A 55,240-nucleotide genomic window follows, 5' to 3' on the forward strand; every position below is an offset into this window, starting at 1 on the left:
TCATCGCCCACGACCTCGCCGTCGTACGGCACTTCTCCGAGCGGGTCGCCGTGATGTACCTCGGCAAGATCGTGGAGGTCGCCGACCGGGAGTCGCTCTACACCCGGCCTCGGCACCCCTACACGCACGCGCTGCTGTCCGCCGTCCCCGAGGCCGACCCGGACGCCGCCGAGCGGCGCGAACGCATCCGGCTGGCCGGGGACGTGCCCTCCCCGATCGACCCGCCCTCGGGCTGCCGCTTCCGCACCCGCTGCTGGAAGGCGCAGGAGAAGTGCGACCTGGAGGAACCGCCGCTGGTGCGCGCCCAGGGCAGCCCTTCGGGCCATCTGACCGCCTGCCACTTCCCCGAGGAGCCGTCCGTCACGGCGCGCGAGGAGGACATCGTCCTGGATCCGGCTCTCGGCTAAGCGGGTCGCCCGAGCGCGCTCCGCAGCGCCCGGGCCGCCCGCGCCGTCACCGGGTCCCCGTGACCGAAGCAGGCCGTGTCCGCCTCCAGTTCGGCAAGGCGCAGGCAGGCCGCGAGGACCTGCGCGCGATCGAGGTTGAACACTCCCGGCATCACCGTGCCGTCGACGGGTGACGCGGCGACCGTGTCACCCGTGAACAGCACGCCGTGCTGCGGGAGATGGAGAGCGATGCTGCCGTGCGTGTGCCCCGGCACGTGCACGACGTGTGCCCCGCCGCCGATGTCCAGCACCTCGCCGCCGGTCACTTCGGTGACTTCCCGGGGCCGGGCGTAGTCGCCCTCGGGCAGCAGTCTCAGTGCCTGTTCGTGCAGGGGCCGCTCCCAGTCCTCGAACAGTGGCTCCGGGCCCGGGGCGTCGCCCCGTACGGCGGGCGCGTCCAGTCGGTGGGCCAGCACTTCGGCGCCGCTGAGCGTGGCGAACTCGGCCGCTCCGCCCGCGTGATCCTCGTGGAAGTGGGTGAGCACGATCCGCCGCACGTCCCGGGGTTGCCGGCCGAGGGCGGTGATCGCCTCGGCGATCGGGGCGCCGGAGCCGGCGGGGCCGGCGTCGACCAGCGTCAGTTCGCCGCCGTCGCGCCAGAGGTAGGCCTGGCCGACCGGGAAGCGCAGCAGATGCAGTCGGGGGGACAGTTCGATGACGTCCATGGGACGACCCTAGGAAGGCCCCCGCCCCGGGACGAGGGCCTTCCGCTGTGGGCAGAGCGGTCAGTTCGCCGCGTAGTTGCGCAGGAACAGCGCCTCCGCCACCGACAGACGCTCCAGCTCCTCGGGGGAGACGCTCTCGTTCACCGCGTGGATCTGGGCCTCCGGCTCGCTCAGCCCGATGAGCAGGATCTCCGCCCGCGGGTAGAGGGCGGCCAGCGTGTTGCACAGCGGGATGGAGCCACCCTGCCCCGCGTACTGCATCTCCTGCCCGGGGTAGGCCACCGCCATCGCGGCCGCCATGGCCTGGTACGCCGGGCTGGTGGTGTCGGCGCGGAAGGGCTGGCCCTGGCCGATCTGCTCGCAGCTGAGCCGCGCGCCCCACGGGACGTGCGCCTCCAGGTGCGCCTGGAGCAGCTTGGTCGCCTCGCCCGCGTCCACGCCCGGCGGCACCCGCAGGCTGATCAGCGCCCGGGCTCGGGCCTGAACGGACGGGGTGGCGCCGACCACGGACGGGCAGTCGATGCCGACGACCGTGACGGCCGGCCGGGCCCAGATGCGGTCGGCGACCGTCCCGGAGCCGATCAGCTCGACGCCGTCCAGGATCTTGGCGTCCCGCCGGAACTGCTCCTCGTCGTACCGCAGCCCCTCCCAAACCGCGTCACCCGAGAGCCCCTCGACGGTCGTCGAACCGTCCTCGGCGCGCAGCGAGTCCAGCACGCGGATGAGGGCGGCCAGTGCGTCGGGCGCGGCACCGCCGAACTGGCCCGAGTGCAGATTGCCCGCGAGCGTGTCGACCTGGAGGCGCACCATGGTCATGCCGCGCAGGGTGGAGGTGACGGTCGGCAGGCCGACGCGGAAGTTGCCCGTGTCGCCGATGACGATCGTGTCCGCCTCCAGCAGGCCGGGGTGCTCCTCGGCGTACCGCTCCAGGCCGCCCGTGCCCATCTCCTCCGAGCCCTCGGCGACCACCTTCACATGGACGGGGATGCCGCCGTTCGCCTTCAGCGCGCGCAGCGCCAGCAGGTGCATGATCAGGCCGCCCTTGCAGTCGGCGGCCCCGCGCCCGTACCAGCGCCCGTCCCGCTCGGTCAGCTCGAAGGGCGGGGTCGTCCAGGCGCCCTCGTCCAGCGGCGGCTGCACGTCGTAATGGGCGTACAGCAGAACGGTCTTCGCGCCCGCCGGCCCGGGCAGGAAGCCGTAGACCGACTGCGTGCCGTCGGGTGTGTCGAGCAGGGCCACGTCCTCGAAACCCTCGGCGGCGAGCGCGGCGGCGACCCAGCGGGCGGCGCCCTCGCTCTCGCTCCTCGGGAACTGGTCGAAGTCCGCCACCGACCGGAACGCCACCAGTTCGGTGAGCTCTTCCTTCGCCCTGGGCATCAGCGAGGCGACGGTCTCGGCGACCGGATTCGACGACATGGGCACGCTCCTCGTGGGTGCGACGTTGTACGGATGCGTACCTCTCGGTACGCGGTGATCGTGTGGTGCGGGCGCGGCCCCGTGTAAGGGCCACCCACGTCGCCGATCCTCCCACAGCGGCCTGCGGTGACCGCCGCCGTAGGATGCGGGAGACAGCGGCAGGCGGCTTGATCGGGAGCAGTAGACCATCGTGAGCAGCGAGAACTCTTCGGCGGACGACGTGCGCCAGGTGTGGGACGTCGTCGTGGTGGGCGCGGGACCCGCGGGCGCTTCGGCCGCGTACGCGGCGGCGGTCGCGGGCAGACGCGTGCTGTTGCTGGAGAAGGCGGAGCTGCCGCGGTACAAGACGTGCGGCGGCGGCATCATCGGCCCCTCCCGCGATGCGCTGCCGCCCGGCTTCGAGCTGCCCCTCAGGGACCGGGTGCACGCGGTGACGTTCTCGAGCAACGGTCGCTTCACGCGTACACGGCGGTCCCGGCAGATGCTGTTCGGGCTGATCAACCGGCCCGAGTTCGACCAGCAGCTCGTCGAGCACGCGCAGAAGGCGGGCGCCGAGCTGCGCACCGGTGTCACGGTCCAGCGGGTCGAGCAGCACGGCTCGTCGGTGCCGGACCGGCGCACGGTCGCCGTGGTCCTCCAGGGCGGCGAGGTCGTGCTCGCGCGGGCCGTCGTCGGAGCGGACGGCAGTGCCAGCCGCATAGGGGCGCATGTCGGGGTCAAGCTCGGCCAGGTGGATCTCGGCCTGGAGGCGGAGATCCCGGTGCCGGAGACCGTCGCCGAGGACTGGAAGGGCCGGGTGCTCATCGATTGGGGCCCCATCCCCGGCAGTTACGGCTGGGTCTTCCCCAAGGGCGACACCCTGACGGTCGGGGTGATCTCGGCCCGGGGCGAAGGTGCCGCGACGAAGCGGTACCTGGAGGAGTTCATCGGCCGCTTGGGCCTCGCCGGCTTCGAACCGAGCATCTCCTCGGGGCACCTGACCCGATGCCGCGCCGATGACTCCCCGCTTTCGCGCGGGCGGGTGCTGGTGTGCGGTGACGCGGCGGGGCTGCTGGAGCCGTGGACCCGTGAGGGCATCTCCTTCGCGCTGCGGTCCGGCCGGCTGGCGGGGGAGTGGGCGGTGCGGATCGCCGAGGCGCACGACGCGGTGGACACGCGTCGGCAGGCCCTCAACTACGCGTTCGCCGTGAAGGCCGGGCTCGGAGTGGAGATGAGTGTCGGCAAGCGGCTGCTGACGGTGTTCGAACGCCGTCCCGGGCTGTTCCACGCGGCGCTGACGGGCTTCCGTCCCGCCTGGAAGGCGTTCAAGGAGATCACGCAGGGATCGACGTCGCTGGGCGAGATCGTCCGTTCGCACCCGGTGGCCCAGCGGGCCCTGTCCGCGCTGGACCACCGTCCCGCGGCGGACGGCGAGGTCAGCTCGTCGGGATGATCTCGAAGACCGGGTGGTCGGGGGCGATGCGGCGCAGCTGGTCGTCGGTGGAGTCGGGGCCGACTCCGTTGAAGAAGACCCCGACCTCCGCCTTCCAGCGCTTGAGGTAGGCGCGCAGGACCGGCGTCTTGTCGTCGTCGCCCACCTCGGAGGCGGTGAAGCTCTCCACACGCGTGCCGAGGCGCAGTTCACCGCCGCCCGCGGCGCGCATGTTGTGCGTCCACTGCACATGGCCGCGGGGGGCGACCAGGTACTGCTTGCCGTCCAGGGTCAGCAGGTTGACCGGGGTGGTGCGCCACTGGCCGCTCTTGCGGCCGCGGACGGCGAGGACGCGCGAGCCCCAGACGCTGACGCCGCGGCGGGTCAGCCAGGCCACGAGACGGTTGAGGACGTTGACGGTGAACCAGCCGGGCTTCTGCACGTGCGTGGACATGAGGACCCCTCGTCTGCGGCGAAGCGGTGCTCTCTTTTGTGAGCGCTGCTCTCGCTCTCTTCGGCCCCAGTCTGCACGGGTGCGGAGTGCTGATGCAAGAGCACTGCTCTCTTTTTTGTTCACCGCTCTCGTTTGTGTGCGCTGCTCTGCCTTCATGGGAGACTGCCGGGTATGAGCACCGCACACGGCGCCCGTGCCCGGGCCAGGATCGAAGTCACCGCGGCCATCAAGGACGAGGCTCGCCGGCAACTCGCGGCGGAGGGTGCCGCCCGGCTCTCCCTGCGGGCCGTGGCGCGTGAGCTCGGTATGGTCTCCTCGGCGCTGTACCGCTACTTCCCCAGCCGTGACGACCTGCTGACCGCCCTCATCATCGACGCCTACGACTCGCTGGGCGAGAGCGCCGAGGCGGCTCACGATGCCGACGCCGGCCCCTTCGAGCGATGGATCGCGGTGTGTGAGGCGGTACGGGGCTGGGCGCTGGAGCACCCGCACGAGTATGCGCTGATCTACGGATCGCCGGTCCCCGGCTACACGGCGCCCGACACGACCGTTCCGGCCGCCGCCCGAGTGGGCCTCCTGCTCATCGGTATCGCGCGCGACGCCCATCAGGGCCCGGGTGTTGCCCGGCCCGCCCTGCCGGACGGCCTGCGCCCCGAGGCCGAACGGATGGCCGCCGACTTCGCCCCCGACGTCCCGCTGGAAATCGTGACGGCGCTCGTCGCCGCTTGGGCCCAGCTGTACGGACTGGTCAGCTTCGAGGTGTTCGGCCAGTTCAACCGGATGGTGGAGGACCGGGAGGCGTTCTTCCGGCACGCGGTGGGGCAACTCGCCCAGGGGGTGGGGCTGGTGCCCGGGCCCGCGTGAGCCGCCGCACGGCGAGCCCGCGTGCTTCCCGGGGAGTACGCGTGATCACCACACAGGGGTGACGCCGCCGCGGGCGTCTGGCGTGGCCGGTATGGACGAGCAGCGGGCGCGGGGAGGTCCGCCGCTGCGGTGCGGCACGGGCCCGCGCGGTGGGACCGGCGGGAAGGGCCGGCGCCCCGATGACCCTGGCGATCCACGGTCCTCGTGCCACCGCGAAGACCCACGTAAGCCGCACGATGGTGCACCTCGGCGACCGCGACCGGTCCCAACTGGTCGCGCACGCCTACGACTCGGGGCTGGTGCGCCCGGGCCGGCTGGGCTGATCCGCCTTCTGGAAGCGGGTCGGCACACTGACCACCCGGACGGCGAAGAGCACGGGTGCCGGCATCAGCCGTGCGCAGCAGCAGGTGCTCCGGCGTGGCCGGCAGGTCGAAGAGCAGCGCGGGCCCGGCCACGGCTGCGAACACCACCCGCGGCCGCGAAGGCCGCAGTGCACAGCGCGTACCCGATCTCGACGGTGATCGCGTCGCGTTCGGCCTGGGTACGCCGTCCCCCGTGACGGGTCATACGGCGAGTGGAACAGGGGTGCGCCCGGCTGGCAAGGGAACCCGCCGGGCGCACTCGGGAGGTGTTCCCCCTGCCCCGAGCGAGCGGCAGTGGCCGCCGGCCGGATGGCCGTGGACCCTCAGGGGGCAATTGCCGGTGCCGCCGACCACGGGTTTGTCGAGGACGTACGCCGTGTAGCGAGTGACGCGCCCGATGTCCCGGTGGGCTCGTACGACGGTGATGACCTCGCTCCAGTCCCGTGCGTCGAGTGTTCCGAGGCCGGGCCACCGCACGCACAGGGCCTGTCGGCCGGCCCGGGTGGAAGCGGCGCCGACGAACAGGGCGCAGAGTTGGGCTGCACGGTGGAGTACGGGGGTGGTCCAGTCGAGGATCCGGCGCGTGGTGAAACCGGCGGCGGAGGCCATCAGCGGGTACCGCTCGTACGGTTCGATGTCGTCGAAGCGCCAGGTCCCGCGTACCAGGCCGTTCGGGTCGAGGGTTCCGATCGGCTGATCCGTACGGGACGTGACATCCACCAGGACGAGCCGGCCTCCTGGGCGGAGCAGCCGGAAGCTTTCGCTCAGGAATGACCTACGTCCTTCATGGCCGAAGTGGAAGGCGGCCTCCAGGCAGTGCACTCGGTCGAAGGAGCCATCCGTCAACGGGATCTGCGCTGCCCGCCGCGGCAGCGCCGTGGCGTCGGCGACGGCGAAGCGCGCGCCGGAACAGCCGCCGAAACGGCGACGTGCCTGGTCGACCTGCGCGGGCTGGATGTCCACCCCCAGTGCCCGGCATCCCGCGGCGCCCAACCGCGCAGTGGTGTCACCGCGGCCGCATCCGGCATCCAGGACGAGCTGTCCGGGCCGGGCGTCCAGCAACGCCAGAGACCGGCGAGCCAGTCGGCGCTGAAAGGGCGCCGGCCCGGCCAAGACCACGAGCGGCAGGGTGGGCAGCGTGAAATAGCCGATGTCGGCGAGGCTGTCCCAGCCGAGGTGCCTCAGCACCCGGAAGAGCACACTGTCGTCGTTGTACGCACTCGCGAGGTCACCGCCGTCACCCATCCCGCATCCTCCCTTCCCTGGGCACACGCGCTGGGCCCACCGACCGTGTCACCGCCCCGACCTGCGCCTACACTGGTTCCATAAGGGATGTTCGTGACGTACCGGAACCGCCGTGCGCTCTCAGCGGATGCTCGTGCCGGCCCTCGCCCTGGTCCTCGTGACGGTGCCCCCGATGTCCGCGCGGGCACAGGGTGAGGAAGTCCCGCGCGGCCCCACGTTCGCCGCGCGTGCTCTGCAGGCGCTGATCGACGGTATCCAGTTCGGGGTGATCATCGCGATCACGTCGGTCGGGCTCTCGCTGATCTTCGGCACCATCCACCTGATCAATTTCGCGCACGGTGAGTTCGTCACGATCGGCGCCACCTTCGCGTTCTTCCTCAACGTCTCCGCGGCCGGGCCCGGCTGGCACCTGATCCCCGCCGCCGTCGCCGCGGTGGTCTTCGGCGCGCTGCTGGGCGGGGCGGTCGAGCGCGGCATCTGGCGCCCGCTGCGGGCGCGGGGCACCGGGCTGATCAACATGTTCATCGTCACCATCGGGCTCTCGCTGCTGCTGCGCCACGTCGTACTCGTGCTGTACGGGACCCGGCCCGCCTCCTACGCCCAGTACGACATCCAGAACACGATCGGCCTCGGGCCGGCCGGCATCACCCCGCGAGACCTCACCGTCACCCTGCTCTCCGTCCTGGTGCTGCTCGGCATCGCCGCGCTCCTGCAGAAGACGCGGATCGGCACGGCCGTGCGGGCCGTCTCCGCCAACCGTGACCTCGCGGAGGCGTCGGGCATCGACGTGCAGCGGGTGGTGCTGTTCGTGTGGATGCTCGGCGGCGGACTGGCCGCGCTCGGCGGGGTCTTCTTCGGCCTGGTGGAGATCGTCACCTGGGACATGGGCTTCAAGCTCCTTCTGCTCATGTTCGCGGGGATCATCCTGGGCGGCCTCGGCTCCGCCTACGGCGCGATGGTCGGCAGCCTGGTCATCGGCGTCGTCGCCCAGATGTCCACCCTGTGGTTCCCGGTCGACCTGCAGTACGCCTGGGCGCTGCTCGTCCTCATCCTCGTCCTCCTCGTCCGGCCGCAGGGCATCCTCGGCCGGGCCGAACGCGTCGGGTGAGGGGTGGGCCATGGACTTCTCGGCCATCGTCTCCGACGCCCTGCGCTCGGGGATCGGCCCCATCGCCGCCGTCTACGCCCTCGCCGCGATGGGGCTGAACCTGCACTTCGGTTACACGGGGCTGCTGAACTTCGGCCAGGTCGGATTCATGCTGGTCGGCGGCTACGGGCTCGCCATCACCGTGTCGACGTACGACGGGCCGATGTGGCTCGGCGTCCTGGGAGGAATCGCCTGCGCGATCGTGCTGGCCCTGCTCCTCGGCCTGCCCACCCTGCGACTGCGCGCCGACTACCTCGCGATCACGACGATCGCGGCGGGGGAGACGCTACGGCTGTTCTACCGCTCCAGCTGGGCCGAACCGGTCACCGGCGGGGTGTTCGGGCTGCAGAGGTTCGCGAACGACTTCTACGACCTCAGCCCCATCGAGCCCGGCACCTACGGCGTGTGGCTCGTGAGGTTCAGCTCCCGCGACCTCTGGGTGATGATCGTCGGATGGGCGCTGGTGGTCGTGGTCGGAAGTCTGCTCGCCCTGCTGATCCACAGCCCTTGGGGACGTGTCATCCGGTCGATCCGTGATGACGAGGTCGCCGCGCGCAGCCTCGGCAAGAACGTCTACGCGTACAAGATGCAGAGTCTCGTGCTCGGCGGCGTCATCGGGGCGGCCGCGGGCATGATGCAGGCGATCCAGGTGCAGTCCGTGAACCCGGACAACTACGACCCGGGCGTCACGTTCTTCCTGTACACGCTGCTCGTGCTGGGAGGCGCCGGGCGCATCCTCGGGCCGGTCGTCGGCGCGATCCTGTTCTGGTTCGTCCTCAGCTTCCTCGACAGCGCGCTGCGCCAGGCCATCGACGCCGAGTACATCTCGCCGGACCTCATCAGTACGTCGGAGGTCGGCGCGGTGCGCTTCGCCCTGGTCGGGGTCGCCCTGATCCTGCTGGTCGCGTTCCGGCCGCAGGGCATCCTCGGCAGCCGGAAGGAGATGCTGCTCAGTGGCCGCTGACCCTGTCGTGCCGCACCCGGGCCGGCTCTCCGCCATCGATCCCGAGCCGGGGGTGCGCAAGCCCGATCCCCTGCTGGTCCTGGACCAGGTGACCCGCGCCTTCGGCGGCCTCGTCGCCGTGCGGGTCGAGCACCTGGAGGTGCAACGCGGCACCATCACGGCGCTCATCGGCCCCAACGGTGCCGGCAAGACCACGTTGTTCAATGTCGTGAGCGGGTTCGACCGGGCCGACGGCGGCCGGTGGTCGTTCGACGGACAACCGCTCACCGGCGCCCCGGCGCACCGGGTGGCGCGGTGCGGAATGGTCCGAACGTTCCAGCTCTCCAGGGCGCTCGCCCGGCTCACGGTGCTGGAGAACCTGCTGCTCGCCGCGCCCGGGCAACGCGGTGAGCGGGTGCTGCCCGCGCTGCTGCGACCGCTGTGGCGCGGGCAGGAGCGGGAGTCCGAGCGCCGGGCCGACGAACTGCTGGACCGGTTCCGGCTCGGGCCCCTGCGCGACGACCACGCCGGCACGCTCTCCGGCGGCCAGCGCAAACTGCTGGAACTGGCCCGCGCGTTGATGACCCGGCCGGTCATGCTCCTGCTCGACGAGCCGATGGCCGGGGTGAACCCCGCGCTGACCCAGTCGCTGCTCGGACACATCACGCGGTTGCGCGACGAAGGGCTGACGGTGTGCTTCGTCGAGCACGACATGGACGTGGTGATGGGCATCAGCGACTGGGTGGCCGTCATGGCCGACGGCCACCTGGTGGCCGAGGGCCCACCGCACACGATCGGCCGGAACGCCGCCGTCGTGGACGCCTACCTGGGCAAGCGGCACGACGAGCCGGAGGCGACCGAGGAGAAGGGGAAAGGGAAGGAGGAGTAGCGATGTCCGCCGAGGAACAGGTACCGGTGCTGGCGGCCGACGACCTCGTCGCCGGTTACGTCCCCGGTGTCGACGTGCTGCGCGGATGCAGCATCGAGGTGCGGCCGGGCGAGGTGGTCGGTGTGATCGGCCCCAACGGCGCCGGTAAGTCGACGCTGGTCAAGGCCGTCTTCGGGCTGCTGCGGGTGCGCGGCGGGACCGTGCGGCTGCGCGGCGAGGACGTGACCGGCCGACCCGCGCACGAGCTGGTCCGGCGGGGCGTGGGCTACGTACCGCAACTGCAGAACGTGTTCCCGACGCTGACCGTCGAGGAGAACCTGCTGATGGGCGTGTATCTGCGGCCCAGGGACCACGCGCGGCGGGTCGCGGCGGTCGAGGAGCTCTTCCCCGTGCTGGCCGACCGCCGCAAGCAGAAGGCCGGCGCGATGTCCGGCGGCGAACGCCAGATGCTGGCGATGGCCCGCGCCCTGATGATGGAGCCGCAGCTGCTGCTGCTCGACGAGCCGTCGGCCGGCCTGTCACCGCTCCACCAGGACCAGGTCTTCGACCGGTGCAGAATGATCAACAGCGCGGGCGTCGCCGTCCTCATGGTCGAACAGAACGCCCGCAGGTGCCTTCAGCTCTGTGACCGCGGCTACGTCCTCGACCAGGGCCGCAACGCGTACACCGGCACGGGTACGGCCCTGCTGCACGACGAGAAGGTGATCGAGCTCTACCTCGGCACGCTCGCCCGCGTCCGTTGACTCCCGCTGTCGGTCCTCCCGCTCACTCCTCGGCCCTGCTGGTCTCGGTGCGCAGGGTCTGCAACTTGCCCTTGTCGTCGTAGCCGTACACCTCGATCGCCGCCTGGCCGGGTTCGCCCTTGTCGGTGAAGTCGAGCGGCCCGCTCACACCGTCGTAGTCGATGTCCCTGCCGTCGGCCAGCAACTCCTTGCAGGCGGCGAACGAGTTGCACTTCTCGCCGCCCTCGGTGATGCCGTTCATCTCCTTCACGTATTCGCCCGGGTCGTCCGACTCCGCCTTCTCGGCGGCCAGAGCGATCGTCGTCACGCAGTCGAACACCTGCGGTGCGAACTGCAGCTCCTTCAGCTTCGGCGCGAACTCCTTCAGCTCCTTCACGTACTGCTCGTTCTCCGCCGAGGCCGGCGCGGTCCCCTTCATCCCGGAGAGCCTCTCCGGCCGGCCCGGGGCGACCAGCGAGGGCAGTTCCTCGCTGCGCAGTCCGTCGGCGCCGTAGACGCCGATCCGGTCGGGCCCGAGCCCGGACTCGATCATGCCTTGCAGGATCTGGGTGCCTTCCTCGAAGGCGATCACCACGGCGGCGTCCGGCCTGGAGTTCTCCACCTGCTGGACGACCTGGTCGAAGTTGGTCGCCTTCGGGTCGTAGGTCTCGGCGAGCGTCACCGTCGCGCCCCGGTCCTCCAGCCCCTTGCGGGTGGCCTCCATCAGGCCGCGCCCGTAGTCGTCCGCCCGTGCGACCAAGGCCACTCGGTCGTGGCCGTCGTCGCGGACGACATCCGCCAGGATGGGCCCCTGCAACGCGTCGCTCGGGACGGTACGGAAGTAGAAGCCGTCGTCCTCGTAGTCGGTGAAGGTGGGAGCGGTGTTCGACCCCGAACACTGCACCACGCCCGCACCGGTCACCCGGTCGATGAACGCCAGCGACATGCCGGAAGCCGCGGCTCCGACGATCGCGTCCACGCCTGCCGCGAGGACCCGGTCGGCCGACTGCGCGGCGACGGCCTCCTGGCCCGCCTCGTCACTGGAGACCACGGTCGGCACGGACTTGCCCAGAACTCCGCCGGCGTCGTTGATCTTCTGTATCGCGAACTTCAACGACTCGATCTGGGGTGGCCCGAGGTAGGCCAGCTGTCCCGTCTCCGGCAGGACGTAGCCGAACTCGAGCTCACCATCGCCCGGCTCGGCCTGGGCAGTGCCCGTCGTACCGCAGACGGCTATCACCAGAGCAGCCGCGCTTGCGAAGATCGCGGACCGCCGTATCGACGCTTTCATCTCCGCCTCCGCTCGTTACAGGCGGCGGTGGTCGACTGGCCGGCCCTCCGCCCGCCATCTGTACATGAGCGTAGAGCCCCTTCGGAGTCCAGGAAAGTATGAAACGTACACTTTTTCGATTGATTGTGCTGCTTTGTGCCGTCCCTGCGCCCCCTCTCGGGTCACGCAGGGCGTCGTCAGGCCTGGAAACGCTCCCTAGTCGCCTACCGTGACGCGCTCCGCCTCCTTCGGGGTGGACTGGGCGACGACGACGGACGGCCGCTCCCGTCGGGTCCGCAGGCCCGTGAGGGTGATCAGCAGGCCGGCGAAGGCAATGAGCGTCACGACCACGAGGCCGGGCCGGTAGCTGTCGAGCACGGCCTGCGGGGAGGGGCTGCCGCCTTCGGGGGCATTCGCGGTCACCACCGCCGTCACCACGGCGAGGAAGATCGCGCCACCGACCTGGACCGAGGTGTTGAGCAGTCCGGAGACCATGCCCTGCTCGTGCTCGTCGACACCGTTGGTGGCCTGGACGTTGAGGGACGGGAAGGTCAGCGCGAAACCGGAGCCGACCAGCAGCATCGTCGGCAGGATGACCGCCGCGTAGACGGGGTCGAGGTCGATGCGCAGGAACAGCACGTACCCGGTGACCACCAGTGCGAAGCCGAGCACCATCAGCCGGGCCGTGCCGAACCGGTCGATGACGGCTCCGACCTTCGTCGCGGACAGCGCCACCAGCGCGCCCGCCGGCAGGAATGCCAGGGCCGTGTGCAGCGCGGACCAGCCGAGCAGCTGCTGCATGTACAGGGTGACCAGGAACTGGAAGCCGATGTAGCTGCCGACGAACGTCAGCGCGCCCAGCTGGGCCCGCACCTGCGGTCCCGAGCGCAGCACGCCCAGCCGGATCAACGGACTGGGGCTGCGCCGCTCGACGGCGACGAAGGCGGCCAGGAGCACGGCCACGGCGGCGAAGGACAGGATCGTCCGGGCCGCACCCCAGCCCACCTCGGGTGCCTCGACGACGGTGAAGACGAGCAGCAGCATCGAGGCGGTGCCGAGGACTGCACCGGGGACGTCGTAGCCGCCCTCGCCGCGCTCGCGCTCGCTGCGCGGCAGCAGCTTCAGGCCCACGAGCAGGGCGATCAGCGCGATCGGAGCGGGCAGGAGCATGGTGAGCCGCCAGCTGGCCTCCGTCAGCAGCCCGGAGAAGACCAGGCCCATCGAGTAGCCGGTGGCGCCGCAGGTGGTGTAGATGGCCAGGGCGCGGTTGCGCAGCGGCCCTTCGGGGAACGTCGTGGTGATGATCGACAGGCCGGCGGGGGCCGTGAAGGCCGCGCTCAGTCCCTTGACGAAGCGGCTGGCGATGAGCAGCGGCCCCGAGTCGACGAGCCCGCCGAGCAGCGACGCGAGGGCGAAGACACCCAGGGCCACCAGGAACACCTGACGCCGGCCCAGCAGGTCGGCGGCGCGTCCGCCGAGGAGCAGCAGGCCGCCGTAGCCCAGGATGTACCCGCTGACGATCCATTGCAGCGCCGACGTCGACAGGCCGAGGTCGGCGCCGATGGACGGCAGGGCGACGCCGACCATGGACACGTCCAGGGCGTCCAGGAACATCGCGGCGCAGAGCACGAGCAGTGTGCCCCAGAGCCGTGGAGTCCAACGCCCTTCGGACGCGGGGGAGATGAGCGGAGAGGTCATGCCCGGAAGGCTACATGCGCATGCATGGAATGCAAGCGCATTTAATTCGGGTGCAACAATCTCGGTTCTCTGTTACGGTGCGGCGCATGGCGGCTCAGCAGGCCGAGCAGACGCTCGTGGAACAGTGGCGGAACATTCTGGCGCTGCACGCGCGAACACAGTGCGAACTCGACCGTGCGCTGCACGCCCACGGACTGTGCGCCAGCGACTTCGAGGTGCTGGACGTCCTCGCCGGGTGCCGGACCCCGTCCTCCCGCGTGCAGGAGATCTCCGAACGGGTCCACCTGAGCCAGAGCGCGCTGTCGCGGCTGATCGCGCGCCTGGAGAAGGAGGGGCTCGTCGAGCGCGGCATGTGCCCCGAGGACCGGCGTGGTGTGAAGGTCTGCCTCACGGCGAAGGGGCGCGCGCTGCACGGCGAGGTGCTTCCCGTGCAGCGCGCGGTACTGGCGCGGATGCTCACCGACGGCTGACCTCCCGTCGGCCGGACACTCAGATCCCCGACGTCTCCCGCCACAGCGCGGCGAGCGCCTGATCGCCCGTGACATTCGGCAGGGGAGCGCGGTTCCACAGCGCCAGATACAACTGCTCGGCCGGCCCGGACAGTTCGCACGCGGCCTCCGCGGACGCGTCCCGCGTGGTCACGGGCGGCTCCGGCGACAGCCGTACCGTCCACACCGCGCCGGTGTCCTCGGTGCGGATCCGCAGGACGCGTGCCTCGGGGGTGCGTACCCGGCTCCTTGAGCGGGCGTGGAAGCCGCGCAGCAGTTCGTCGATGCCGTCGGTCGCGAACTCGGGGGTGACGCGCGCCGGGCTGCCGCCGCGTGCCGACTCCGCGTCGACCCGGTGCACGGCCGTCTCGTGCGCCTGCCGCCGGGCCCAGAAGGCCAGCGGGGACGGCGCGGGCAGAAAGGCGAAGCACTCCACGTCGGGCGCGGCGCCGGCCAGCGTGCCGACGAGATGCCGGTGGCTGTCGCGGTACCAGGCCACGAGCTCCGCGCCGTCGAGACCGGGGGGTTCGACCAGCGGGCGGCGTTCGGTGATCCCCTCCGCGACGTAGGCGGCGGCCCAGCGGTGCACCGCGCCGGTGTGCCGCAACAGATCGCCCACCTGCCACTTCGGGCAGGTGGGCACCGTGGCGTCCGTCCCGGCCTCCTCGGCGGCCGCGGCCAGCAACCGGCCTTCCGTCTCCAGGGTCTGAAGGAACTCGGCGGTCTCCATGGCGCCGAGTCTGCCGCATGGAGCGCCCCGTGGGCCCGGAGTTTTCCGGTGGCCGTCTGCGTGGTTACGGCAGTGGCGTCCCACCTGTCGCGTTGACGATCTCTGCGGTGATGTACGACGCCTCCTGCGAGGCGAGGAAGACGTACGCCGGAGCCATTTCGGCGGGCTGCGCGGGCCGTCCGATCGGAGCCTGCTTGCCGAACGTCTGCGTGTCCGGCAGGGTCGCCGGGATCAGCGGCGTCCATACCGGGCCCGGTGCCACCGCGTTGACGCGGATGCCCTTCTCGATCAGCATCTGCGCCAGCCCCTGCGTGAACGTGACGATCGCGCCCTTCGTCGTCGCGTAGTCCAGCAGATGCGGGCTGGGCTTGTACGCCTGCACCGAGGTGGAGTTGATGATGCTGCCGCCCTCCGGGATGTGCGGCAGGGCCAGCTTGCACAGCCAGAACATGCCGTACAGGTTGGTGCGCAGCACCCGGTCGAACTGCTCGGTGGTGATCGCCTCGATGCCGTCGGGCTGGGACATCTGGTACGCCGCGTTGTTCACGAGAACGTCGATCCGGCCGAACTCCTGCACGGCACGGTCGATCAGGGCCCGGCAGTTCTCCTCCTCGCGCACGTCGCACGCGACGGGCACGGCACGCCGGCCGGCCTCCTCGACCAGCCGGACCGTCTCGGCGGCGTCGTCCTTCTCGTCCTCCAGATGGGTGAAGAGCACGTCGGCCCCCTCACGGGCGAACGCCAGGGCGACCGCGCGACCGATCCCGGAGTCACCGCCGGTGATCACGGTCTTGCGGTCGGCCAGTCGGCCACTGCCCCGGTAGGACTCCTCACCGTGGTCCGGGGGCGGGTCCATCGGCCCCGTCCAGCCGGGATGCGGCTGGTCCTGGGAGGGGAACTCCGGGGTCGGGTGCTGCTCGCCGGGGTGCTGCTGTTCGGTCACGGGTCTGCCTCCTTGTGCATGACGTACGGCCCGGTGATCACTACCGGCCTGGCCACGGGTACCCAGGATCACCGGGCTCCCTCCTGGCAGCCTGCCCTCCTCGGCCCCGGGCCGCCCGCCGGGCCGCCGTCCCCACCAGCGCCCGCACGGCCGCCGCCGGCACCGCCACACCGGTCGGTGCGGCCCACCGGTCCGGGCCTCGATGGCGGGGACGCGCACGACCCGGCCGGCGAAGACGAAGCCGTCGAGGGCGATGAAGACGCTGACGGGCTGTGCGGACTCGGGTCGGGGAGCTGCCGTTGCCCGCACATCGCTGTGCGTTCGCGGTTTGTTTATGTGCGGCACAAACTCGGGCCAGGTGGTGGGTGCGGGGTCGGGGACATGGTGCCACTCTGGGACGAGACGCATCCGCCGAAGGTGCGGACGTATCCGCCGAAGGAGCGCAGGAGGGCACATGGGACGTGACGTGCCGGCCCTGGTGTTCACACGGGAGGACCGCCGTCGGTACCGGGAGAAGATGCACACCGACCTCGAGGTGCTCGCCCGGATGCTGAGCGAGTCGGGGTTCGAGAGCGAACGCCCCCAGGTCGGTCTTGAGATCGAGCTCAATCTGGTGGACGACGCCGGACTGCCCGTGATGCGCAACACCGATGTGCTCCGGGCGATCGCCGACCCCGCCTGGTCGAGCGAGCTGGGCCGGTTCAACCTGGAGATCAACATCCCGCCCCGGCAGCTGACGGCCGGCGGCCCCGGCTCCTGGGAGCAGGCGATCCGCGACGCTCTGAACCACGCCGAGGACCGCGCCGCGGCGGTCGGCGCCCACCTGATCATGATCGGCATCCTGCCGACCCTGGGCGAGTCGGACGTCAGCGAGTCCGCGCTCTCCGGCGACCCGCGGTACCGGCTGCTCAACGAGCAGATCTTCGCCGCCCGGGGCGAGGACCTGCGGATCAAGGTCGACGGAGTGGAGCGCCTGTCGACGTACGCCGACACCATCACCCCCGAGGCCGCCTGCACCAGCACCCAGTTCCACCTCCAGGTGGACCCCAAGGAGTTCGCGCACTACTGGAACGCGGCCCAGGCCATCGCGGGGGTGCAGATCGCCCTGGCGGCGAACTCGCCCTTCCTGTTCGGCAAGGAGCTGTGGCGCGAGACCCGCATCCCCCTGTTCGAGCAGGCCACCGACACCCGCCCCGAGGAGATCAAGGCCCAGGGCGTACGGCCCCGGGTGTGGTTCGGGGAGCGCTGGATCACCAGCGTCTTCGACCTCTTCGAGGAGAACGTGCGCTACTTCCCGGCCCTGCTGCCGCTGTGCGAGGACGAGGACCCGCAGAAGGAGCTGGACAGCGGCGGTGTTCCCCAGCTGGGCGAACTGACCCTGCACAACGGCACGATCTACCGCTGGAACCGCCCCATCTACGCCGTCACCGACAGCGGCCCCCATCTGCGCATCGAGAACCGGGTGCTGCCCGCCGGCCCCACCGTGGCCGACATCATCGCCAACGGCGCCTTCTACTACGGACTGACCCGCGCCCTGGTCGACGAGGACCGGCCGGTGTGGACGCGGATGTCCTTCGCGGTCGCCGAGGAGAACCTGCACACCGCAGCCCGCGACGGCATCGACGCCCGCCTGTACTGGCCCGGCGTGGGTGAAGTGCCGGTCACCGAACTGGTGTTGCGGCGGCTGCTGCCCCTGGCCCACAAGGGCCTGGAGCTGACCGGCATGGACGCCGAGTGGCGCGAACCCCTGCTGGGCATCATCGAGCAGCGCTGCGTCACCGCGCGCAACGGCGCCCTGTGGCAGGCGGAGATGGTGCACCGCCTGGAGAAGGCCGGCATCTCCGACCGGCAGGAGGCGCTGCGGCAGATGACCCGGACGTACATGGACTACATGCACATGAACGCGCCCGCGCACACCTGGCCCGTCGACTGACCTCAGGCGGTCCGGCCGTGCCACTGCGCGGCCGCCGTCGGGGGCACGGGGTCGGGCACCCGGGCCGATGTCGTCAGCTCGATCCGCCGCCCCTCGGCCGCCGCCCGCAGCAGAGCGGTCATCGTCTCCAGCACGTGCAGCGCGAGTTCACCGTTCGCGCGCGGCGCCCGCTCGCCGTCGGCGGTGAGGAAGTCGAGCAGGCCGAGGCCACGTGCGCCGTCCGCGTAGCCCGCCGACACCGGGAGGGCGCGCCACCGGGTGTCGCCGAGCGCGTGCAGGCGCACTTCGCCGTCGAAGCGGTTCGGGTCGGGGACCGCAAGAGTGCCGCTCTCGCCGTGGACCTCGATGGGGGCGGCCGTGGTGGCCACGCCGTCGAAGCTCGTCGTGAGCGTCGTCAGCGTCCCGTTCACGTGCTCCAGCACTCCCGAGACATGGCTGTCCACCTCGACCGGTATGCGCTCGCCCGCACGCGGGCCGGAACCTATGACGCGCTCGGAGCGCAGCCTCCCGGCCGCCCCGATCACGGCACGCACCGGCCCGAGCAGATGGACCAGGGACGAGAGGTAGTACGGCCCCATGTCCAGCAACGGGCCGCCGCCGGCCGTGTAGTAGAAGTCGGGGTGGGGATGCCAGCGTTCGTGGCCCGGGGTGACCATCACGGCCGAGGCGAACTGGGGCCGCCCGATGCTTCCCGCCTCCACGGCCGCCCGCGCGGTCTGAACTCCCGTACCCAGGACGGTGTCCGGGGCGCAGCCCACCCCGGTGCCCGCCTTCGCGGCGGCGTCCAGGACGGCCCGGGCGTCGTCCAGGCCCGCCGCCAGCGGCTTCTCCCCGTAGACGTTCTTGCCGTGGCGGATCGCCCCGAGGGCTATCTCCGCGTGGGCGGCCGGGGTGGTGAGGTTCAGCACCGTGTCCACGTCCGGGCTGCTCAGCAGCTCCTCGACCGACAGCGCCCGGGCGCCGGGCAGTTCGGCGGCGGCCGCCGCCGACCGGGAGGCGTCGAGGTCGGCGACCGCGGCGACTTGCACAGCGGGATGGCCCACGAGCGTGTCCAGGTACGCGCGGGAGATGACGCCGAGCCCTACGATCCCGACGCGGTGCGCGTCGCCCACAGCATGCCCCTCTCGATGATGGCGCGGACGTGCGGGTTCTCCAGGACGTCGACGCTGTGCCCCGGGGTCGTCACCACGATCCGCCCGGCACCCCACCGGCGGGTCCAGACCGCCGGCGAGGTGACCGGCCGGTGCCAGGGCTCCCACGGCCGCACCGGATGCGTGGTGGTGGCCAGAACGTCGATGAGGTCGTCGTGGAGCACCCAGTACTGCTCGGTCTCCAGCGCGAAGTCCTCGATACCGGCCGTGATCGGGTGCGCGCGACCGGCATCGGTGAGGGTGATGGTGTGGGGCAGGAAGTTGTCCGCCGCCTCACCCCGGCGCTCGCACGGCTCCTTGCCCGGGTGCGTGGCGAACTGGCCGCCCACCAGGTGCAGATAGTCCGACGAGGCGCGGAAGGAGTCGGCGATGCCGCCGTGCCAGCCGGTGAAGCCGGTACCGGCCACGACCGCCGAGGCCAGCCCCGCCAGCTGGTCGCGCGTGATCTCCGACATCGTCACGCACTGCACGACCAGGTCCGTGCCGGTCATCTCGGCGGCATCCGCGTAGATTTCCGTCGACTCCTCGACCCGGACGGCGTATCCGTTGGTCCTCAGGAAGGGCAGGAACAGTTCCGTGGCCTCGACCGGCTGATGCCCTTCCCAGCCGCCTCGGACCACCAGGGCTCTCTTCTGCGTCATCGTGATCTCACTATGCGCCGGTCGCCCGCGCCCGGAAAAGGGGGCCGGACCTCACGAAAGTTTCGCGCCGGCGGCCCGCGCCGAGACCATCCAGCAGGCCGCCGTGTAGCGGACCTCCGTGCCGTGCACGAAGGGATCGAAGGCGGGCCGGACCACCTCGACGATCTCGGCCCGGGTCCGCTCGTCGGCCGCGGGCAGGACCGTGCCGAGCGGACCGAGCCGGGTGAAGTACGTGACGAGTTCCTTCTCGGGCAGGGCGCAGACCGCGTCGACCGGCTGGATGTCGATCCCGGCCCAGCCGCTCTCCGCCAGGATGCGATGAACCCGCCGCGGGTCCGCGAAGGCGAACTGGCCCGGCTGGTCCGGCTGCCGGGCGGGAAGCTCCGGCAGGAACGGGGCCGCGGCGCGCTCCGCCGTCGTCATGAACGGGTTCTCCTCGGGGCCCCGCCACACGACGCACCGCAGTGCCGCTCCGTCCCTCACCGTGCTCCTCAGATTGCCGAAGGCCCGCACGGGGTCGCTGAAGAACATGACGCCGAAGCGAGAGATGACGGCGTCGAAGGCGGCCGGTTCGAACGCGTGCTCCTGCGCGTCGGCCTGGATGAAGGACGCCGGTACGCCCTCCTGCGCAGCGCGCGCCCGGGCCGTCTCGATCATCGGGCCGGAGATGTCGACACCGACGCAGTGGCCCACCCTGCGCGCGACGGCGCGGGTGATGCTTCCCGTACCGCAGCCGACGTCCAGCACACTCGCCGCGTGTTCGGCGGCCACGGTGTCGACGAGCAGCTCCTCCCAGGGCCTGAACATCTCGTTCAGCAGCCCCTGGAGATCCACCCAGGCATGGCCGGCGGGCCCGTTCCAGCGGGCGGCCTGCTCGTCGTAGGACGTGCGTGAGGCATCCATCGTCGTCTCTCCCTCTGCTTGCCTTTGTCGGGACGGGATGACAGCGTTCTACTTCAAGTCGACTTGAGGTCAAGACAATGACAGACCTGGACATCGCCGAGGTGGCGCACCGCGCCGGAGTGCCCGCCTCGACCCTGCGGTTCTACGAGGAGAAGGGGCTGATCGCCTCGACCGGCCGACGCGGCCTGCGGCGCCAGTACGACCCCGGCGTCCTGGAGCGGCTGGCGCTGATAGCGCTGGGACGGACGGCCGGGTTCTCCCTCGACGAGATCGCGCAGATGTTCGCGCCGGACGGGCAGCCGCGCATCGACCGGCGGAAGCTGTCGGACAAGGCGGACGAACTGGACCGCAGGATCCGCGAACTCGGCGTCCTGCGGGACTCCCTGCGGCACGCCGCCGCCTGTCCCGCACCGAGCCACCTGGAGTGCGCCACCTTCCGCCGCCTGATCGACGCGGCGGCGTCCGGCGATGTCACGGCGCCGGGACGGCGGATTCCCGAGCGCCGCTGACGGGCGGTCGGCGCCCTCGGTCCCTCCTGGGCCGTGCTTTGCCCGATCCCCGTCGCCGGCCCGGCCTCGGCTGCGGACTCCGGGAGACCACCGTGCCGAAGACCGTGAAAGGGCAGGCAGCGGGACTGACCAAGGACCAGCGCAACGCCTTCGTGGCCGCCTGCCTCGGCTGGGCGATGAACGCGACGCGTTTGCGGACGTACGTTCGTACGACGCGGCCACCGGGAAGGATGACGGTGGGGCCCACGGTGGAAGCCGCTGGAGGGGGAGAAGCTGAAGCCCTGGTCAGACGGCCGTACCGCCCATCGGCGGCCCGTCTCCCTCCGCACCGTCACCGGGCCCGACACCCCAGGACTTGTCATGGCCTCGGCCGTGCCTCGAAGCGCTCGGGTTCCGGGAAGGAGAAGCCGTGCCGCAGTCCGAAGAGCAGCGTCTGGTCGATCTCGAAGCGCGACTCGAACGGGAGGATCCCCGGTTCACCCGGGCCATACGATCCGGTCGTCCCGCCCGGCCACGGGAGTACCGCAGGACCGGAGCCTGGTGGGGGCTGGGACTCGGCGTGGCCGTACTGGGCTCGGGCATCGCCTTGGCCCAGGGGCTGCTCATCGCGGGCGGTCTGGTCCTGGTCGGCATGGCGGCCCAGCTGGCCGATCCGGACCCGGCCCGCATGACGCACCGGGGGTTCGGGCGGCGCTGACGGGGATGGTCCTGCGGGCCCCTCCGATGGCGGCCGGAGACCTGCGGTATGCCGCCGTCAGGGTGGCGTAGTAACCCGTGTGAACGCCCCGGATGGTGGGACGGCCCGGCGTGACTGACGGTGGTTCACGTCGAGGCCGGGTCTCGTGAGCTGGCAAGGCGTCAGCTGCCCGGATCGCGACGGAAGGACTCACCGATGCGCTCTGCCCGCATGCTGCTCGCGACGGCCACCGCCACGGCCGCCCTCGCGATCGCCGCACCCGCCGCCTACGCCGAGGCGATGGGTGACTGGGACCACGACAGCAATTCCTACAGCAAGGAGCACCACAAGGACGGCGACCACCACGCGCCGCGCGGCGGCGTACACACGGGTGGAGGTGCGCTGACCGCGGACAAGGACTGGGACTCCTCGGAGCACGGCAAGGACGCCTCCGGCGACCAGCGCGGCGAAGAGGGCAAGGAAGAGGGCAAGCACGAAGAGCACGGCAAGCACGAGGAGCACGGCAAGGACGACGGACAGGAGAAGGGCTGGGAGGGCAAGCACGAGGAGCACGGCAAGGACGACGGACAGGAGAAGGGCTGGGAGGGCAAGCACGACAAGCACGACAAGCCGCACGGCGGGATGCACACCGGCGGCGGTGCCCTGGCGGCCGTGAACTCGAACGACGACTGGGACAACCCCAAGCACGACTCGGACATCTACAAGGACGGCGAGGGCGACTGGGGCCACAAGCAGGAAGAGAAGGGCTCCGGCAACAAGGGCGACTGGGGCGACAAGGAGGGCAAGCACGAGAAGGGCTGGGAGGGCAAGCACGGCAAGCACGACAAGCCGCACGGCGGGATGCACACCGGCGGCGGCGGGCTGGCCTCGGGGCCGGGCGTGACGGCCGGCGGTCTGGCGGTGCTGGCGGTGGCCGGCACGGGCCTGTACGCGCTGCGACGTCAGCGGGCCTCGCAGGGTGCCGTATGACCGGTGCCTGACCTCATAACCACCGTGGCCGCCGCACGTGCCCCTCACGTCGCGGCGGCCCGGCTCGTCCTTCCACGTGCCGTGCCCGCTGCTGTGCTCGAATGAGGTGGTCCTTATGGCAGCCAGTCCCCCCGCTCTTCCCGACCCCGGGCCCGAACCGTCGAGGCGGCGACTCCGCACCGTGGTGACGGTGCTCTGGGCGGCTGCCGCCCTCGCCCTGACCGTGAGCATGGTCGGCGGCCGGGGCGAGTCGTCCGACGCCGGCCCGCCGCACCCACCGTCCGCCGTGTCGGCCGCCTCGGCCGTACCCGAACCGTCCGACACGCCGAACAGGTCCGCGGCGCCGCACCGGTCCGCCGCCACCGGCCCGCACCTGCCGCGCTCCCGGCCGGTCCGCCTGCTCATCCCCAAGATCTCGGTCGACGCGCCGTTCACCGACCTCGCCATCGGTCCTTCGGGGCAACTGGAGCCACCGCCGCCGGAGGACACCAACCTCGTCGGCTGGTACGCCAAGGGGCACACGCCCGGTGAGGCCGGTACCGCGATCATCGCCGGGCACGTGGACACCGCGACCTCCCCGGCCGTGTTCGCCGGGCTCAGCCAGCTGAAGAAGGGCGACCGGTTCCAGGTGGTGCGGGCCGACGGAGCCAAGGCGACCTTCGTCGTGGACGCCGCGGAGTCGTTCGACAAGGACGCCTTCCCCAGCGACCGCGTGTACGGCGACACGGCGGACGCCCAGGTCCGGCTCATCACCTGCTCGGGTTCCTACGACCGTAAGGCCCGGGACTACACCGAGAACCTGGTGGTCTTCGCCCACCTCGTCTGACGTCCGGCCCCACGGCCTGACTTGGTGTTTTAGAGTGGCTGCCACCAGTTCAGGCGACTGTGGGACCTGTGAGGTATGCGCACACCATGACGACCGAAACGTTTGAGTTCCAGGTAGAGGCACGTCAGCTGCTCCAGCTGATGATCCACTCGGTCTACTCGAACAAGGATGTCTTCCTGCGGGAACTCGTCTCCAACGCCTCCGACGCGCTCGACAAGCTGCGTCTGGAGAAGCTGCGGGACGACGCGCTCGACGCCGACGTCTCGGACCTGCACATCGAGCTCGACGTCGACAAGGAGGCCCGCACCCTCACGGTGCGGGACAACGGCATCGGCATGTCGTACGACGAGGTCGGACGGCTCATCGGCACCATCGCCAACTCCGGGACGGCCACGTTCCTCCAGGAGCTGAAGGAGGCGAAGGACGCGGCCGGGGCCGAGGGACTCATCGGCCAGTTCGGTGTCGGCTTCTACTCCGGATTCATGGTGGCCGACGAGGTGACGCTGGTGACCCGCCGCGCCGGCGAGGGCCAAGGGACCCGCTGGACGTCGCGCGGCGAGGCCACGTACACGCTGGAGAGGGTCGACGACGCGCCGCAGGGCACGTCCGTCACGCTCCACCTCAAGCCCGCCGACCCCGAGAACCAGCTGCACGACTACACCTCGGAGTGGACGATCCGGGAGATCGTCAAGCGCTACTCGGACTTCATCACCTGGCCCATCCGGATGGTCCCGCAGGCGAAGGACGGGGAGGGCGCGCCCGAGCCCGAGACGCTGAACTCCATGAAGGCCCTGTGGGCGCGCTCGCGGGACGAGGTCTCCGACGACGAGTACCACGAGCTGTACAAGCACATCAGCCACGACTGGCGCGACCCGCTGGAGACGGTCCGGCTCCAAGCCGAGGGCACCTTCGAGTACCAGGCGCTGCTCTTCGTCCCCTCGCACGCCCCGCACGACCTGTTCACCCGGGACTTCAAGCGCGGTGTCCAGCTGTACGTGAAGCGCGTCTTCATCATGGACGACTGCGAGGCGCTGCTGCCGCCGTACCTGCGCTTCGTCAAGGGCGTCGTCGACGCGCAGGACCTCTCGCTCAACGTCTCCCGCGAGATCCTCCAGCAGGACCGGCACATCCGGATGATGCAGCGCCGGCTGACCAAGAAGGTCCTGTCCACGGTCAAGGAACTCATGACCGGGGACACCGAGCGCTACGCCACGTTCTGGCGCGAGTTCGGCACCGCCCTGAAGGAGGGCCTGGTCACCGACTCCGACAACCGTGACGCCATCCTCGCCGTCTCCTCGTTCGCGACCACGCACTCCGACGAGGAGCCGACCACTCTCGCGCAGTACGTGGAGCGGATGAAGGACGGTCAGAACGACATCTACTACATCACCGGCGAGTCCCGGCAGAGCATCGAGAACTCCCCGCACATGGAGGCGTTCCGGGACAAGGGCATCGAGGTCCTGCTGCTCACCGACGCCGTGGACGAGGTGTGGGTCGACGCCGTCGGCGAGTACGAGGGCAAGAAGCTGCGGTCCGTCGCCAAGGGCGAGATCGACCTCGATGCCGAGGGCGAGGAGAAGACCGGCGAGGAGCGGGAGAAGCAGGCCGAGGAGTACGCCGGGCTGCTGGGCTGGATGCGGGAGCAGCTCGACGAGGACATCAAGGAGGTCCGGCTCTCGACGCGGCTCACCGTCTCCCCGGCCTGTGTCGTCTCCGACGCGCACGACCTGACCCCGGCCCTGGAGAACATGTACCGGGCGATGGGCCAGGAGGTGCCGCGGACCAAGCGGATCCTGGAGCTCAACGCCGGTCACCCGCTGGTCAAGGGCCTGCACCAGGCGTACCAGGCCAGTGAGGACCGTACGGAGCTCGCCGAGTCCGCCGAACTGCTGCACACCCTGGCGGTGCTCGCCGAGGGAGGTCAGCCCAAGGACCCGGCTCGCTTCGTCAGGCTGGTGTCGGACCGCCTGGAGCGCACGCTGTAGTCGCGGCGCGGGATCAGGGGTGGTCCGGGGCGCCCGCCGCGCGGGCGCCGGGCGGGGTCGTGCCGGTGCCCGGCGGGACGACCTCGCCCCGGACCACCTTGGGGGCCGGGGCCGTGCCGGTTGCCTCGTCCTTGGCCGCGCGGGCCTCGGCCTTGAGGATGCGGGCCGCCTTGCCGGCCGAGCGGGTCAGCTCGGGGAGCTTCCTCACCCCGATGACGGCTATGACGACGACGAGAATGATCGCGAGCTCGCTCAGTCCGAACATGGTGTCCTGTCCTCTCTCGCCCGGGCCGGGCACGGCGTGAGCGTATCGGGCGGGGAGCACGGCGTGATCGCCGTCTCGGGATGCGGCACCGGGGTGCCGGCGCAGGTGCGGCAGCATCACCCGGCCGAGCAGCTCCCGCCGCCATACCAGCCGGGCGTGCTCCACCTGGTCGGCGGCCGGGGGCGCGCCGCCCCGGCGCAGGGCCGTGTGCAGCACGGCGGCCAGGTGACGAGGCCGGTCACGGCCGCCGCCGGCGCCGGGGTCCAGTCGGCCGCGACGAGCGATCCGGGCAACGGGCCGAAGGCGCCGGCGATGTGCAGCAGGGCGCCGACGGGCAGCAGCGCGGCGGCCCACGTGCCGGAGGCGAGCGGTGTGAGCACCGGAGGGCCGGCAGCAGGCCGCCCGACCCGAGCAGGCTCCGCGCTTCGTGCCGGGCGGCCCTGCGCACGGCGAGACAGGAGCGGTACGGCTCGTGGGCCGCCGCGCTGCTGCCCGTCGGCATGGGCGAGGGCGTGGGCGCGCAGGTGGGCTGCCGCCCGGCCGGCCGGGTCGGCGCCCCGGGCGCCGCGGATGGCCGTGGTGCTCGTCGCGTGGTGCAGTACGGCTTCGAAGTCCGCACGGTCCTCCGGGCGGAGGCGGGACGGTTCGGCCCCATGGTCTCCCGGTCGTTGCTGATGCGGCCGCCGGGCCGCCGGCACGCGGCGGACCCGGCGGGCCCTGTCAGACGTTGACGCCGAAGTCGGAGGCGATACCGGCCAGACCCGAGGCGTATCCCTGGCCGACGGCGCGGAACTTCCACTCGGCGCCGTGCCGGTACAGCTCGCCGAAGACCATCGCGGTCTCGGTGGAGGCGTCCTCGGACAGGTCGTAGCGGGCGATCTCCTGACCTCCCGCCTGGTTCACGACCCGGATGAAGGCGTTGCGGACCTGCCCGAAGCTCTGGCCGCGGTTCTCGGCGTCGTGGATGGACACCGGGAACACGATCTTGTCGATCTCCGCCGGCACGGCGGCGAGGTTCACCTTGACGGACTCGTCGTCGCCCTCGCCCTCACCGGTGAGATTGTCGCCGGTGTGCTCCACCGAACCGTCAGGGCTCTTCAGGTTGTTGTAGAACACGAAGTGCTGGTCCGAGGGGACCTTGCCGGAGGCGTCGAGGAGCAGGGCGGAGGCGTCGAGGTCGTAGTCGGTGCCGGTGGTGGTGCGCACGTCCCAGCCGAGGCCGATCAGGACGGCGGTGAGGCCGGGCGCCTCCTTGCTGAGCGAGACGTTGCCGCCCTTGGACAGGGAAACTCCCACGGCGTACTCCTTCTTGAGCGCTGACGTGTGCGGTGCGGATACCACTCTGAAATCTACAACAATGTAGAAGTGAACGGGGTCGGTTCTGCGGATCTATACGATGTCCGGACGGACAGCGCAGGGCGGCGAATGGGAGGCAGGGCGGTGACGGATCCCGGACAGCGTCCCCGGCGGGGACAGGGCGAGTTGGAGGCGCTGGTGCTGTCGGCGCTGCGGGAGGCGGACGGCCCGGCCACGGCCGGCTGGGTGCAGGAACGCCTCGGCGGTGACCTCGCCTACACGACGGTGATCACCATTCTGACCCGCCTGCTGGGCAAGGGCGCGGTGACCCGGGAGCGGGTCGGCCGGTCCTTCGTCTGGACACCCGCCTCGGACCAGGCGGGCCTGGCCGCCCGCAAGATGCGCAAGGTGCTGGACGCCGAGAGCGACCGGGGCGCCGTGCTGGCCAGCTTCCTCACCGGCCTCGGCCCGGACGAGGAGAAGCTGCTGCGTGACCTGCTGGATCAGGCCCGGGGCCCAGGGGAAGACTGAGCGGTGAACTCCGTATCCCCGTCCGGCACCTGGCGGGCCGGGCCGTCCGGGCGGAAATCCTGCACCCGTCGTCGGCTGGGGCGGGCCGCACCGTCTGGGACAGGGAGGCGCTGACGGTGTCCGTGCCGCGCACGCCCGGCGTGTTGCTCGTCCGGCTCGGTCAGGAGCCGTGAGGAGGACCGCTCACGCGCTTACGGCCTCGCGCCGCCGCGTCCGATCACGCGCGTCCCGGCGGAACGCCCACGCCATGCCGGGCTCCATCACCCAGCGGAACACCCGTCGCACCGGCGGGGTGCACAGCGCGGTCACGAGCACCGCGGCGGCGAGCGTCACGACGATCTCACCCAGCGGCCGGTGCACCCACGCCGGCTCGTACCAGCCCCAGAACTTGGAGCCCTGGGCCACGAAACCGTGCAGCAGGTAGCCGTAGAGCGTGCCCGCGCCCAGCGCGGTGAACCAGGCGCGGCGCCCGGGCACCCAGGCGAGGAAGCAGGCGACCAGGACCAGCGAGCAGCCGAAGGTCACCAGGGTCATGACGGGCCCGTACCAGGCGGGCGCCGCGAGCTCCTCGGCGCTGTCGCGGTGGTAGAACCAGGCGCCGCTCATCCGCGGCACCGCCCAGTGGGCCACGACGAGCGCGCCAGCGAAGACCGGCACGGCCAGGATCCGCGCCGCACGGCGCCGCACCAGGCGGAAGTGCTCGGGCCGCAGCCGCAGACCGAGGACGAAATACGGCAGGAACTGCAAGGTGCGCTGCAGATCGAGGTCGTTGCCGATGGACGGCGAGAGCGTCGCCAGCATCGCGATGACCAGGGCGACGGGCAGCGGCCACCGTACGCGCTGCCAGATCGGTGTGGTCAGCCGCCAGATGAACAGGGCCGCCAGGAACCAGGTCAGATAGAGGGGGTCCAGCAGGCTGACCGGCCGGCCGTGTTCCTGGTCGGTCCACCGGGTGAACAGGGTGTACGCCGTCTCGAAGACGACGTACGGCACGGCGAGCCCGGTGATCAGGCGCCTGATCCGCCCCGGGCTCGCGTCGAACGAACGAGAGAAGTAGCCGGAGATCACGATGAACGCCGGCATGTGGAAGGCGTACACGACCATGTAGAGCGCGCTGACCGCCCGGCTGTCGTCCCGCAAGGGCTCCCAGGAGTGGCCGATCGCCACCAGCACGATCGCCAGGTACTTGGCGTTGTCGAAGAACGCGTCCCGCCGGCCCGCCGGTTCCGTCACGGGCGGCGCTTTCCGCTCCGTTCCGCCGGGCGCGACCGTGCGCATGCGCAGGGTGTCCTCGCTCATCACGCCTCCCGCGCGCGGTCCGGGGAACCGGGGCGGGCGTGAACGCGTCTTGCCGGGGAGACGGCGGTGGGGTGCCGGTGCGACATCCCCGCCGCCTGACCACCGAGTGGCGGGGTAAACCGCTTTCCGGCGGGGTGTAGCGCGGATCACGTCAAGGGTGGTGCCGCCGGGCCCGGAGCCGGGCGGCACCGCCGCACGCGGGCGTGCTCAGCTCACCGAGCAGTTCTCGCCGTTGAGAGTGAAGGCCGTCGGGCTGGGGTTCGCGGTCGAACGGGTGGCCGTGAAGCCGAGAGAGACCGAGCCGGCCGCGGGGATCGTCGCGGTGTACGAGGCGGCCGCGACGCTCACCTCGGAGCCGCTCTGGGTCGCCGTACCGCCCCACAGGTTGGTGATGCGCTGGCTGTCCGGGAAGGTCCAGCGCAGCGTCCAGCCGTTGATCGCCGACGTGCCGGTGTTGCGGAGGACGATCTCGCCCTGGAAGCCGCCGGACCAGCTGCCCGTCACCCGGTAGGCCACACCACAGGCCGACGGTGAGCCGCCGGGGGAGGTCGTGACCGTCACCGTGCCCGAGCGGGGCGAGCGGTTGCCGGCGGCGTCGCGGGCGTAGACGGCGAAGGTGTGGGAGGTCGCGGGGGACAGGCCGGTGAGGGTGGCGGTGGTCCTCGCGGTGCTCGTGACGGCCGACTCGGAGCCCTCGTTGAGCCGCACGACGTCGTAGCCGGTGACGCCCCTCGCGTCGGAGGCGGCTGCCCAGGTCAGAGTGACGGACGAGGAGGTCACTCCGGAGGCGGTCGGGGTGCCGGGGGCCGTCGGGGGCGTGGTGTCGCCGCCGCCGGATCCGTAGATCGTGGCCTCCTTGGCGGTGGCGGCGATGCCGTTCGCGCCGTTGAAGAGCCGCTGCCCCCAGGAGGTGAGCTGGTCCGGGTCGAAGTTCGTGACCATGTCCAGGTAGCCGACGTCGCTGCTGTTGCCGCTCCACGACCAGCCGAGGTAGCCGAGGCCGAGCTGCTGGGCGGTGGCCAGGATGGTGTCCTCGTCGGGGTTGCCGTCGGAGTGGTCGTGGCCGAACTCGCCGACCACGAGGGGAAGCTTGGCTTCGACGAAGCGGTTCAGATAATCGCTGACCTTCGTGGCCGTGTTGAAAACGCCGTACATGTGGACGGAGAAGACCGTGTTGCGGTCGGGGTCGGCGGCGAAGACGGACGCGGCGTTGTCGCGCATGGTGAACGACCAGTCCTGTCCCCAGTTGGGCGCGTCGACCATGAGTGTGTGGTTGAACCCGGCGCCGCGCAGCTTCTGGATGGCCGCCTTGGTGTCGGCCGTCCACGCCGTGTGGGTGCTGTTGCCGAACGGCTCGTTGCCGATGTTGACGATGACGTAGTCCTCCTGGCCGGCCAGGGCGCTCTTCACGCTGATCCAGTAGTCGGCCGCGCGGGAGAGGGTCGTCGCTCCGCTCTGATCGCCGTACCCCGTGGTGTCGTGGACTTCGAGGACGCAGATGAGCCGGTTCTGCTTGCACTGGGAGACGACGTTCGCCACGTCGGCGGTGTCGTTGCGGGCCCAGCGGTCACCGCTGGCGAGGACCACGCGGACGGTGTTGGCGCCCTTGGCCTTGATGTGGGCGAAGGAGCTGATCCGGTTCGGATACCAGGTGTGGGCGTGGTTGACGCCACGCATCACGAAGTCGTTCCCGCTCGCCTCCAGCAGCCGGCCGTTCTGGACCCGGAAGCCGGTGGGGGCGGCCTGGGCCGGCGGGGTGAGCACGAGGAAGGACAGGAGGAGGCCCAGAAGGGCGGCGGCCACGGTGGCCGGGCGTGGGGTGGTGAGCGTGGGGCGGAGTCTCATGACGGCTCCAGAAGTGGGGGTCGGGTGAGGCGCGTGGTCGGTCGCGCTGCGGCGCTGAACGGGGTGCTGCTGCCCTCGGGGCCCGGTCCGCACGGGCCCGTGGCCGGGACGTCCCGCACCCGGCACGGCTGTCATCCCGCCGGTGCCTTCGCCGTGCAGGTGACGGTCGCCGCCGGGGTGCCCGCCGTCGCCGGGGCGGTGGCGACGAAGCCGAACGTGGCGCTCGCGCCGGGGGCGAGCGCGCCGTTCCAGGCCGCGTTGGTGACGGTGGCGGTGCCGTCCGCGGCCGTGGTGTGGGTGCCGTTCCAGACCTGGGTGAGGCGCGCGCCGTTCGCCGGTGCGACGGTCGCGGTCCAGCCCGAGACGGTGGAGGACGACGTGTTGGTCACCATCACCTCGCCCTGATAGCCGCCCTGCCAGGAGGAGACGGCCCGGAAGCGCGCGGTGCAGGCGGCCGGGTCCTCGCCCGGGTCGCCGGGGCCGCCCGGGTCCTGAGGGACACCGGCGTCGAGGACCGCCGCCAGGGCCGGGAACCAGCGGGCGGCGATCTTGTTGTCACCGGAGGCGTTGGGGTGCACGCCGTCGTAGGTGTCGGTGGCCGTGCTGAAGCCGGTCCACTGGTCGACCACGGTGACGGGGGAGCGGTCGGTGCCGGTCGTCCGGGCCCAGCCGGGAAGGCGCGCGTTGAAGTCGACGACGCGCTGCGCACAGGCCCCGCAGCTGCTCGGGTTCATGGGGATGAGCTGGGCGACGAGGATCCGCATGTCCGGATCGGAGGCCCTCATCTGCGTCACGAGCTTGGTGTAGGCGGCGAGGATGCGGTCGGGGGAGATGCCGCTCCAGACGTCGTTCGTGCCGAAGTGCATGACAACGATGTCCGGCCGCGTGGAGGCCAGCCTGCCGGGGAGCAGGTTCTGGTCGGCCACATGGGTGGCCAGTTCGCCGCCGTGCCCCTCGTTGTCACCGTCGTGCGCCTGACCGCAGCCCTGCGGGGGGAGGGTGCCGACGAAGTCGATGTCCTTGTATCCGCTGCTCACCAGCCGGTTCCACAGCACGGCCCGCCAGCAGCCCGGCGACCCGGTGATCGAGTCGCCCAGCGGCATGACGCGGACGGGGTCCGCCGCGGGCGCGGCCGTCGCGTGCGATGCGGACGTCATGCCGAGTGGGAGGAGCAGGGCGGCCAGGAGCCCGAGAACGGACATGACCCGTAAGTGCGGGGACGAGTGGGGGGTTCTGCGCATGGTGGTCCCTTCCCTTGGTGAGGTGGGAGCGCTCCCACCACATCAAGCCATCGTTGTCATTGACGCGTCAAGAGGCGGGGCGGTGAGAGGGTGGTGCCCGAAAGCCGCAGAACGCGCGGCGACGATCACTCGGAGGCGGACGTGGACCTGGAGCGTGGCGCCCTGGAGGGGGTGCGGATCGCGGACTTCTCGCGAGTCCTGGCCGGGCCGTACGCCACCATGCTCCTCGCCGACCTCGCCGACCTCGCCGACCTCGGCGCCGATCAGACCGGTGATCAGCTCACCGCCGACGGCGTTCGCGCCGACCGCCGCGAAGAACATGATCCCGGCGCAGAGGTACGGCCGTCGGATGCGCAGCAGCTTCACCCGCACCGGCGGCAGGTTCAGGGCGAGCAGCAGCGCCACGCCGACGAACAGGGAGGCGATCAGCCCCCCCATCAGGTCGGGTTCGCGTTCGAAGAGGAGCGGGCCGGGCCGGATGCCGTGCTGCTGGAAGGCGGCAGGCATCACGGCCGATGCGGGTAGGTCCACGCCCCGTGGGGGAGGGCGACGTGGGCCACATGGTGCACGTGGCATCGACACGCCGTCTCGCCTGCGGAACCAACGGGAGGTTCTGGTCATCGCGGTAACCGGGGCGCCCGCGGCGTTTCGTCCGCACCACGGCGAGCGAACGGCCCCGGTGCCGGGGCGCCGGGGCCGTCGCGTGTGGCGGTTCAGCGCGCCTTATGAGGTGTGGATCTCCAGGGCGGCCCGCACGGCGGACTCCAGGGCTCCCTCGATCCAGGCCGGTTTGACGGAGGTGTGGTCACCGGCGAAGTGCAAGGGCCCCTCCCGCACGGGGATGACCGGGAGCAGCTCGGTGTGCTGCCCGGGCAGCAGCACGGACGCCTCCCCGTAGGCGTAGGGGTCGCGCAGCCAGCTCTGGGTACGTCCCGCGCCGGTGTAGAAGACCTCGATGCGCTGGCCGTAGACCTGTTGGAGGCCGCACAGGGCGTGCGGGTAGCGCGCCTCGTCGTCGAGGGAGTCCCAGCGCAGCGCGTCGTCCGCCCAGCTGTAGGAGGCCAGCACGACACCCCCCGCGCTGCCCGGGACCGGATGGGAGGGGTGGAACATGAACCGGTTGGCGTTGTCCGACACCGAGCCGCCGCCCACGACGTCGACCGCCTCGGGCTGGTCGCGCCCGCTCGCGCGGTTGGCCGCGTAGTGGGTGCGCTGACCCGCCGAGATGTGCCCGCCGGGCACCGAGGGGTGGGCGCCGAGGAGGGTGCCGTCCGTGGCGGCGCGGCCGGTGCGGTACGCGTCGTACAGGCCGGGGTCGACGGCGTGCAGTTCGCGCTTCCAGTCGGCCTCGTCGAACTCCCACCAGCGGCGGCTGAACTCCAGCAGCACCTTGGTCGCGCTGTCGTAGTGCAGCTCGCTGACCGCGCGGCGCTTGCCGTACGACAGGGGTGGGTCGATCTGTACGTGGCGCAGGCCGGAGAACGGCACCGTGACCACGGCGACGTCCGCGGTGAACTGCTCACGCACGACCGGGCCGCCGCGGCCCTCGGACACGGTGTCCACCCACACGTGCGGGCCCTTGCTCCGGGCGTGAGCGGCGTCCGGCGCGGGGCGGTCGGGGTGGTGGTACTCGATGCGCGTGACGCGGCGGTCGAACCGCACGTTCTCGCGCACGCGCTCCAGCAGGGCGTCCGGCAGGACGGCCGTGCCGCCCTCCAGTTCGTAGAACGGGGTGTCGGGGCTGATGAGGGAGGAGCCGATGAAGCTGTGGATGAAGGAGAGCGGGAGGCGCGAGGTCAGGTTCTCCAGGGTGCCGATCAGGTCGATGGTCCGCTCGTCCAGGCCCGCGTGCTCGGTGAGGAAGCGGAACATCGACCAGTCACCGAAGCGCCGCACCACGCGGGCCCAGCCCCGCAGCCGCTCCGGAAGCGGCTTGTCGACCCGTTTGCCGTGGGAGTCGACGTAGCTGAACTCGTCGCGCACCGGGTCCAGCGCCGACCGCAGGATGGCGGCGGCCGGGGTGTCCCAGTGGGCCTTGGGCACACCGAAGGACCGGTTCACGCGCCGGGGCGCGCGGGCGTATTCGGTGCGCCGTACGCGGATGCCGTTGACGTGGATCCAGGTGCGGCCGGCGGGGCGCCCTTCGGCATCGACGTCGACGTAGTGGAAGCGCCGCTTGTCGAGGCCGAACTGGTCGATCAGTTCCATCACCAGGGGGTGGCTGCCGGGGAGGCGCATCGCGCCCGCTTCGGCGTACTGGCGGGGATCGGCGAAAGGCTGCTCGGCGTCCTCGTGGCCGCCTTTGCGGAAGGTCTTGACGCGTCCGCCCGCCCGGTTGCCGTTGGCCTCCAGGACCGTGACCCGGTGACCGGCCTTCTTCAGGAGCCAGGCGGCGACCAGCCCGGCCGGACCGGCGCCGATGACGAGGACGTCTTTGGGGCGGGTCCGGCGCTGAGCCGGCAGCCCCTTCTTGAGGACGCGCTGGTAGCGCGGGACGAGGGGACGGTCGTCGGAGTCCAGTACGAGCAGTGCGCGGGCGACGGCGAGGCACCGGTCGAAGTCGGCGCCGCGTCTGTCGCCCGGGGCGGCCGGTGCGGCCGGTGCCGGCAGAGCCGTGGCGGCACCGCCGGTCAGGGCCGTCGCGACCGTGGCCGTGCCGGCCACCGTCGCGAAGGTCCTCCGGGAGAAACCGCCGTCCGCATGCACCACCGCGTGATCTTCAGTCATGGCCGCCTTTGTACTGGCGGCCCCGCCCGGGCGCCGTCCTTCGGCCGGGCGTTGACCCGAAGGAGCGAAGCCGGCCGCAAACACTGACGTCACAGCGGGTCCGCCGGGCCGGCCGGCCCGGGCAACCCGAAGGAATGAATGCGCGGCGAACCGCGGCCGCCGCCACGAACCGGCCCGCACACTGCGACATGCGGATGCACATCCGTGCTCTCCGGGCGGCCGTCCATCCGGTTCATCGCGTACGCGGCGCCGACCGGCACCAGGGGAGTCCGGGGCGGCGGAGGGGGGAAGAGTGGCGCAGCGGCGTGTTCCGTGGGGTGACCGAGCCCGTTACTGGTTCGACAGCACCCTGGCCCGCGGTGCCTCGGCGATCGTCGGCTGGATGGCGCTGTTGTGCCTCGCCGTCGTCGTCCCGGCCAGCGCGGTGGTGGTGTGGACCGACCCCGGCGCGCCGGAGGCCCTGCCGGACCGGCTGGTGGCGGTGTGGCGGCTCACCGGCGAGACCCTGCGGCTGGGCGGCGCGACGGGTACGCCGCTGCGCGTGACGATGTCGGTGCTGCTCGCCCTGGTCGCCCTGCTGTACGTGTCGACGCTCGTCGGCCTGATCACGACGGCGCTCACGGAGCGGCTCACCGCGTTGCGCAGGGGCCGTTCCACCGTGCTGGAAAGCGGGCACGTCGTGGTCCTGGGCTGGTCGGAGCAGGTGTTCACGGTGGTGAGCGAGCTGGTGGCCGCCAACGCCAATCAGCGGCGCGCTGCGGTGGCGGTGCTGGCCGACCGGGACAAGACCGCCATGGAGGAGGCCCTGGGCACCAAGGTCGGCCCCATGGGCCGTACGAGGCTGATCTGCCGCAGCGGCCCCACCACCGACCCGGCGGTGCTCACCCTGACCAGCCCGGCGACGGCCGGTGTCGTGCTGGTCCTGCCCCGCGACGAGCCGGACGCCGACGCGGAGGTGGTCAAGACGCTGCTGGCGCTCCGGGCGGCCCTGCCCGGGGAAGGGGCCCGCCCGCCGGTCGTCGCCGCCGTCCGGGACGACCGCTACCGGCTGGCCGCCACGCTCGCCGCCGGGCCGCGCGGCGTCGTCCTGGAAGCCGACACCGTCACCGCCCGGCTGATCGTCCAGGCCGCCCGCCGCCCCGGGCTCTCCCTCGTCCACCAGGAGCTTCTCGACTTCGCCGGTGACGAGTTCTACCTCGTCACCGAACCGGACCTGGCCGGACGCCCGTTCGGTGACGCGTTGCTGTCCTACCCGACGTCCAGCGTCGTCGGCATCGTGCGCGGCGACACCCCCGCGCTGAACCCACCGCCGCAGACGCCCCTCGCCGAGGACGACCTGCTCATCGTCATCTCCCGGGACGACGACACGCTTCGGCCGGCCGACTGCGAGGACGCGGTCGAGAAGGCGGCGATGGCGTTCGGCCCCGTCACGCCCCCGCGGCCGGAGCGGGTCCTGCTGCTGGGCTGGAACCGCCGAGCGCCGCTCATGGTCGACCAGTTGCGCCGCCGCGCCCGGCCCGGATCGGCGGTGGACGTGGTCGCGGACGGCGGTGCAGCGACGGTCCGCCAGGTGAACGAGACCGACGCGCACCAGGGCAGCGACCTGACGCTGACCCTGCACCACGGTGACGTCACCCGGCCCGAGACTCTGCGGGGCCTGGACGTGCCCTCCTACGACAGTGTGATCGTGCTCGGCCAGGATCCCGCCCCGGGGCAGCCTCCGGAGGACCCCGACAACCGCACGCTCGTCACACTCCTGCTGCTGCGGCAACTGGAGGAGGCCACGGGGCGTGTCCTGCCGGTCGTCACCGAACTGATCGACGACCGCAACCGGGCGCTGGCCCCTCTCGGCCCCGGAGCCGACGTGATCATCAGCGGCAAGCTCATCGGCCTGCTCATGGCGCAGATCTCCCAGAACCGGCACCTGGCGGCGGTGTTCGAGGAGTTGTTCTCGGCCGACGGCACCGGCATCCGCCTGCGGCCGGCCGGCGACTACGTGCTGCCCGGGTGCGAGACGACCTTCGCCACCGTCGTGGCGGCGGCACGTCAGCGCGGTGAATGCGCCGTCGGTTACCGAAGCCACGACGACGCGTCGGCCGGCCCGGGCTACGGGGTGCGGATCAACCCGCCCAAGGCGGAGCGGCGCGGCTGGACGGCCGGGGACGAGGTGATCGTCGTCGGCGAGGACTGAGGCGCCCGCGTACACGGCGCGCCGGACCGGCCCGATCGGCCCGATCAGGCCGCCCGGCGGCCGCTTCGGCGGTCGTCGTCGCGGCCCTGGGAGCGGGTGCGGCCCGCGCCGCCCGGTCCGGCACCGACGGCCAGGACCACCGGCGCCACCACACAGCCCGGTCCGGCCGGACGCGCCGCGCGGTGCTGTTCATGAGACCTCTTTCGGGGCGGACGGAGTCGGCCGGTGCACCGGCCGCCGCTCCGATGACCCGGAGAGCTGCGGACAACTCCCTTTCGGGGGAAGTTCGCGTGAGACTCGTTCTCGGTTCGGGCGCCCGGACAAAAGCGACCCAAGTGCCCTTCCTCTGGGTGAAGAAACACGGAAATTCGACTGCGTGTTCGCCTAAGGCCAGGGCATCAGAGGGGACGGAGGTTGATGACTATGGTTCCCCTGCTTCTCGTCCTGCTGCTGGCCCTGGTCCTCTTCGGTGCGGGCTTCGCACTGAAGGCCCTGTGGTGGATCGCGGTGATCGTGCTGGTCCTGTGGCTGCTCGGCTTCGTGCTGCGCACCGCGGACAGTGGTGGCCGCAAGGGCCGCTGGTATCGCTGGTAGGCCGACAGGCCGCCACATGAGGCGAACAGAACATCAGGAATGGGGTAAACGAAAGTGACCCGTATGTCTTCGAGGAAAGGCGTTCCCGTTCCATGGCCGACACACAAGATGTCGTAGAACTCATTCTCCAGGACCACCGGCGCATGGAAGACCTCTTCCGCCAGATGCGGAGCGTCGAAGCCGACCGGGCCGGTGCGTTGCGGGAATTCGCGGATCTGCTGATCGCGCACGCGCAGGCCGAGGAGGCCAAGGTCTACCCGGCGCTCAAGCGGTACAAGAACATCGACGACGAAGAGGTCGAGCACGGCGAGCACGAGCACGACGAGGGCAACGAGGCCCTCCTGGAGCTCCTCGAGGTCGAAGAGGTCGGCTCCGAGGAGTGGGACTCGAAGCTCGAGGAGCTGGTGGAAGCCGTCACCCACCACGCCGACGAGGAGGAGCGCACCATCCTCAACGGCGCGCGGGAGAACGTGGCGATGGAGCGTCGGGAGGCGCTGGGCCAGGCGTTCGCGCAGGAGCGCGAGCGTCAGCTGAAGGCCGGCTGTGGTTCCGTGGAGAACGTACGCAAGATCGTCGAGTCCTGACTCGACCGGACCGGCCCTGATGGCCACCACCCGCGGGTGGTGGCCATCAGGGCCGGTCGCCGTTGTCGCGACCGCGCGGCGCGGCGCACGGCCCCTCGGGGGCCGCGCTCGACGTCCCGCGACGGCGGCCGCCCCGTGGGCCGGGACATGCGGAAGACGCTGTGCGACACGAGGGCGGGGACGGCCCGTCGTCCGATAGCCCCGGGGGAAACCGGCTTCGGCGACGACGCGGAGAGCGCCGTTTCCATGGCGGGGGCAACAACCCGCATCGCTGTCCCCAGCTGGGACGATGCCCGGGCAGACCTTGTGCAGGTCGCTCAGGGGGGTTGTCCAGACATTCTCTCCCGCCTAGGGTCCCTACCGATGCAAGCGCTTTCCCAGCGTGTGTCCGCCGGCCGTCCGAGGAGCGCCGCATGTCCTTGTCCCCCACCCGCCGCCGCGTGGCCGTCGTCGGCACCGGAGCCATCGTCGCCGGGAGTCACCTGCCCGCGCTGCGGGCCCACTCCGACCGGGTGGAACTGGTGGCCGCCGTCGACGTGGACGAGGAGCGACTCGGCGCCTTCCGCGAGCTGGCCGGTGACCAGGTCGCCGGATACACCTCGATGGACGCGATGCTGGACGCCGAACGCCCCGACCTGGTCCTCATCGGCACCCCGCCCTCCCTGCACCGCGACCAGACGGTGGCCGCGCTGAAGGCGGGCGCCTGGGTGCTGTGCGAGAAGCCCCTCACCCTGTCGCTCGCCGAGTACGACGAGATCGCCGCCGCCGAGAAGGCCTCCGGCGCGTACGCGGCGGTCGTCTTCCAGCACCGCTACGGATCCGGCGCCGTGCACGCCCGCGCGCTGATCACGAGCGGTGAGCTGGGAGCCCCGCTGGTCGCGCACTGCCAGACCACCTGGCACCGGGACGCCGCGTACTACGCGGTGCCGTGGCGCGGGAAATGGGCCAGCGAGGGCGGCGGCCCGACCATGGGCCACGGCATCCACCAGTACGACCTGATGCTGCACCTGCTCGGGGAGTGGGAGGAGATCCGGGCGATGGCCGCCCGCCTGGTCCACGACACCGAGAGCGAGGACGTCTCCACCGCCCTCGTGCGGTTCGGCAGCGGCGCCCTCGCCACCGTCGTCAACAGCGTGCTGTCCCCGGACGAGGTGAGCCGCATCCGCATCGACTGCGCGGATGCCACGGTCGAGCTCACCCACCTGTACGGCCACGGCAACGACAGCTGGACCTACACCCCCGCCCCGCACGTCGCCTCAGAGCGGGCCACCGCCTGGCGCACCCCCGCGAGCGACGTGCCCAGCTCGCACACCGCCCAACTGGGCGCCCTCCTCGACGCCTACGACACCGGCACCAGGCCACCGGGCAGCGGCCGCGACGCCCGCGCCACCCTCGAGTTCGCCGCCGCCCTGTACAAGGCGGCGTTCACCGGCCGCTCGGTGCACGCGGGGGAGATCGTGCCCGGAGACCCCTTCTACGAGGCCATGCACGGCGATTACCCCGACTGGGCCCCCAAGGAGCGCGCATGACCATCCGCGTCACCCACACGTACGGCGAGAACGTCGCCGTCGCGGCGGCGAACGGCACGGAGATCCTCCGCTACGTCTACCGCCCCGACCCGGATCCCTTCGAGTCCCGCAAGCCCTACGCCCACCCGGTGCGCACGCTCTCCGGCCGCACGGTCACCGGCTATCGCCCGAACGACCATCGCTGGCACAAGGGTCTGCAGATGACCGCGAGCCATCTGTCCGGCCAGAACTTCTGGGGCGGCAACTGCTACGTCCACGGCGAGGGCTACCTCCCCCTGCCCGAGCGCGTCGGCTCGATGCGGCACGACGGCTTCGCGGACCTCACCGTCGAGGACGACCGCCTCGCCCTGACCGAACACCTCACCTGGATCGAGAACGGCGGTGAGGAGTGGGCGCGCGAGGTCCGCGGGCTGACCGTCCACTCGGTGGACGAGGATGCCGGTTCCTGGGCCCTGGACTGGTCGATCCGCCTCACCAACACCCGTTCCGAACCGCTGGTCTTCGGCTCACCGACCACCGCGGGCCGTGAGATGGCCGGCTACACCGGACTCCAGTGGCGCGGTCCGCGCGACTTCACCGGCGGCACGGTGTTCGCCCCGGAGACCGACGCCGGCGCGGGCGAACTGATGGGCGCCCAGGGACCCTGGCTCGCCTTCACCACCGAGCACGACGACGTCGACGGCCACTCCACCCTGGTCTTCGCGCACGCGCCCGAGAACCTCGACGAGACGTCCGCGATCCACGCGTCGCACTGGTTCGTCCGCTCCGAGCCGTTCCCGACGGTCGCGTTCTCCTGGGCGTTCTTCGAGGAGTTCGAGCTGCCGCCGGGGGAGTCCTTCGCCTACCGGTACCGCCTCGTCGTCGCCGACGGTGCCTGGGACCGCGACCGGGTCGGCACTCATCTGGAGGGCCTGCCGTGGTGAGCGAGGCCGAGCCGGCGGGTCTTCCGCACCCGCTGCCCGGCGCGATCGGCCTGTCCCACCTCAGCGCCTACGACTGGGAGGCCGCCGACGGGGTCTGCGGCGGCAGCCCGCACCTGCACCTGGTGTGCACCGAGGCGTACGTCGTGACCGGCGGCCGGGGCGCGGTGCAGACGCTGAGCCCCGACGGCTACCGGGACATCCCCCTCGAAGCCGGCTCCCTCGCCTGGTTCACACCGGGCACCGTGCACCGCATGGTGCAGGGCGGCGATCTGCGCATCACCGTGCTGATGCAGAACAGTGGTCTGCCCGAGGCCGGGGACGCCGTGTTCACCTTCCCGCCCGAGGTGCTCGCCGACCCCGGCCGGTACGCCGCCGCCGCGTCCCTGCCGCCCGGCACCGGGCCGGAGACGGCGGCGGCCGCCCGGCGCCGCAGGGACCTCGCCGTCGAGGGCTACCTCGTCCTGCGCGAGGCCCTCGTCGCCGGCGACAACGGCCCGTACCTGGCGTTCCAGCGCGCCGCCGCCCGGATCGTGCGCGCCAAGGTGCCCACCTGGCAGGCCCTGTGGCGCGAGGGCGCCCTGGCCACCGCGCAGCGCACCGGCGCCCAGCTCGACGCCCTGGCCGCCGGCGATCCCGCCTACCTGGGCGAGGCCACCGCCCACGAGGCCGCGCCCACCCGGCTCGGCGGCTTCGGCATGTGCGGCCGCCGTGACGAGTACGCGCTGCCCGGAACGACGCTGCCGCGCCAGGGGAAATAGCCACGGGACCGGTGCCGCTTCCGTGCCGGAGGCGCAGGGGCCGTCGGCTCCAGGGCCCCCGCCACCGCCACGGGGACCGGAGCCGCTCCCGCCGACAGGCCTCGGAGCCTCGCGGGCAGGACGCAGACCGGCGCGTCCGGCACAGCACCTGGGCCGCCGCCCCGGGGCGAACCGGGCCGGCCGAGCCGGGTACGCGTTCGTCAGTGCAGGGGTGACCGCGCGGGGGTGGGGGCATCGCCCCCGGCCCGGCCGCGCGTCACCGGCGCAGGGTGCCGACGACGCTGATCCGCGGCCATGAACGGGCCGCCGCGAGGAGGGCCTGTGTCCGCGCGGACGGAGTGGCCGCTGCCGCCGCCAGGGCCGCGGCGGCGCTCGCGATCCCGAGGACCGCGCCCGCCGCCACGTCGCCCGGGTAGTGCACGCCGGTGTGGACACGGGAATAGCCGACGGCGCTCGCCAGCGCCCCGAGCGGTACCGCAGCGGGGGGCAGGACCACGCCGACGGCGGTGGCGAACGCGACCGCCGACGCCGTGTGCCCGGACGGGAACGACGCCGAGGTCGGCATCTTGACGTGCCGGTCCACCGTCACCCGGGCCGCCTCGCGGTCGGGCCGCGCCCGGCGCACCAGGCGCTTGCCGAGCAGATTGGCGGAGGCCGATGCCACGGCGATCGCGCCGACGCCGACGAGGGCGGCCTTGCGCGGCCGCTTCCCGGCCAGAGCAAGGGCGGCGGCGATGGCGAACGAGATCTTGGAGTGATCGGCCGCGTGCGACAGGTGGCGCAGCGTCCGGTCCAGGGTCGGCGTGGGGGTGGCGGCCACCGCCGCGTACAAGGCGCCGTCCACGGCCCTGAGATCGCTGAACACGGCCCCCAGGAGCCCGCCGCGTCCACCCGCGACGTCCCGGGCGTTTCGGAGCGGACGGGGGGTGTCCGCGTCTGTGGTCGTCGGATCGGTCATGTGCTTCTCCCCGCAGTGGCCTTCCCCAGCAAGGTACCGGCTCACGCCCGGCGCACGCTCGGCGCCCCTGCGAGCCGGTACCTCCGGAGTGCCCGGACTGCGAACGGCCCCCCGGACAGCAGGGACACTGAGCGCATGTCACCCCTGTCTCGCCGCGTCCTGAGCGCGCTGGAGCGTTTTCACGCCGCTCGCCCCTGGGACCACAACGCCCACTTCCACCGCTGGATCCTGCGGCAGCTTCCCGGGCGGGCGGGCAGCGCCCTGGACGTGGGCTGCGGCAGTGGCGACCTGGCCCGGCTGCCGGCCGGCCGGGCGGAGCATGTGCACGGGATCGACGCCGATCCGGAGATCACGGCCCGGGCGCGTGAACTGACCCCGGCCGGGGCCCCGGTGACCTACACGGCGGCCGACGCGCTGACCGGCCTCGGTGAACGGTCGTACGACGTCATCACCTGCGTCGCCGTCGTCCACCATCTGCCGTTCACCGAGGCCCTGCAGTCCTTCCGCGACCGTCTCGCCCCCGGCGGCACCCTGGTGATCGTCGGCGTGGCCCGGGAGTCGACGCCCGTCGACCACCTGCTCGGCATCGCGTCCATCCCGCTCGACATCGTCATGGCGCTGCTGAAGAATTGGGGCCGCCCGGCACCCCGGCCGGTCTCGATGACCGCCCGCACCCGTCCGCCGGACCTCGCCTTCCCCGAGGTCGTGCGCGAGGCCCGGGCCGTGCTGCCCGGGGCCCGTGTGCGCCGCCGTCTGCTGTGGCGCTACACGCTCGTGTGGCGCCACCGCTGATCCGCCGGCGCCTCAGCCGGCGGCCCGGAAGGTCCGCAGCCGCAGCGAGTTGCCGACCACGAAGACCGACGAGAAGGCCATGGCCGCACCCGCGATCATCGGGGTGAGCAGGCCGGAGGCGGCCAAGGGGAGGGCCGCCACGTTGTAGGCGAAGGCCCAGAACAGGTTGGAGCGGATGGTGCCGAGCGTGCGGCGGGCGAGCCGGATGGCGTCCGCGGCGGCCCGCAGATCGCCCCGGACGAGGGTCAGGTCGCCGGCCTCGATGGCGGCGTCCGTGCCGGTGCCCATGGCCAGGCCGAGATCGGCCTGGGCGAGGGCCGCGGCGTCGTTGACTCCGTCCCCGACCATCGCCACCGACCGGCCCTCGGCCTGGAGCCGCTTGACGACGTCGACCTTGTCCTGCGGAAGCACCTCGGCGATGACCTCCTCGATGCCCACCTGGCGGGCGACGGACCGGGCCACCGCCTGGTTGTCACCGGTCAGCAGGATGGGCGTGAGGCCGAGCGCCCGCAGCCGGCGCACGGCCTCCGCGCTCGTGTCCTTCACCGCGTCGGCCACCTCCAGCACCGCTCGTGCCTGACCGTCCCACGCGACCGCGATGGCCGTGCGCCCGGCGTCCTCGGCCGCCGCCCGGGACCTGGCCAGCTCCTGCGGCAGCTCCATCGCCCAGTCGGCCAGCAGCCGTTCCCGGCCGACGAGCACCGCGTGGCCCTCGACGACACCCTGCACACCGAGTCCGGGCACGTTGGCGAAGTCCTCCGGAGCGGGAAGCGCGCCCAGCTTCTCCAGCGCCCCGTCGGCCACGGCCCGGGCGATCGGGTGCTCGGAGGAATGCTCCAACGCCCCGGCCAGCCGCAGCACTTCGGTCTCGTCCGTGCCGTCGGCGGTGTGCACGGCCAGCAGCGTCATACGGCCGGTGGTGACGGTGCCGGTCTTGTCGAGGACGACCGTGTCGACCCGGCGGGTGGACTCCAGGACCTCCGGGCCCTTGATGAGGATGCCGAGCTGGGCGCCGCGCCCGGTGCCGACCATCAGCGCGGTCGGTGTCGCCAGACCCAGGGCGCAGGGGCAGGCGATGACGAGGACGGCGACCGCCGCGGTGAAGGCGGCCGTCAGCCCGGCGCCGTTGCCCAGCCAGAAGCCCAGCGTGCCCAGCGCGAGGGCGATCACCACCGGCACGAACACCGCGGAGATCCGGTCCGCGAGCCGCTGCGCGGCGGCCTTGCCGTTCTGCGCGTCCTCCACCAGGCGGGCCATGCGGGCCAGCTGCGTGTCGGCGCCCACCCGGGTGGCCCGCACGACGAGCCGCCCGCCGACGTTGATCGTGGCGCCGGTGACCGGATCGCCCGCACTCACCTCCACGGGCACGGACTCGCCGGTGAGCATCGAGGCATCCACGGCGGAGGACCCCTCGACGACCGTCCCGTCCGTCGCGATTTTGTCACCGGGCCGGACCAGGAAGTGGTCCCCGACCCTCAACTCCGTGACGGCGACGGTCTGTTCACCGCCGGCCCGCAGCACCGTGACGTCCTTCGCCCCCAGTTCCAGCAGGGCCCGCAGCGCCGCCCCGGCCTTGCGCTTGGCGCGCGCCTCGAAGTAGCGCCCCGCCAGGATGAACGCGGTCACGCCGGCGGCGGCCTCCAGGTAGATGTTCCCGGCGCCGTCCGTGCGCTCGATGGTCAGCTCGAAGGGGTGCGTCATGCCCGGCGTGCCGGCCGTGCCGAAGAACAGGGCCCACAGCGACCACAGGAAGGCGGCCGAGGTGCCCACCGAGATCAGGGTGTCCATGGTGGCCGCGCCGTGCCGGACGTTGGTGAACGCCGCCTTGTGGAAGGGCCACGCCGCGTACGTCACGACGGGCGCGGCCAGCGTGAGTGACAGCCATTGCCAGTGATCGAACTGCAACGCGGGGATCATGGCCATGGCCACGACGGGGACCGACAGCACCACGGCGGTGATCAACCGCTCGCGCAGCGGCCGCAGTTCGTCGGCCTCCTCGGCCGGGGCGGCCCGGTCGGCGGGAGGCCGGGGCTCCTGCGCGGTGTACCCGGTCGCCTCGACGGTGGCGATGAGATCGCCGACCGAGACGTCACCGGAGTAGCTGACCTTGGCCTTCTCGGTCGCGTAGTTGACGGTGGCGGTGACCCCCTCCATGCGGTTGAGCTTCTTCTCGATGCGCGCCGCGCAGGAGGCGCAGGTCATACCGCCGATGGCGAGTTCCACCTCGACGCCGGCGCCGGTCGTCGTACCGGTGCTCATGGCTCAGACCCTCCCGGTCAGCTCGTAGCCGGCCTCGTCGACGACCTCCGCGATCAGGGCGTCGTCGGGCTCGGCGGCACTGGTGACGGTGACCTGGCCGTTGTCGAGGTCGACCTCGACGACGCTGACGCCGTCCAGCTCGCCGATGACCTTGGTCAGCGTGGCCTTGCAGTGGCCGCAGGACATTCCGGAGACGGCGTAGGTGGTAGCGGGCATCGGGTTCCTCCCAGGGACGGTTCAACAGATGCGGAACATACGGGGCAGGGGTATCCCTCGCCGATTTCATGTATACCCCCAGAGGGTATGTGATGCAAGCATCCGAGTTACTTGACTCAGTACCCCCTAGGGGTATGGTGAACTGCATGGAGTCCCCGCACTCGAGCGGGAGGCCCGGTATCTGAAGGAGCCGACGGTCATGAACACCGGACTGAGGATCACCACCTTCGCCGCCGCCCTCGCGGCGACCTTCGGCGCGGCCTACGGCGTCGGCCAGGGCGTCGGCCCCGTCGTCGCCGACAGCCCCCCGAAACACGCCGACGAACACACCCCGCCCGCGCCGGAACCGGAGAAGGGGCAGGGCCACGCGGGACACGGCACGCCCCCGGCCGGCGGACTGCAGATCTCCGAGGGCGGTTACACGCTCGACCTGGAAACCCCGCGGGTCACCGCGGGCGAGCGCGCCGACCTGCGCTTCACGGTCCGGGACGCCGGCGGTCGCGCGCTCACCGCCTATCAACGCGAGCACGACAAGGAACTCCACCTCATCGTGGCCTCACGCGACCTGGTCACCTACCGCCATCTGCACCCCACCCGCGCCGCCGACGGCACCTGGAGCACCCCCCTGGACCTGCCCCGCGCGGGCGGCTACCGCGTCTTCGCCGACTTCACCCCGGCGAAGACGGGCGCCGAGAACCTCACTCTCGGCGCGGACCTCGCCGCCTCCGGCCCCTACGAGGCCCGGCGACTGCCGCCGGCGAGCACCACGGCCCGGGTCGACGGCTACGAGGTGAAGCTGTCCGGCGCCCTGCGCCCGGGCGAGGCGAACGAACTGGAGTTGAAGGTGTCCCGCCACGGCGAGCCCGTCACCGACCTCCAGCCCTACCTCGGCGCGTACGGCCACCTGGTCGCCCTGCGCTCCGGCGACCTCGCCTACCTGCACGTCCACCCGAACGGCGAACCCGGCGACGGCACGACCAGGCCGGGCCCGGACATCTCGTTCACGGCCACCGCGCCCAGCTCCGGCGCCTACCGCCTGTTCCTCGACTTCAAGCACGACGGCGAGGTCCGCACGGCGGCGTTCACCGTCCGCGCCGGGGAAGCGGCGGCCGGGCCCGACACCCCCGAGGGGCATGCGGAGGACGGCCACGGGCACTGAGTGTCAACCGAGCGCACGATCCAGGTTGAACGCCGCGCTGATGAGCGCCAGGTGGGTGAACGCCTGCGGGAAGTTGCCCTGCTGCTCCCCGGTGTGGCTGATCTCCTCGGCGTACAGGCCGAGATGGTTGGCGTACGTCAGCATCTTCTCGAAGGCCAGGCGCGCCTCGTCGATCCGGCCGGCGTGCACCATCGCTTCGACGTACCAGAACGAGCAGATGGAGAACGTGCCCTCGTCGCCGCGCAGCCCGTCGGGGCTCGACCGGGGGTCGTAGCGGTAGACCAGCGAGTCGGACACGAGTTCCTCGGTGAGCACGTTCAGCGTCGACAGCCACTTCGGATCGGTCGGGGCGATGAACTTCGTCAGCGGCATCATCAGCACGGCGGCGTCCAGCACGTCACCGTCCTCGTGCTGGACGAAGGCCCCGCGCTCCGCGGACCAGCCCCGGCTCATGATCCGCCGGTAGATCGTGTCGCGGCACTCCCGCCAGCGCGGCAGGTCGGCGGGCAGGCCGCGCCGGTTGGCCATCCGGATCCCCCGCTCGATCGCCACCCAGCACATCAGCCGCGAGTACAGGAAGTTCTTGCGCCCGCCCCGCGTCTCCCAGATCCCCTCGTCGGGCTGGTCCCAGTGCTCGCACACCCAGTCCACCAGCGCGCACACGTCGTCCCACTGACCGCTGGAGATGGGCTTGGCCCACTTGTCGTAGAGGTAGATCGAGTCGATCAGCGCGCCGTAGATGTCGAGCTGGAGCTGGTCGGCCGCCGCGTTGCCGACCCGCACCGGCGCGGAACCGTGGTGGCCCTCCAGATGGTCCAGGGTGCGCTCGGGCAGCTCGGCGCGGCCGTCGATGCCGTACATGATCTGCAGCGGGCCGGAGCGCTTGCCGTCGCCCGGGCTGATGTGCCGGGTCACGAAGTCCATGAAGGCCTCGGCCTCGCCGCTGAAGCCCAGCCGCAGCAGGGCGTAGACGCAGAACGCCGCGTCGCGCACCCACACGTACCGGTAGTCCCAGTTGCGTTCGCCGCCGAGCTCCTCGGGCAGGCTCGTCGTCGGCGCGGCCACGATCGCCCCGGTCGGCGCGTAGGTGAGCAGCTTCAGCGTCAGGGCCGAGCGGTGCACCATCTCCCGCCAGCGGCCCTTGTACCGGGATGCCGCCAGCCAGTGCCGCCAGTACGCCACGGTCGCCTCGAACTGCTCCTCGGCCTCCGTGCGCGCGCACCGTCGGGGCGCCACATGACCGCCGACCTTGTCCAGTGCGAAGACCGCCGACTCGCCCTCGGAGAGTTTGAAGTCGCCCCGCACGTCCGGGCCGGCGGCCTCCAGCGGCACGGTCGCGGTCAGCGCGAGCGCCAACCCCTCCGTCTCGAACACCGCCATGTCCCCGGTCAGCCGGACGGTGTGCGGCAGGGAGCCGTAGTCGAACCGGGGCGCCACGCGCGTACGGAAGGGGATCGAGCCCCGCACGCACACCACCCGACGGATCAGCCGGTGCCGCTCGGCTTCGGCCGGCCCGCCGCCGACGGGCATGAAGTCCTGCACCTCGCCGACCCCGTCCTCGGTGAAGAACCGGGTGATCAGGACGTTGGTGTCGGGGAAGTAGAACTGCTTGGTCCGCGCCGGCACGGTCACCGCCAGTTCGAAGCAGCCGCCGCGCTCCGCGTCGAGGATCCCGGCGAACACGCTCGGCGCGTCGAAGGCCGGACAGCAGTACCAGTCGATCGTGCCGTCGGTGCCCACCAGGGCCACACTGCGCAGATCGCCGATCAGCCCGTGCTCGGCGATCGGGACATACCGCCGGCCGCTCGCCACGTCCCGGTCCCGTGCCGCTCCGCCCATGACAGCCTCCCTGCCCGGTAGGCGCCTCAGCCCCAGCCTAGAACCGCCGCGGGAGGTGCGCCGTCGGACCGCCGCTGTCGGGCCGGCACCTCAGACCGTGACGACCCGCAGCCCGGCCTCCTCGAACCGCCGCACCGTCTGCGCGTCCGCCGCCGTGTCCGTGACCAGCGTGTCCACCGCCTCGGCCGCACAGATCCGGGCGAACGCCCGCTGCCCGAGCTTGCTGGAGTCGGCGGCCACCACCACGCGTTCCGCCCGCTCGCACAGCAGCCGGTTGACCGCTGCCTCCGCCTCGTCGTGCGCCGCGGCGCCGTGGGTCACGTCGAAGGCGACGACGCCGAGCACCGCCACGTCGACGGTGATCTGCCCGAGCACTCCGTCCGCGAGCGGCCCGACCAGCTCGAACGACTGGGGTCGCGCCACCCCGCCGGTCAGCACGATCTTGAACTGGGGCCGTACGGCCAGCTCGCCCGCGATGTTCAGCGCGTTCGTCACGACGGTCAGCGCGGGCGACCCGGAGGTCAGGTCCCCGCGCACGGCCAGGGCCCGTGCCACCTCGGTCGTGGTCGTCCCGCCGGTCAGCCCGACGGCCTCGCCCGGCGCCACCAGATCCGCCACCGCCTTGGCGATGCGCTGCTTCTCCGAGGCGTGGCGGGCCGTCTTGTAGCGCAGCGGCAGCTCGTAGGACACGCCGTGCACGACCGCGCCGCCCCGGGTGCGCACCAGCATCTGCTGCTCGGCGAGCCCGTCGAAGTCACGGCGGATCGTCGCCGCCGACACCCCGAGCTCCGCCGCCGCGTCCTCGACGTCCAGCCGGCCGCGCTCCACGAGCAGTTCCAGCAGCGCCTTCCACCGGGCGTCGCGGGACATCCGGACCTCCACCTCTCGATCTCCGGCGACCCTAGCGCACCTGGTCCGGCCGAATGCTTGATGATGCTCGAAAGTCGGCTATATCTTGCAGGAACAATCAGAGTGGAGGGTGCGGTATGACGTATGTCGAGGACGAGCTGGCGGACCAGCCCGCATGCTGGGCCCGCGCCGCGTCGCAGGCGGCCCGGTATGCGCAGGTGCTGCCGGCACCGGGGGAGAGGGTCGCGATCGTCGGCTGCGGCACCTCGTACTTCATGGCGCAGGCGGCCGCGGCCCTGCGCGAGGACGCGGGCCAGGGCGAGACCGACGCGTTCGCGGCATCCGAGTTCCCCCACGGCCGCCGCTACGACCGGGTCGTCGCCCTCACCCGCTCCGGCACCACGACCGAGGTCCTCGACCTGCTGGGCCGGCTGCGGGGCCACACTCCCACCACCGCGGTCACCGCCGACCCGGACACACCCGTGCGGACGGCCGCCGACGACCTCGCCGTCCTGGACTTCGCGGACGAACGTTCCGTCGTCCAGACCCGGTTCGCGACCACGGCCCTCACCCTGCTCCGCACCCACTTCGGCCTCCACCCCGACACGGCCGTCACCGACGCCCGCACGGCCCTGACGGAGCCGCTGCCCCAACGACTGGTGGACTGCGGGCAGTACACCTTCCTGGGGCGCGGCTGGACCGTCGGTCTGGCCCACGAGGCCGCGCTGAAGATGCGCGAGGCCGCACTGGCCTGGGCGGAGTCCTACCCGGCCATGGAGTACCGGCACGGCCCCGTCAGCGTCAGCACGACGGGCACGGCGACCTGGATGCTGGGCGGCGCGCCGGACGGACTCGCCGAACAGGTCGGCGGCACCGGCGCGTTGTGGATCGCCGGGCGCCTCGACCCGCTCGCCGAACTGGTCCGCGCCCAGCGCCTCGCGGTCGCCGTCGCCGCGTCCCGCGGGCTGGACCCCGACAGCCCGCGCCACCTCACGCGCTCGGTGATCCTCGCCCCCTGACCTGGGAGACCCCGTGCCCCTGACCACCACCGGCGGTCTCGTCACCCGTGCCGCCGCGGCCGGCTCGGCCGTTGCCTCCTTCAACGTCATCACCCTGGAACACGTCGAGGCCGTCATCAGGGGCGCCGAGTCCGTGCACGCCCCCGTCGTCCTCCAGGTCAGCGAGAACGCGGTCAACTTCCGCGGCGGACAACTGCTTCCGCTCGCCCGAGCCGCCGTCGCCGCCGCCGAGCACGCCGCCGTCCCCGTCGCGCTGCACCTCGACCACGTGCAGAGCGACGCACTGCTGCGCCGGGCCGCGGACGCCGGCTTCAGCTCCGTGATGTACGACGCGGCCCGGCTCCCCTACGCGCAGAACCTCGCCGCGACCCGGGCGGCGGTCGACTGGGCACACGCCCAGGGGTTGTGGATCGAGGCGGAATTGGGCCAGATCGGCGGAAAGAACGGCAGGCCCCCGCTGGACGCGCACACCCCCGGCGCCCGCACCGACCCCGAGGAGGCCCGGGCGTTCGTCGCCGACGCGGGCGTGGACGCCCTGGCCGTCGCCATCGGCAGCTCCCACGCCATGACCACTCGCACGGCGGCCCTCGACCACGCCCTGCTCACACGCCTGTCGGCCGCACTGGACGTCCCGCTCGTGCTGCACGGCTCCTCCGGCGTACCGGACGACGAACTCACGGCGGCCGTCGCGGGCGGCATCGCCAAGGTCAACATCGGCACCGCCCTGAACATCGCACTGACCGGCGCGATCCGTGAGTTCCTCGCCGAGCGGCCCGAGGCGGTCGACCCGCGCGGTTACCTGACCCTCGCGCGGGAGGCGATGACACGGGCGGTGGCCACAACCCTGCGGACTCTCGGCGCCGCTAGCGCTTGAGCGCCTTCAGCACCACGAACTTCGGGTCGCTCGCCACCAGTCGACTGTTGCCGAACAGCTTCCGCAGCGTGACGTGGTAGCCCAGGTGCCGGTTGCCGACCACCCACAACTCCCCGCCCGGCCGCAGCGCGCGCCGCGCCCCCGTGAACATCCGCCGGGCCGTGGCGTCGGTCGTCGCCTGGTGGGAGTGGAAGGGCGGGTTGTTGAGGACCAGGTCGACACTGCCGGACGGCACGCCCGCCAGCCCGTCACCGACCCGGAACTCGGCATGCCCCGGCGCGCCGTTCGCCTCGTAGGTCGCCTCCGCCGAGGCCACGGCCTGGAACGACTCGTCCACGAACAGCACCTCGGTGTCCGGGTCGGCCAACGCCACCGCCGTGCCCACCACGCCGTTGCCGCACCCCAGATCCACCACACGGCGGCCCCGGCCGTCCGGCAGGTGCCGCAGGAAGAACCGCGTCCCGATGTCGAGCCGGTCGGCGCAGAAGACCCCGGCGTGGTTGACGACCGTGCTGCCCGCGGCCGGGCCGACGTCGTCCGGCAGCGTGTAGACGTACGGCCACGGATTGCCGGGCCGCTCCAGCGCCGGATCAGGCGTGCAGAAGATCAGCCGGGCCTTCTTCTCGGCGAGCGAGGTGCGGGTCGGGCCGAGGATCCGCTCGAACAGCCGGAGGGTCGAGGTGTGGATCTCCTTCACCATGCCCGTGCCGACGACGACCGTCCCCGGGTGCACGGCCGGCGCCAGTCGCAGCAACTGGTCCTCCAGGAGTGCCAGGCTCTTGGGGACCCGCACCAGCAGCACGTCGATCCGCTCCGGCGGCGGGTCCTGCGTGGTGAGCAGCCGGACCGCGCCCGGCTCGGCCCCGGCCCGCGTGAGGTTGGCGCGTGTCGCCTCCTGCGCGAGACAGGAGTCGGTGATCTGTACCGGCCCGTGCGCCGCGAGCGCCGTGACCAGGGCGCCCCAGCGGTCCCCGACGATAACGACCGTGCCGTCCAGCGGCACCCGCTCCTCGGCCAGGTGCCGCAGCAGATACTCGTCCGAGGCGTCCCAGGCGCGCAGCCTGTCGCGCGGGTCCTCGGGGTAACGGGTCAGCGCCGGTTCGCCCCACGGCGTCGTCATACGGTCGTTCATCGTGCGACCAGGCTAGCCGAGCCGCAGCTCAGGAGGTGTCGGGCACCATGGAAGGCATGGACGCCGAGCTGTTTCCCAGGGCCCGTACGCAGGTGGCGCCCGGCGCCGTGCACCTGCCCGACTGGCTGGCGGCGGAACGCCAGAAGGCACTGCTGGACGCCTGCCGCGCCTGGGCCCGGCCGCCCGCCGGCCTGCGCACCGTCCGCACGCCGGGTGGTGGCACCATGACCGCCCGGCAGGTCTGCCTCGGCTGGCACTGGTACCCGTACGGCTACGCCCGCACGGTCGCCGACGGGGACGGCGCCCCGGTGAAGCCGTTCCCGCGGTGGCTCGGCGAATTGGGCCGCCGGGCGGTCCGCGACACCCTGGCAGGACCCGCTCCGGACTACGACGTCGCGCTGATCAACTTCTATGACGCCGACGCCCGCATGGGCATGCACCGTGACAGCGACGAGAAGTCGGACGCGCCGGTGGTGTCGCTGAGCCTCGGTGACACCTGCGTCTTCCGCCTCGGCAACACGCAGACGCGCACGCGTCCCTACACCGACGTCGAACTGCGCAGCGGCGACCTGTTCGTCTTCGGAGGCCCGTCCCGCCTCGCCTACCACGGCGTCCCCCGCGTTCACGCCGGCACGGCACCGCCGGGGCTGGGCCTGAGGGGCCGGCTCAACATCACACTCCGGGTCAGCGGCCTCTGAGTGGTGTGCACCGGGGGTGTCCGGCGCGCGTCGCGGCAGGCGGGACTTCGCGGACACCCCCGGCGTCCGGCGGGCACGCCGGGCCACCATCCGGCGGATCATGGGAGACTCGCCCTCATGAGCGGGAAGGCGGACCCCCGGCAGGCGGGGGACGGGAGCACGTCGAGGGCGCGGCTGGACCGGGGGCGCGCAGCGCTCGGACCGGCGCTGGAGCTCGTGCACACCGGACGCGCGCCGACCCGGGCCGTCCTCACCGCCGAGCTCGGGGTGACCCGGGCGACGGCCGGTGCGGTCGCCGCCGAGCTGGAGGCGCTCGGGCTGATCCGGGTCGACGCCCGGCCCGGCGCGGCGGCCGGCTCGCAGGGCAGGCCCTCCCACCGGCTGGCCGTCGCCGACGACGGGCCCGTCGCGCTCGCGGCGCAGGTCCACTCCGACGGCTTCCGGGCGGCGCTGGTCGGGCTGGGCGGCCGTATCGTCGCCACCGCGCCCGGCTGCGAGGTCGTCGACGCCGACCCGGCCAAGGTGCTCGCCTCGGTCGTCGAGGCCGGCGCCGAGCTGCTGCGCGAGACCGGACTGCGGTGTGTGGGCGCGGGTCTCGCCGTGCCGTCCGCCGTCGCCGAACCCGAAGGGCTGGCGCTGAACCCCCTCCACCTGGCCTGGCCCGCGGGCGCGCCGGTCCGGGACATCTTCGCCGAGCAGGTGCGCGCGGCCGGCATCGACGGGCCCGCGTTCGCCGCGAACGACGTCAACCTCGCCGCGATCGCCGAGCACCGGCACGGCGCCGGCCGCGGCGCCCGCGACCTGCTGTGCGTGGCCACCGGCCACCGTGGTGTCGGGGGCGCGCTCGTCCTCGACGGCCGCCTGCACCGGGGCAGTTCGGGCCTCGCGCTGGAGGTCGGGCACCTCACCGTGCGCCCCGAGGGCCGCCCCTGCCACTGCGGCAGCCGCGGCTGCCTCGACGTCGAGACCGACCCGCTGGCCTTCCTCACGGAGGCCGGGCGTGAACCCGGCCCCGAGGTGTCCCTGCTCCAGCAGTCCATCGACCTGATCCGCCACCACTACGACGACCCGGGCGTCCGCGCCGCCGCCGAAGCCCTGATCGACCGTCTCGGTCTGGGCCTCGCCGGCCTGGTCAACATCCTCAACCCGGACCGCATCGTCCTCGGCGGCCTGCACCGCACCCTGCTCGACGCCGACCCCGGCCGCCTGCGCGCGGTCGTGGCCGAACGCAGCCTGTGGGGGCAGAGCGGCGGCGTCCCCATCCTGCCGTGCACGCTCGATCACAACAGCCTGGTCGGCGCGGCGGAACTGGCCTGGCAACCCGTCCTGGACGATCCGCTCGGAGCGCTGACCGCGCGGGGCTGAGCGGGGGCCGGGCGTGCTCCGGAAAGCCTGACCCCACCGGTATCAGGCTTGTCCGCGCCGCTTGCGGGAAGGTTCGCCGCCCAGCGGGCAGGCTGGTCCGCGGGCAGTCCGTCCGCACCGCACCGCAGCACCAAGGAAGTCGACGCAATGACCGACAAGCTCACCGTGAGCGTCCTGGGCACCGGCATCATGGGCGCCGCGATGGCCCGCAACCTCGCCCGGGCCGGACACACGGTCCACGCCTGGAACCGCACCCGGGCCAAGGCCGAGCCGCTGGCCGCCGAGGGCGTGCGGATCGCCGACACCCCCGTGCAGGCCGTCCAGGACGCCGATGTCGTCCTGACCATGCTCTACGACGGTCCCGCCGCCCTGGACACCATGCGCGAGGCCGTCCCCGCCCTGCGCGCCGGCACCGCCTGGGCGCAGTCCACCACCGTGGGCATCGAGGGCGTCGCCCAACTGGCCGCCTTCGCCCGCGAACACGGCCTGGTCTTCTACGACGCCCCCGTCCTGGGCACCCGCCAGCCCGCCGAGGCCGGGAAACTGACCGTGCTCGCGGCCGGCCCCACCGAGGGGCGCGAGAGGGTCACGCCGGTCTTCGACGCGGTCGGCGCCCGTACCGTCTGGGCCGGCGAGGACGGAGCGGAGGGCGGCGCGACCCGCCTCAAGCTCGTCGCCAACAGCTGGGTCCTCGCCGTCACGGCCGCCGCCGGCGAAGCCCTCGCCCTGTCCAAGGCCCTCGGCGTCGACCCGCACGGCTTCTTCGACCTCGTCGCCGGGGGCCCGCTCGACATGGGCTATCTGCGCGCCAAGTCCGATCTCGTTCTCCAGGACAAGCTCACGCCGCCCCAGTTCGCGGTGACCACGGCCGCCAAGGACGCCCGGCTGATCGTCCAGGCCGGCGCGGAGAACGGCGTACGCCTGGATGTCGCCGAAGCGGCCGCCGCCCGCATGGAGCGCGCCGCCGCCCAGGGCCACGCCGGCGAGGAC

At 72.0% G+C, this 55,240-nt stretch carries 52 protein-coding genes and 3 pseudogenes (2 of these 55 only partly in view); 30 read left to right on the forward strand and 25 right to left on the reverse strand.

Annotated elements, in window-relative coordinates; all coding sequences use genetic code 11:
* Positions 1–407, forward strand: the 3' portion of a protein-coding gene (locus ACIQHQ_RS22890) for an ABC transporter ATP-binding protein (RefSeq protein ID WP_402614214.1). Its footprint begins 679 nt before the window's first position; only the last 407 of its 1,086 coding nucleotides appear in the window; its start codon lies beyond the left edge, outside the window; its stop codon occupies positions 405–407.
* Here ACIQHQ_RS22890 and ACIQHQ_RS22895 read toward each other — a convergent pair.
* Positions 404–1,111 (reverse strand): MBL fold metallo-hydrolase, encoded by a 708-nt coding sequence (locus ACIQHQ_RS22895; protein WP_402614217.1) that lies wholly within the window; start codon positions 1,109–1,111, stop codon positions 404–406. The two genes, ACIQHQ_RS22890 and ACIQHQ_RS22895, sit on opposite strands and share 4 nt — an antisense overlap.
* Positions 1,112–1,171: 60 nt before the next feature.
* Positions 1,172–2,527, reverse strand: a complete 1,356-nt coding sequence (locus ACIQHQ_RS22900) for a dipeptidase (RefSeq protein ID WP_402614220.1) — start codon at positions 2,525–2,527, stop codon at positions 1,172–1,174.
* A 190-nt stretch (positions 2,528–2,717) separates the two neighbouring features.
* Here ACIQHQ_RS22900 and ACIQHQ_RS22905 point away from each other — a divergent pair, with 190 nt between their 5' ends.
* The gene (locus tag ACIQHQ_RS22905) at positions 2,718–3,959 is read left to right on the forward strand and encodes a geranylgeranyl reductase family protein (protein ID WP_402614223.1); all 1,242 of its coding nucleotides are present in this window, start codon (positions 2,718–2,720) and stop codon (positions 3,957–3,959) included.
* Here ACIQHQ_RS22905 and ACIQHQ_RS22910 read toward each other — a convergent pair.
* Entirely contained in the window at positions 3,943–4,392 is a 450-nt protein-coding gene (locus ACIQHQ_RS22910; RefSeq protein WP_402614226.1) for a nitroreductase family deazaflavin-dependent oxidoreductase, read from the reverse strand. The genes ACIQHQ_RS22905 and ACIQHQ_RS22910 overlap by 17 nt on opposite strands.
* A 171-nt stretch (positions 4,393–4,563) precedes the next feature.
* Between ACIQHQ_RS22910 and ACIQHQ_RS22915 the strand changes: the two genes are divergently transcribed.
* The gene (locus ACIQHQ_RS22915) at positions 4,564–5,256 is read left to right on the forward strand and encodes a TetR/AcrR family transcriptional regulator (RefSeq protein ID WP_402614229.1); all 693 of its coding nucleotides are present in this window, start codon (positions 4,564–4,566) and stop codon (positions 5,254–5,256) included.
* A 209-nt stretch (positions 5,257–5,465) separates the two neighbouring features.
* Positions 5,466–5,579: pseudogene (locus tag ACIQHQ_RS22920) on the forward strand (DNA-binding response regulator); the annotation flags it as partial.
* Here the strand turns inward: ACIQHQ_RS22920 and ACIQHQ_RS22925 are convergent.
* Both ACIQHQ_RS22925 and ACIQHQ_RS22930 read right to left on the reverse strand, forming a co-directional pair.
* Positions 5,540–5,823: pseudogene (locus ACIQHQ_RS22925) on the reverse strand (DUF6332 family protein). The pseudogenes ACIQHQ_RS22920 and ACIQHQ_RS22925 sit on opposite strands and share 40 nt — an antisense overlap.
* Positions 5,820–6,863, reverse strand: a complete 1,044-nt coding sequence (locus ACIQHQ_RS22930; protein WP_402614232.1) for an SAM-dependent methyltransferase — start codon at positions 6,861–6,863, stop codon at positions 5,820–5,822. The pseudogene ACIQHQ_RS22925 and the gene ACIQHQ_RS22930 overlap by 4 nt, the downstream one beginning before the upstream one ends.
* 112 nt (positions 6,864–6,975) lie before the next feature.
* Here ACIQHQ_RS22930 and ACIQHQ_RS22935 point away from each other — a divergent pair, with 112 nt between their 5' ends.
* Genes ACIQHQ_RS22935 through ACIQHQ_RS22950 form a run of 4 tightly spaced genes read left to right on the forward strand, consistent with a single transcriptional unit; the run spans position 6,976 to position 10,585 of the window.
* Positions 6,976–7,971: a branched-chain amino acid ABC transporter permease gene (locus ACIQHQ_RS22935; protein WP_402614235.1), complete on the forward strand. Its 996-nt coding sequence runs from the start codon at positions 6,976–6,978 to the stop codon at positions 7,969–7,971.
* Positions 7,972–7,981: 10 nt separating this feature from the next.
* Positions 7,982–8,974 (forward strand): branched-chain amino acid ABC transporter permease, encoded by a 993-nt coding sequence (locus ACIQHQ_RS22940; protein ID WP_402614238.1) that lies wholly within the window; start codon positions 7,982–7,984, stop codon positions 8,972–8,974.
* Entirely contained in the window at positions 8,964–9,842 is an 879-nt protein-coding gene (locus tag ACIQHQ_RS22945) for an ABC transporter ATP-binding protein (protein ID WP_402614241.1), read from the forward strand. Before ACIQHQ_RS22940 ends, ACIQHQ_RS22945 begins: the two co-directional genes overlap by 11 nt.
* Positions 9,843–9,844: 2 nt before the next feature.
* The gene (locus ACIQHQ_RS22950) at positions 9,845–10,585 is read left to right on the forward strand and encodes an ABC transporter ATP-binding protein (RefSeq protein WP_402614243.1); all 741 of its coding nucleotides are present in this window, start codon (positions 9,845–9,847) and stop codon (positions 10,583–10,585) included.
* Positions 10,586–10,607: 22 nt separating this feature from the next.
* Here ACIQHQ_RS22950 and ACIQHQ_RS22955 read toward each other — a convergent pair whose 3' ends face one another.
* Both ACIQHQ_RS22955 and ACIQHQ_RS22960 read right to left on the reverse strand, forming a co-directional pair.
* Entirely contained in the window at positions 10,608–11,855 is a 1,248-nt protein-coding gene (locus ACIQHQ_RS22955) for an ABC transporter substrate-binding protein (protein WP_402614246.1), read from the reverse strand.
* 195 nt (positions 11,856–12,050) lie between these two features.
* Positions 12,051–13,532: an MFS transporter gene (locus tag ACIQHQ_RS22960; protein WP_402614249.1), complete on the reverse strand. Its 1,482-nt coding sequence runs from the start codon at positions 13,530–13,532 to the stop codon at positions 12,051–12,053.
* Between the two features lie 86 nt (positions 13,533–13,618).
* Between ACIQHQ_RS22960 and ACIQHQ_RS22965 the strand changes: the two genes are divergently transcribed.
* Positions 13,619–14,002, forward strand: coding sequence for a MarR family winged helix-turn-helix transcriptional regulator (locus tag ACIQHQ_RS22965; RefSeq protein ID WP_402614252.1), 384 nt, complete (start codon positions 13,619–13,621; stop codon positions 14,000–14,002).
* Between the two features lie 19 nt (positions 14,003–14,021).
* Here the strand turns inward: ACIQHQ_RS22965 and ACIQHQ_RS22970 are convergent, their stop codons facing one another.
* Together ACIQHQ_RS22970 and ACIQHQ_RS22975 are read right to left on the reverse strand one after the other, a co-directional pair.
* On the reverse strand, positions 14,022–14,750 hold the full coding sequence (locus tag ACIQHQ_RS22970; RefSeq protein ID WP_402614254.1) for a maleylpyruvate isomerase family mycothiol-dependent enzyme: 729 nt from the start codon (positions 14,748–14,750) through the stop codon (positions 14,022–14,024).
* Positions 14,751–14,814: 64 nt separating this feature from the next.
* On the reverse strand, positions 14,815–15,693 hold the full coding sequence (locus ACIQHQ_RS22975; RefSeq protein ID WP_402614257.1) for an SDR family oxidoreductase: 879 nt from the start codon (positions 15,691–15,693) through the stop codon (positions 14,815–14,817).
* 454 nt (positions 15,694–16,147) lie between these two features.
* Here ACIQHQ_RS22975 and ACIQHQ_RS22980 point away from each other — a divergent pair, with 454 nt between their 5' ends.
* On the forward strand, positions 16,148–17,626 hold the full coding sequence (locus tag ACIQHQ_RS22980; RefSeq protein ID WP_402614259.1) for a glutamate-cysteine ligase family protein: 1,479 nt from the start codon (positions 16,148–16,150) through the stop codon (positions 17,624–17,626).
* Between the two features lie 2 nt (positions 17,627–17,628).
* On the opposite strand, the gene ACIQHQ_RS22985 is transcribed toward ACIQHQ_RS22980, so the two are convergent.
* Genes ACIQHQ_RS22985 through ACIQHQ_RS22995 form a run of 3 tightly spaced genes read right to left on the reverse strand, consistent with a single transcriptional unit; the run spans position 17,629 to position 20,321 of the window.
* Complete coding sequence (locus ACIQHQ_RS22985) at positions 17,629–18,738, reverse strand: Gfo/Idh/MocA family protein (RefSeq protein ID WP_402614262.1); 1,110 nt, start codon at positions 18,736–18,738, stop codon at positions 17,629–17,631.
* Positions 18,708–19,418: a ThuA domain-containing protein gene (locus tag ACIQHQ_RS22990; protein WP_402614265.1), complete on the reverse strand. Its 711-nt coding sequence runs from the start codon at positions 19,416–19,418 to the stop codon at positions 18,708–18,710. The genes ACIQHQ_RS22985 and ACIQHQ_RS22990 overlap by 31 nt, the downstream gene beginning before the upstream one ends.
* A 51-nt stretch (positions 19,419–19,469) precedes the next feature.
* On the reverse strand, positions 19,470–20,321 hold the full coding sequence (locus tag ACIQHQ_RS22995) for a class I SAM-dependent methyltransferase (protein WP_402614268.1): 852 nt from the start codon (positions 20,319–20,321) through the stop codon (positions 19,470–19,472).
* Between the two features lie 77 nt (positions 20,322–20,398).
* Between ACIQHQ_RS22995 and ACIQHQ_RS23000 the strand changes: the two genes are divergently transcribed.
* The 5 genes from ACIQHQ_RS23000 to htpG all read left to right on the forward strand — a co-directional run bounded on the left by ACIQHQ_RS23000 (position 20,399) and on the right by htpG (position 25,307).
* Positions 20,399–20,830 carry a helix-turn-helix domain-containing protein gene (locus ACIQHQ_RS23000; protein ID WP_402614270.1) on the forward strand — a complete coding sequence of 144 codons (432 nt, stop codon included), beginning with the start codon at positions 20,399–20,401 and terminating at the stop codon, positions 20,828–20,830.
* Positions 20,831–21,239: 409 nt separating this feature from the next.
* Positions 21,240–21,527, forward strand: a complete 288-nt coding sequence (locus tag ACIQHQ_RS23005; RefSeq protein ID WP_402614273.1) for a DUF3040 domain-containing protein — start codon at positions 21,240–21,242, stop codon at positions 21,525–21,527.
* A gap of 195 nt (positions 21,528–21,722) precedes the next feature.
* On the forward strand, positions 21,723–22,496 hold the full coding sequence (locus ACIQHQ_RS23010; RefSeq protein WP_402614276.1) for a hypothetical protein: 774 nt from the start codon (positions 21,723–21,725) through the stop codon (positions 22,494–22,496).
* Positions 22,497–22,611: 115 nt separating this feature from the next.
* Positions 22,612–23,322: a class F sortase gene (locus ACIQHQ_RS23015; RefSeq protein ID WP_402614278.1), complete on the forward strand. Its 711-nt coding sequence runs from the start codon at positions 22,612–22,614 to the stop codon at positions 23,320–23,322.
* Between the two features lie 86 nt (positions 23,323–23,408).
* Complete coding sequence (gene htpG / locus ACIQHQ_RS23020; protein WP_402614281.1) at positions 23,409–25,307, forward strand: molecular chaperone HtpG; 1,899 nt, start codon at positions 23,409–23,411, stop codon at positions 25,305–25,307.
* Positions 25,308–25,320: 13 nt separating this feature from the next.
* Here htpG and ACIQHQ_RS23025 read toward each other — a convergent pair whose 3' ends face one another.
* Positions 25,321–25,788 carry a twin-arginine translocase TatA/TatE family subunit gene (locus tag ACIQHQ_RS23025; RefSeq protein ID WP_402614284.1) on the reverse strand — a complete coding sequence of 156 codons (468 nt, stop codon included), beginning with the start codon at positions 25,786–25,788 and terminating at the stop codon, positions 25,321–25,323.
* A 98-nt stretch (positions 25,789–25,886) separates the two neighbouring features.
* Between ACIQHQ_RS23025 and ACIQHQ_RS23030 the strand changes: the two genes are divergently transcribed.
* Positions 25,887–26,303, forward strand: a complete 417-nt coding sequence (locus tag ACIQHQ_RS23030; RefSeq protein WP_402614287.1) for a hypothetical protein — start codon at positions 25,887–25,889, stop codon at positions 26,301–26,303.
* Here the strand turns inward: ACIQHQ_RS23030 and ACIQHQ_RS23035 are convergent.
* On the reverse strand, positions 26,293–26,868 hold the full coding sequence (locus ACIQHQ_RS23035) for a TerD family protein (RefSeq protein ID WP_402614290.1): 576 nt from the start codon (positions 26,866–26,868) through the stop codon (positions 26,293–26,295). The two genes, ACIQHQ_RS23030 and ACIQHQ_RS23035, sit on opposite strands and share 11 nt — an antisense overlap.
* Positions 26,869–27,012: 144 nt before the next feature.
* On the opposite strand from ACIQHQ_RS23035, the gene ACIQHQ_RS23040 reads away from it, so the two are divergent.
* Positions 27,013–27,399, forward strand: coding sequence for a BlaI/MecI/CopY family transcriptional regulator (locus ACIQHQ_RS23040; RefSeq protein ID WP_402614293.1), 387 nt, complete (start codon positions 27,013–27,015; stop codon positions 27,397–27,399).
* A 183-nt stretch (positions 27,400–27,582) separates the two neighbouring features.
* Here ACIQHQ_RS23040 and ACIQHQ_RS23045 read toward each other — a convergent pair whose 3' ends face one another.
* From ACIQHQ_RS23045 to ACIQHQ_RS23065, 5 genes and pseudogenes are all read right to left on the reverse strand, one after another.
* The gene (locus ACIQHQ_RS23045; RefSeq protein WP_402614296.1) at positions 27,583–28,698 is read right to left on the reverse strand and encodes an acyltransferase family protein; all 1,116 of its coding nucleotides are present in this window, start codon (positions 28,696–28,698) and stop codon (positions 27,583–27,585) included.
* 207 nt (positions 28,699–28,905) lie between these two features.
* A complete protein-coding gene (locus tag ACIQHQ_RS23050; RefSeq protein ID WP_402614298.1) occupies positions 28,906–30,543 on the reverse strand; it encodes a cellulase family glycosylhydrolase in 1,638 nt (545 codons plus the stop codon).
* Between the two features lie 131 nt (positions 30,544–30,674).
* Positions 30,675–31,784, reverse strand: coding sequence for a GDSL-type esterase/lipase family protein (locus ACIQHQ_RS23055; protein WP_402614301.1), 1,110 nt, complete (start codon positions 31,782–31,784; stop codon positions 30,675–30,677).
* Between the two features lie 237 nt (positions 31,785–32,021).
* Positions 32,022–32,300 (reverse strand): annotated as a pseudogene (locus ACIQHQ_RS23060) (tripartite tricarboxylate transporter permease); the annotation flags it as partial.
* Positions 32,301–32,507: 207 nt separating this feature from the next.
* Entirely contained in the window at positions 32,508–34,511 is a 2,004-nt protein-coding gene (locus ACIQHQ_RS23065) for a flavin monoamine oxidase family protein (protein ID WP_402614304.1), read from the reverse strand.
* Between the two features lie 292 nt (positions 34,512–34,803).
* On the opposite strand from ACIQHQ_RS23065, the gene ACIQHQ_RS23070 reads away from it, so the two are divergent.
* The 6 genes from ACIQHQ_RS23070 to ACIQHQ_RS23095 all read left to right on the forward strand — a co-directional run bounded on the left by ACIQHQ_RS23070 (position 34,804) and on the right by ACIQHQ_RS23095 (position 41,090).
* Positions 34,804–36,702, forward strand: a complete 1,899-nt coding sequence (locus tag ACIQHQ_RS23070; RefSeq protein ID WP_402614307.1) for an NAD-binding lipoprotein — start codon at positions 34,804–34,806, stop codon at positions 36,700–36,702.
* Positions 36,703–37,125: 423 nt separating this feature from the next.
* Positions 37,126–37,296 carry a DUF5670 family protein gene (locus tag ACIQHQ_RS23075; protein ID WP_184567467.1) on the forward strand — a complete coding sequence of 57 codons (171 nt, stop codon included), beginning with the start codon at positions 37,126–37,128 and terminating at the stop codon, positions 37,294–37,296.
* Between the two features lie 92 nt (positions 37,297–37,388).
* A complete protein-coding gene (locus ACIQHQ_RS23080) occupies positions 37,389–37,880 on the forward strand; it encodes a hemerythrin domain-containing protein (RefSeq protein WP_402614310.1) in 492 nt (163 codons plus the stop codon).
* 413 nt (positions 37,881–38,293) lie between these two features.
* Positions 38,294–39,409 carry a Gfo/Idh/MocA family protein gene (locus ACIQHQ_RS23085; RefSeq protein ID WP_402614312.1) on the forward strand — a complete coding sequence of 372 codons (1,116 nt, stop codon included), beginning with the start codon at positions 38,294–38,296 and terminating at the stop codon, positions 39,407–39,409.
* Positions 39,406–40,332 carry a PmoA family protein gene (locus tag ACIQHQ_RS23090; RefSeq protein WP_402614315.1) on the forward strand — a complete coding sequence of 309 codons (927 nt, stop codon included), beginning with the start codon at positions 39,406–39,408 and terminating at the stop codon, positions 40,330–40,332. Before ACIQHQ_RS23085 ends, ACIQHQ_RS23090 begins: the two co-directional genes overlap by 4 nt.
* Positions 40,326–41,090: a cupin gene (locus tag ACIQHQ_RS23095; protein ID WP_402614318.1), complete on the forward strand. Its 765-nt coding sequence runs from the start codon at positions 40,326–40,328 to the stop codon at positions 41,088–41,090. The genes ACIQHQ_RS23090 and ACIQHQ_RS23095 overlap by 7 nt, the downstream gene beginning before the upstream one ends.
* Positions 41,091–41,346: 256 nt before the next feature.
* On the opposite strand, the gene ACIQHQ_RS23100 is transcribed toward ACIQHQ_RS23095, so the two are convergent.
* A complete protein-coding gene (locus ACIQHQ_RS23100; RefSeq protein WP_402614321.1) occupies positions 41,347–42,048 on the reverse strand; it encodes a phosphatase PAP2 family protein in 702 nt (233 codons plus the stop codon).
* A 135-nt stretch (positions 42,049–42,183) separates the two neighbouring features.
* Here ACIQHQ_RS23100 and ACIQHQ_RS23105 point away from each other — a divergent pair, with 135 nt between their 5' ends.
* Positions 42,184–42,840 (forward strand): class I SAM-dependent methyltransferase, encoded by a 657-nt coding sequence (locus tag ACIQHQ_RS23105; protein ID WP_402614323.1) that lies wholly within the window; start codon positions 42,184–42,186, stop codon positions 42,838–42,840.
* Positions 42,841–42,852: 12 nt separating this feature from the next.
* Here the strand turns inward: ACIQHQ_RS23105 and ACIQHQ_RS23110 are convergent, their stop codons facing one another.
* Entirely contained in the window at positions 42,853–45,099 is a 2,247-nt protein-coding gene (locus ACIQHQ_RS23110; protein ID WP_402614326.1) for a heavy metal translocating P-type ATPase, read from the reverse strand.
* 3 nt (positions 45,100–45,102) lie between these two features.
* Positions 45,103–45,315 (reverse strand): heavy-metal-associated domain-containing protein, encoded by a 213-nt coding sequence (locus tag ACIQHQ_RS23115; protein ID WP_402614329.1) that lies wholly within the window; start codon positions 45,313–45,315, stop codon positions 45,103–45,105.
* Between the two features lie 199 nt (positions 45,316–45,514).
* Between ACIQHQ_RS23115 and ACIQHQ_RS23120 the strand changes: the two genes are divergently transcribed.
* On the forward strand, positions 45,515–46,474 hold the full coding sequence (locus ACIQHQ_RS23120; protein WP_402614332.1) for a hypothetical protein: 960 nt from the start codon (positions 45,515–45,517) through the stop codon (positions 46,472–46,474).
* Between the two features lie 3 nt (positions 46,475–46,477).
* Here ACIQHQ_RS23120 and ACIQHQ_RS23125 read toward each other — a convergent pair whose 3' ends face one another.
* On the reverse strand, positions 46,478–48,313 hold the full coding sequence (locus ACIQHQ_RS23125; protein ID WP_402614335.1) for a glycoside hydrolase family 15 protein: 1,836 nt from the start codon (positions 48,311–48,313) through the stop codon (positions 46,478–46,480).
* A gap of 90 nt (positions 48,314–48,403) precedes the next feature.
* Positions 48,404–49,183, reverse strand: coding sequence for a DeoR/GlpR family DNA-binding transcription regulator (locus ACIQHQ_RS23130; RefSeq protein ID WP_402614338.1), 780 nt, complete (start codon positions 49,181–49,183; stop codon positions 48,404–48,406).
* A 116-nt stretch (positions 49,184–49,299) separates the two neighbouring features.
* Between ACIQHQ_RS23130 and ACIQHQ_RS23135 the strand changes: the two genes are divergently transcribed.
* Both ACIQHQ_RS23135 and ACIQHQ_RS23140 read left to right on the forward strand, forming a co-directional pair.
* Entirely contained in the window at positions 49,300–50,181 is an 882-nt protein-coding gene (locus tag ACIQHQ_RS23135; RefSeq protein ID WP_402614341.1) for an SIS domain-containing protein, read from the forward strand.
* 13 nt (positions 50,182–50,194) lie between these two features.
* The gene (locus ACIQHQ_RS23140; RefSeq protein ID WP_402614344.1) at positions 50,195–51,055 is read left to right on the forward strand and encodes a ketose-bisphosphate aldolase; all 861 of its coding nucleotides are present in this window, start codon (positions 50,195–50,197) and stop codon (positions 51,053–51,055) included.
* On the opposite strand, the gene ACIQHQ_RS23145 is transcribed toward ACIQHQ_RS23140, so the two are convergent.
* Positions 51,045–52,175 (reverse strand): methyltransferase, encoded by a 1,131-nt coding sequence (locus ACIQHQ_RS23145; RefSeq protein ID WP_402614543.1) that lies wholly within the window; start codon positions 52,173–52,175, stop codon positions 51,045–51,047. The two genes, ACIQHQ_RS23140 and ACIQHQ_RS23145, sit on opposite strands and share 11 nt — an antisense overlap.
* Positions 52,176–52,243: 68 nt before the next feature.
* Here ACIQHQ_RS23145 and ACIQHQ_RS23150 point away from each other — a divergent pair, with 68 nt between their 5' ends.
* The 3 genes from ACIQHQ_RS23150 to ACIQHQ_RS23160 all read left to right on the forward strand — a co-directional run.
* Entirely contained in the window at positions 52,244–52,885 is a 642-nt protein-coding gene (locus tag ACIQHQ_RS23150) for an alpha-ketoglutarate-dependent dioxygenase AlkB family protein (RefSeq protein ID WP_402614347.1), read from the forward strand.
* A gap of 117 nt (positions 52,886–53,002) precedes the next feature.
* Positions 53,003–54,250: an ROK family protein gene (locus tag ACIQHQ_RS23155; protein WP_402614350.1), complete on the forward strand. Its 1,248-nt coding sequence runs from the start codon at positions 53,003–53,005 to the stop codon at positions 54,248–54,250.
* Between the two features lie 147 nt (positions 54,251–54,397).
* On the forward strand, positions 54,398–55,240 hold the 5' portion of the coding sequence (locus tag ACIQHQ_RS23160) for an NAD(P)-dependent oxidoreductase (protein ID WP_402614353.1). The gene runs 48 nt beyond the window's last position; 843 of the gene's 891 nt are visible here — the first part of the coding sequence; its start codon is at positions 54,398–54,400; the stop codon falls past the right edge of the window.

This window comes from Streptomyces sp. NPDC092370 (genome assembly GCF_044755265.1).
Lineage (GTDB): Bacteria > Actinomycetota > Actinomycetes > Streptomycetales > Streptomycetaceae > Streptomyces.

Coding starts and splice junctions, on each gene's coding strand:
- ACIQHQ_RS23085 (WP_402614312.1), top strand. CDS start 38,294: ATGTCCTTGTCCCCCACCCGCCGCCGCGTGGCCGTCGTCGGCACCGGA.
- ACIQHQ_RS23115 (WP_402614329.1), bottom strand. CDS start 45,315: ATGCCCGCTACCACCTACGCCGTCTCCGGAATGTCCTGCGGCCACTGC.
- ACIQHQ_RS23135 (WP_402614341.1), top strand. CDS start 49,300: ATGACGTATGTCGAGGACGAGCTGGCGGACCAGCCCGCATGCTGGGCC.
- ACIQHQ_RS23000 (WP_402614270.1), top strand. CDS start 20,399: ATGACAGACCTGGACATCGCCGAGGTGGCGCACCGCGCCGGAGTGCCC.
- ACIQHQ_RS22900 (WP_402614220.1), bottom strand. CDS start 2,527: ATGTCGTCGAATCCGGTCGCCGAGACCGTCGCCTCGCTGATGCCCAGG.
- ACIQHQ_RS22980 (WP_402614259.1), top strand. CDS start 16,148: ATGGGACGTGACGTGCCGGCCCTGGTGTTCACACGGGAGGACCGCCGT.
- ACIQHQ_RS23090 (WP_402614315.1), top strand. CDS start 39,406: ATGACCATCCGCGTCACCCACACGTACGGCGAGAACGTCGCCGTCGCG.
- ACIQHQ_RS23015 (WP_402614278.1), top strand. CDS start 22,612: ATGGCAGCCAGTCCCCCCGCTCTTCCCGACCCCGGGCCCGAACCGTCG.
- ACIQHQ_RS23120 (WP_402614332.1), top strand. CDS start 45,515: ATGAACACCGGACTGAGGATCACCACCTTCGCCGCCGCCCTCGCGGCG.
- ACIQHQ_RS22970 (WP_402614254.1), bottom strand. CDS start 14,750: ATGGAGACCGCCGAGTTCCTTCAGACCCTGGAGACGGAAGGCCGGTTG.
- ACIQHQ_RS22990 (WP_402614265.1), bottom strand. CDS start 19,418: ATGACGCAGAAGAGAGCCCTGGTGGTCCGAGGCGGCTGGGAAGGGCAT.
- ACIQHQ_RS22960 (WP_402614249.1), bottom strand. CDS start 13,532: ATGACCTCTCCGCTCATCTCCCCCGCGTCCGAAGGGCGTTGGACTCCA.
- ACIQHQ_RS22950 (WP_402614243.1), top strand. CDS start 9,845: ATGTCCGCCGAGGAACAGGTACCGGTGCTGGCGGCCGACGACCTCGTC.
- ACIQHQ_RS23155 (WP_402614350.1), top strand. CDS start 53,003: ATGAGCGGGAAGGCGGACCCCCGGCAGGCGGGGGACGGGAGCACGTCG.
- ACIQHQ_RS23080 (WP_402614310.1), top strand. CDS start 37,389: ATGGCCGACACACAAGATGTCGTAGAACTCATTCTCCAGGACCACCGG.
- ACIQHQ_RS22930 (WP_402614232.1), bottom strand. CDS start 6,863: ATGGGTGACGGCGGTGACCTCGCGAGTGCGTACAACGACGACAGTGTG.
- ACIQHQ_RS23055 (WP_402614301.1), bottom strand. CDS start 31,784: ATGCGCAGAACCCCCCACTCGTCCCCGCACTTACGGGTCATGTCCGTT.
- ACIQHQ_RS23145 (WP_402614543.1), bottom strand. CDS start 52,175: ATGACGACGCCGTGGGGCGAACCGGCGCTGACCCGTTACCCCGAGGAC.
- ACIQHQ_RS23110 (WP_402614326.1), bottom strand. CDS start 45,099: ATGAGCACCGGTACGACGACCGGCGCCGGCGTCGAGGTGGAACTCGCC.
- ACIQHQ_RS23130 (WP_402614338.1), bottom strand. CDS start 49,183: ATGTCCCGCGACGCCCGGTGGAAGGCGCTGCTGGAACTGCTCGTGGAG.
- ACIQHQ_RS22895 (WP_402614217.1), bottom strand. CDS start 1,111: ATGGACGTCATCGAACTGTCCCCCCGACTGCATCTGCTGCGCTTCCCG.
- ACIQHQ_RS22915 (WP_402614229.1), top strand. CDS start 4,564: ATGAGCACCGCACACGGCGCCCGTGCCCGGGCCAGGATCGAAGTCACC.
- ACIQHQ_RS23045 (WP_402614296.1), bottom strand. CDS start 28,698: ATGAGCGAGGACACCCTGCGCATGCGCACGGTCGCGCCCGGCGGAACG.
- ACIQHQ_RS23050 (WP_402614298.1), bottom strand. CDS start 30,543: ATGAGACTCCGCCCCACGCTCACCACCCCACGCCCGGCCACCGTGGCC.
- ACIQHQ_RS22910 (WP_402614226.1), bottom strand. CDS start 4,392: ATGTCCACGCACGTGCAGAAGCCCGGCTGGTTCACCGTCAACGTCCTC.
- ACIQHQ_RS22995 (WP_402614268.1), bottom strand. CDS start 20,321: ATGGATGCCTCACGCACGTCCTACGACGAGCAGGCCGCCCGCTGGAAC.
- ACIQHQ_RS22955 (WP_402614246.1), bottom strand. CDS start 11,855: ATGAAAGCGTCGATACGGCGGTCCGCGATCTTCGCAAGCGCGGCTGCT.
- ACIQHQ_RS23065 (WP_402614304.1), bottom strand. CDS start 34,511: ATGACTGAAGATCACGCGGTGGTGCATGCGGACGGCGGTTTCTCCCGG.
- ACIQHQ_RS23100 (WP_402614321.1), bottom strand. CDS start 42,048: ATGACCGATCCGACGACCACAGACGCGGACACCCCCCGTCCGCTCCGA.
- ACIQHQ_RS22940 (WP_402614238.1), top strand. CDS start 7,982: ATGGACTTCTCGGCCATCGTCTCCGACGCCCTGCGCTCGGGGATCGGC.
- ACIQHQ_RS23150 (WP_402614347.1), top strand. CDS start 52,244: ATGGACGCCGAGCTGTTTCCCAGGGCCCGTACGCAGGTGGCGCCCGGC.
- ACIQHQ_RS23075 (WP_184567467.1), top strand. CDS start 37,126: ATGGTTCCCCTGCTTCTCGTCCTGCTGCTGGCCCTGGTCCTCTTCGGT.
- ACIQHQ_RS23125 (WP_402614335.1), bottom strand. CDS start 48,313: ATGGGCGGAGCGGCACGGGACCGGGACGTGGCGAGCGGCCGGCGGTAT.
- htpG (WP_402614281.1), top strand. CDS start 23,409: ATGACGACCGAAACGTTTGAGTTCCAGGTAGAGGCACGTCAGCTGCTC.
- ACIQHQ_RS23105 (WP_402614323.1), top strand. CDS start 42,184: ATGTCACCCCTGTCTCGCCGCGTCCTGAGCGCGCTGGAGCGTTTTCAC.
- ACIQHQ_RS22965 (WP_402614252.1), top strand. CDS start 13,619: ATGGCGGCTCAGCAGGCCGAGCAGACGCTCGTGGAACAGTGGCGGAAC.
- ACIQHQ_RS23010 (WP_402614276.1), top strand. CDS start 21,723: ATGCGCTCTGCCCGCATGCTGCTCGCGACGGCCACCGCCACGGCCGCC.